The 57479-nt window shown below is 37.4% G+C and carries 63 protein-coding genes, 4 pseudogenes and 1 other annotated feature (1 of these 68 running past the window's edge); of the genes and pseudogenes, 55 read left to right on the top strand and 12 right to left on the bottom strand.

The genetic code is table 11. The features are described from left to right. The 6 genes and pseudogenes from hflX to M3196_RS10430 form a co-directional block, all read left to right on the top strand. Positions 1–805 carry the 3' portion of a GTPase HflX gene (gene hflX, locus M3196_RS10455; protein WP_251322227.1) on the top strand. It extends 452 nt beyond the left edge of the window, so only the last 805 of its 1257 coding nucleotides appear in the window; the start codon falls outside the window, past its left edge; the stop codon is at positions 803–805. A gap of 1 nt (position 806) precedes the next feature. After that, positions 807–2084, top strand: a complete 1278-nt coding sequence (locus M3196_RS10450) for an aminotransferase class I/II-fold pyridoxal phosphate-dependent enzyme (RefSeq protein ID WP_251322226.1) — start codon at positions 807–809, stop codon at positions 2082–2084. Positions 2085–2197: 113 nt separating this feature from the next. Beyond that, entirely contained in the window at positions 2198–2599 is a 402-nt protein-coding gene (locus tag M3196_RS10445; RefSeq protein ID WP_251322225.1) for a MerR family transcriptional regulator, read from the top strand. A gap of 76 nt (positions 2600–2675) precedes the next feature. Further along, positions 2676–4010, top strand: a complete 1335-nt coding sequence (gene glnA, locus M3196_RS10440; protein WP_251322224.1) for a type I glutamate--ammonia ligase — start codon at positions 2676–2678, stop codon at positions 4008–4010. Positions 4011–4257: 247 nt separating this feature from the next. Next, positions 4258–4434, top strand: a complete 177-nt coding sequence (locus M3196_RS10435; RefSeq protein ID WP_251322223.1) for an ATP-binding protein — start codon at positions 4258–4260, stop codon at positions 4432–4434. Positions 4435–4482: 48 nt separating this feature from the next. Further along, positions 4483–4745 (top strand): annotated as a pseudogene (locus M3196_RS10430) (hypothetical protein). Positions 4746–4804: 59 nt separating this feature from the next. Here the strand turns inward: M3196_RS10430 and M3196_RS10425 are convergent. The 3 genes from M3196_RS10425 to hxlA form a co-directional block, all read right to left on the bottom strand. Then, on the bottom strand, positions 4805–5524 hold the full coding sequence (locus M3196_RS10425; protein WP_251322222.1) for a 3-ketoacyl-ACP reductase: 720 nt from the start codon (positions 5522–5524) through the stop codon (positions 4805–4807). A 115-nt stretch (positions 5525–5639) separates the two neighbouring features. After that, positions 5640–6197 (bottom strand): 6-phospho-3-hexuloisomerase, encoded by a 558-nt coding sequence (hxlB, locus tag M3196_RS10420; RefSeq protein WP_251322221.1) that lies wholly within the window; start codon positions 6195–6197, stop codon positions 5640–5642. A 62-nt stretch (positions 6198–6259) separates the two neighbouring features. Further along, entirely contained in the window at positions 6260–6838 is a 579-nt protein-coding gene (gene hxlA / locus M3196_RS10415; protein ID WP_251322220.1) for a 3-hexulose-6-phosphate synthase, read from the bottom strand. A gap of 205 nt (positions 6839–7043) precedes the next feature. Here hxlA and M3196_RS10410 point away from each other — a divergent pair, with 205 nt between their 5' ends. Both M3196_RS10410 and M3196_RS10405 read left to right on the top strand, forming a co-directional pair. Then, positions 7044–7409, top strand: a complete 366-nt coding sequence (locus M3196_RS10410; protein ID WP_251322219.1) for a winged helix-turn-helix transcriptional regulator — start codon at positions 7044–7046, stop codon at positions 7407–7409. Between the two features lie 734 nt (positions 7410–8143). Next, positions 8144–8461: a tetratricopeptide repeat protein gene (locus tag M3196_RS10405; protein WP_251322218.1), complete on the top strand. Its 318-nt coding sequence runs from the start codon at positions 8144–8146 to the stop codon at positions 8459–8461. 46 nt (positions 8462–8507) lie between these two features. On the opposite strand, the pseudogene M3196_RS10400 reads toward M3196_RS10405, so the two are convergent. Continuing rightward, positions 8508–8714 (bottom strand): annotated as a pseudogene (locus M3196_RS10400) (thioredoxin family protein); the annotation flags it as partial. 239 nt (positions 8715–8953) lie between these two features. Here M3196_RS10400 and M3196_RS10395 point away from each other — a divergent pair. From M3196_RS10395 to M3196_RS22220, 5 genes and pseudogenes are all read left to right on the top strand, one after another. Next, positions 8954–9127 carry a hypothetical protein gene (locus M3196_RS10395; RefSeq protein WP_251322217.1) on the top strand — a complete coding sequence of 58 codons (174 nt, stop codon included), beginning with the start codon at positions 8954–8956 and terminating at the stop codon, positions 9125–9127. Positions 9128–9429: 302 nt separating this feature from the next. Then, positions 9430–10422 (top strand): LLM class flavin-dependent oxidoreductase, encoded by a 993-nt coding sequence (locus tag M3196_RS10390; RefSeq protein WP_251322216.1) that lies wholly within the window; start codon positions 9430–9432, stop codon positions 10420–10422. A 116-nt stretch (positions 10423–10538) separates the two neighbouring features. Next, on the top strand, positions 10539–10913 hold the full coding sequence (locus M3196_RS10385) for a PaaI family thioesterase (RefSeq protein WP_251322215.1): 375 nt from the start codon (positions 10539–10541) through the stop codon (positions 10911–10913). A gap of 74 nt (positions 10914–10987) precedes the next feature. After that, positions 10988–11145, top strand: a pseudogene (locus tag M3196_RS10380) (spore germination protein); the annotation flags it as partial. A 79-nt stretch (positions 11146–11224) separates the two neighbouring features. Further along, complete coding sequence (locus M3196_RS22220) at positions 11225–11308, top strand: JAB domain-containing protein (RefSeq protein ID WP_425310994.1); 84 nt, start codon at positions 11225–11227, stop codon at positions 11306–11308. Between the two features lie 93 nt (positions 11309–11401). On the opposite strand, the gene M3196_RS10370 is transcribed toward M3196_RS22220, so the two are convergent. Continuing rightward, positions 11402–12874, bottom strand: coding sequence for a sodium/proline symporter (locus tag M3196_RS10370; RefSeq protein WP_251322214.1), 1473 nt, complete (start codon positions 12872–12874; stop codon positions 11402–11404). Between the two features lie 120 nt (positions 12875–12994). Between M3196_RS10370 and M3196_RS10365 the strand changes: the two genes are divergently transcribed. The 13 genes and pseudogenes from M3196_RS10365 to M3196_RS10305 all read left to right on the top strand — a co-directional run bounded on the left by M3196_RS10365 (position 12995) and on the right by M3196_RS10305 (position 27462). Then, on the top strand, positions 12995–13702 hold the full coding sequence (locus M3196_RS10365) for an L-2-amino-thiazoline-4-carboxylic acid hydrolase (RefSeq protein WP_251322213.1): 708 nt from the start codon (positions 12995–12997) through the stop codon (positions 13700–13702). Next, positions 13695–14912, top strand: a complete 1218-nt coding sequence (locus M3196_RS10360) for a Zn-dependent hydrolase (protein WP_251322212.1) — start codon at positions 13695–13697, stop codon at positions 14910–14912. The genes M3196_RS10365 and M3196_RS10360 overlap by 8 nt, the downstream gene beginning before the upstream one ends. 581 nt (positions 14913–15493) lie before the next feature. Then, positions 15494–16249 carry an alpha/beta hydrolase gene (locus tag M3196_RS10355; protein WP_251322211.1) on the top strand — a complete coding sequence of 252 codons (756 nt, stop codon included), beginning with the start codon at positions 15494–15496 and terminating at the stop codon, positions 16247–16249. Between the two features lie 962 nt (positions 16250–17211). Next, positions 17212–17712: a MerR family transcriptional regulator gene (locus M3196_RS10350; protein WP_251322210.1), complete on the top strand. Its 501-nt coding sequence runs from the start codon at positions 17212–17214 to the stop codon at positions 17710–17712. A 15-nt stretch (positions 17713–17727) separates the two neighbouring features. Beyond that, positions 17728–18186, top strand: coding sequence for an SRPBCC family protein (locus tag M3196_RS10345; RefSeq protein ID WP_251322209.1), 459 nt, complete (start codon positions 17728–17730; stop codon positions 18184–18186). Positions 18187–18385: 199 nt separating this feature from the next. After that, entirely contained in the window at positions 18386–19057 is a 672-nt protein-coding gene (locus tag M3196_RS10340; protein WP_251322208.1) for a Type 1 glutamine amidotransferase-like domain-containing protein, read from the top strand. Positions 19058–19265: 208 nt separating this feature from the next. Next, positions 19266–20174, top strand: coding sequence for a GNAT family N-acetyltransferase (locus tag M3196_RS10335; RefSeq protein WP_251322207.1), 909 nt, complete (start codon positions 19266–19268; stop codon positions 20172–20174). A 488-nt stretch (positions 20175–20662) separates the two neighbouring features. Then, on the top strand, positions 20663–22078 hold the full coding sequence (locus tag M3196_RS10330; protein WP_251322206.1) for a PTS mannitol transporter subunit IICB: 1416 nt from the start codon (positions 20663–20665) through the stop codon (positions 22076–22078). Positions 22079–22302: 224 nt separating this feature from the next. After that, on the top strand, positions 22303–24402 hold the full coding sequence (locus tag M3196_RS10325) for a BglG family transcription antiterminator (RefSeq protein ID WP_251322205.1): 2100 nt from the start codon (positions 22303–22305) through the stop codon (positions 24400–24402). A 12-nt stretch (positions 24403–24414) separates the two neighbouring features. Further along, positions 24415–24852 (top strand): PTS sugar transporter subunit IIA, encoded by a 438-nt coding sequence (locus tag M3196_RS10320; protein ID WP_251322204.1) that lies wholly within the window; start codon positions 24415–24417, stop codon positions 24850–24852. 1 nt (position 24853) lies between these two features. Then, positions 24854–25990: a mannitol-1-phosphate 5-dehydrogenase gene (locus M3196_RS10315; RefSeq protein ID WP_251322203.1), complete on the top strand. Its 1137-nt coding sequence runs from the start codon at positions 24854–24856 to the stop codon at positions 25988–25990. A gap of 179 nt (positions 25991–26169) precedes the next feature. Then, positions 26170–26745 (top strand): annotated as a pseudogene (locus tag M3196_RS10310) (Type 1 glutamine amidotransferase-like domain-containing protein); the annotation flags it as partial. A 279-nt stretch (positions 26746–27024) separates the two neighbouring features. Continuing rightward, positions 27025–27462, top strand: a complete 438-nt coding sequence (locus M3196_RS10305) for a VOC family protein (protein ID WP_251322202.1) — start codon at positions 27025–27027, stop codon at positions 27460–27462. Between the two features lie 256 nt (positions 27463–27718). Here M3196_RS10305 and M3196_RS10300 read toward each other — a convergent pair whose 3' ends face one another. Beyond that, the gene (locus tag M3196_RS10300) at positions 27719–27838 is read right to left on the bottom strand and encodes an FbpB family small basic protein (RefSeq protein ID WP_083207697.1); all 120 of its coding nucleotides are present in this window, start codon (positions 27836–27838) and stop codon (positions 27719–27721) included. 404 nt (positions 27839–28242) lie between these two features. Continuing rightward, positions 28243–28470, top strand: a binding site (T-box leader). Between the two features lie 82 nt (positions 28471–28552). Between M3196_RS10300 and M3196_RS10295 the strand changes: the two genes are divergently transcribed. From M3196_RS10295 to M3196_RS10260, 8 genes are all read left to right on the top strand, one after another. Continuing rightward, on the top strand, positions 28553–29941 hold the full coding sequence (locus M3196_RS10295) for an amino acid permease (protein ID WP_251322201.1): 1389 nt from the start codon (positions 28553–28555) through the stop codon (positions 29939–29941). Positions 29942–30572: 631 nt separating this feature from the next. Then, positions 30573–30776 (top strand): DUF1657 domain-containing protein, encoded by a 204-nt coding sequence (locus tag M3196_RS10290; protein ID WP_197192274.1) that lies wholly within the window; start codon positions 30573–30575, stop codon positions 30774–30776. 92 nt (positions 30777–30868) lie between these two features. Further along, positions 30869–31330, top strand: a complete 462-nt coding sequence (locus M3196_RS10285; RefSeq protein ID WP_251322200.1) for a YhcN/YlaJ family sporulation lipoprotein — start codon at positions 30869–30871, stop codon at positions 31328–31330. Positions 31331–31360: 30 nt separating this feature from the next. Continuing rightward, positions 31361–31837: a stage V sporulation protein AC gene (gene spoVAC, locus M3196_RS10280; RefSeq protein ID WP_251322199.1), complete on the top strand. Its 477-nt coding sequence runs from the start codon at positions 31361–31363 to the stop codon at positions 31835–31837. Beyond that, the gene (gene spoVAD / locus M3196_RS10275) at positions 31837–32850 is read left to right on the top strand and encodes a stage V sporulation protein AD (RefSeq protein ID WP_251322198.1); all 1014 of its coding nucleotides are present in this window, start codon (positions 31837–31839) and stop codon (positions 32848–32850) included. Before spoVAC ends, spoVAD begins: the two co-directional genes overlap by 1 nt. Then, on the top strand, positions 32851–33204 hold the full coding sequence (spoVAE, locus tag M3196_RS10270; protein WP_188401443.1) for a stage V sporulation protein AE: 354 nt from the start codon (positions 32851–32853) through the stop codon (positions 33202–33204). A gap of 20 nt (positions 33205–33224) precedes the next feature. Continuing rightward, a complete protein-coding gene (locus tag M3196_RS10265; RefSeq protein ID WP_197192277.1) occupies positions 33225–33431 on the top strand; it encodes a DUF1657 domain-containing protein in 207 nt (68 codons plus the stop codon). 23 nt (positions 33432–33454) lie between these two features. Next, positions 33455–34318 carry a DUF421 domain-containing protein gene (locus M3196_RS10260; protein WP_251322197.1) on the top strand — a complete coding sequence of 288 codons (864 nt, stop codon included), beginning with the start codon at positions 33455–33457 and terminating at the stop codon, positions 34316–34318. An 83-nt stretch (positions 34319–34401) separates the two neighbouring features. Here the strand turns inward: M3196_RS10260 and M3196_RS10255 are convergent, their stop codons facing one another. Beyond that, positions 34402–35508: an MGDG synthase family glycosyltransferase gene (locus M3196_RS10255; protein ID WP_251322196.1), complete on the bottom strand. Its 1107-nt coding sequence runs from the start codon at positions 35506–35508 to the stop codon at positions 34402–34404. A gap of 123 nt (positions 35509–35631) precedes the next feature. On the opposite strand from M3196_RS10255, the gene M3196_RS22215 reads away from it, so the two are divergent. Then, positions 35632–36213 carry a YkoP family protein gene (locus M3196_RS22215; protein WP_425310992.1) on the top strand — a complete coding sequence of 194 codons (582 nt, stop codon included), beginning with the start codon at positions 35632–35634 and terminating at the stop codon, positions 36211–36213. 74 nt (positions 36214–36287) lie between these two features. Beyond that, entirely contained in the window at positions 36288–37103 is an 816-nt protein-coding gene (locus M3196_RS10245; protein ID WP_251322194.1) for a metallophosphoesterase, read from the top strand. Positions 37104–37528: 425 nt separating this feature from the next. On the opposite strand, the gene M3196_RS10240 is transcribed toward M3196_RS10245, so the two are convergent. The 3 genes from M3196_RS10240 to M3196_RS10230 are packed head-to-tail and all read right to left on the bottom strand — an operon-like array spanning position 37529 to position 40961. Continuing rightward, on the bottom strand, positions 37529–38581 hold the full coding sequence (locus M3196_RS10240; RefSeq protein WP_251322193.1) for a Ger(x)C family spore germination protein: 1053 nt from the start codon (positions 38579–38581) through the stop codon (positions 37529–37531). After that, entirely contained in the window at positions 38578–39648 is a 1071-nt protein-coding gene (locus tag M3196_RS10235) for a GerAB/ArcD/ProY family transporter (protein ID WP_251322192.1), read from the bottom strand. The genes M3196_RS10240 and M3196_RS10235 overlap by 4 nt, the downstream gene beginning before the upstream one ends. Beyond that, entirely contained in the window at positions 39645–40961 is a 1317-nt protein-coding gene (locus M3196_RS10230; RefSeq protein WP_251322191.1) for a spore germination protein, read from the bottom strand. Before M3196_RS10230 ends, M3196_RS10235 begins: the two co-directional genes overlap by 4 nt. Before the next feature lie 882 nt (positions 40962–41843). Between M3196_RS10230 and ltrA the strand changes: the two genes are divergently transcribed. Further along, positions 41844–43172, top strand: coding sequence for a group II intron reverse transcriptase/maturase (gene ltrA / locus M3196_RS10225; protein ID WP_251322190.1), 1329 nt, complete (start codon positions 41844–41846; stop codon positions 43170–43172). 275 nt (positions 43173–43447) lie between these two features. Here the strand turns inward: ltrA and M3196_RS10220 are convergent, their stop codons facing one another. Then, positions 43448–44410, bottom strand: coding sequence for a helix-turn-helix transcriptional regulator (locus M3196_RS10220; protein WP_251322189.1), 963 nt, complete (start codon positions 44408–44410; stop codon positions 43448–43450). Positions 44411–44513: 103 nt separating this feature from the next. Here M3196_RS10220 and M3196_RS10215 point away from each other — a divergent pair, with 103 nt between their 5' ends. Further along, a complete protein-coding gene (locus M3196_RS10215; protein WP_251322188.1) occupies positions 44514–44993 on the top strand; it encodes a GyrI-like domain-containing protein in 480 nt (159 codons plus the stop codon). Positions 44994–45012: 19 nt separating this feature from the next. Then, positions 45013–45477: a phage tail protein gene (locus M3196_RS10210; RefSeq protein ID WP_251322187.1), complete on the top strand. Its 465-nt coding sequence runs from the start codon at positions 45013–45015 to the stop codon at positions 45475–45477. A gap of 424 nt (positions 45478–45901) precedes the next feature. On the opposite strand, the gene lexA is transcribed toward M3196_RS10210, so the two are convergent. Further along, a complete protein-coding gene (gene lexA / locus M3196_RS10205) occupies positions 45902–46516 on the bottom strand; it encodes a transcriptional repressor LexA (protein ID WP_251322186.1) in 615 nt (204 codons plus the stop codon). 159 nt (positions 46517–46675) lie between these two features. Between lexA and yneA the strand changes: the two genes are divergently transcribed. The 16 genes from yneA to M3196_RS10125 all read left to right on the top strand — a co-directional run bounded on the left by yneA (position 46676) and on the right by M3196_RS10125 (position 57416). Beyond that, entirely contained in the window at positions 46676–46942 is a 267-nt protein-coding gene (yneA, locus tag M3196_RS10200) for a cell division suppressor protein YneA (protein ID WP_251322185.1), read from the top strand. Positions 46943–46958: 16 nt separating this feature from the next. Then, on the top strand, positions 46959–47603 hold the full coding sequence (locus M3196_RS10195) for a YneB family resolvase-like protein (RefSeq protein WP_251322183.1): 645 nt from the start codon (positions 46959–46961) through the stop codon (positions 47601–47603). Between the two features lie 61 nt (positions 47604–47664). Next, positions 47665–47904, top strand: a complete 240-nt coding sequence (locus M3196_RS10190; RefSeq protein ID WP_251322182.1) for a DUF896 domain-containing protein — start codon at positions 47665–47667, stop codon at positions 47902–47904. Positions 47905–48009: 105 nt separating this feature from the next. Further along, entirely contained in the window at positions 48010–48294 is a 285-nt protein-coding gene (locus tag M3196_RS10185; RefSeq protein WP_251322181.1) for a HesB/YadR/YfhF family protein, read from the top strand. 175 nt (positions 48295–48469) lie between these two features. After that, on the top strand, positions 48470–50473 hold the full coding sequence (tkt, locus tag M3196_RS10180; protein WP_425310991.1) for a transketolase: 2004 nt from the start codon (positions 48470–48472) through the stop codon (positions 50471–50473). A gap of 151 nt (positions 50474–50624) precedes the next feature. Beyond that, positions 50625–51065 carry a sporulation inhibitor of replication protein SirA gene (sirA, locus tag M3196_RS10175; protein ID WP_251322179.1) on the top strand — a complete coding sequence of 147 codons (441 nt, stop codon included), beginning with the start codon at positions 50625–50627 and terminating at the stop codon, positions 51063–51065. Positions 51066–51143: 78 nt separating this feature from the next. Further along, positions 51144–51362 carry a YneF family protein gene (locus M3196_RS10170; protein WP_251322178.1) on the top strand — a complete coding sequence of 73 codons (219 nt, stop codon included), beginning with the start codon at positions 51144–51146 and terminating at the stop codon, positions 51360–51362. Between the two features lie 188 nt (positions 51363–51550). Beyond that, positions 51551–52459, top strand: a complete 909-nt coding sequence (locus M3196_RS10165) for a tyrosine-type recombinase/integrase (protein ID WP_251322177.1) — start codon at positions 51551–51553, stop codon at positions 52457–52459. Positions 52460–53119: 660 nt separating this feature from the next. Then, on the top strand, positions 53120–53923 hold the full coding sequence (locus M3196_RS10160) for an AlbA family DNA-binding domain-containing protein (RefSeq protein ID WP_251322176.1): 804 nt from the start codon (positions 53120–53122) through the stop codon (positions 53921–53923). A 70-nt stretch (positions 53924–53993) separates the two neighbouring features. Then, complete coding sequence (locus M3196_RS10155; RefSeq protein ID WP_251322175.1) at positions 53994–54203, top strand: hypothetical protein; 210 nt, start codon at positions 53994–53996, stop codon at positions 54201–54203. 133 nt (positions 54204–54336) lie between these two features. Then, positions 54337–54543 (top strand): hypothetical protein, encoded by a 207-nt coding sequence (locus M3196_RS10150; protein ID WP_338082942.1) that lies wholly within the window; start codon positions 54337–54339, stop codon positions 54541–54543. 45 nt (positions 54544–54588) lie between these two features. After that, the gene (locus M3196_RS10145; protein WP_251322174.1) at positions 54589–55194 is read left to right on the top strand and encodes a hypothetical protein; all 606 of its coding nucleotides are present in this window, start codon (positions 54589–54591) and stop codon (positions 55192–55194) included. Positions 55195–55232: 38 nt separating this feature from the next. After that, the gene (locus tag M3196_RS10140; protein WP_251322173.1) at positions 55233–56177 is read left to right on the top strand and encodes a hypothetical protein; all 945 of its coding nucleotides are present in this window, start codon (positions 55233–55235) and stop codon (positions 56175–56177) included. Positions 56178–56261: 84 nt separating this feature from the next. Continuing rightward, positions 56262–56411, top strand: a complete 150-nt coding sequence (locus M3196_RS10135) for a hypothetical protein (RefSeq protein WP_251322172.1) — start codon at positions 56262–56264, stop codon at positions 56409–56411. A 303-nt stretch (positions 56412–56714) separates the two neighbouring features. Continuing rightward, positions 56715–56978 (top strand): hypothetical protein, encoded by a 264-nt coding sequence (locus M3196_RS10130; protein WP_251322171.1) that lies wholly within the window; start codon positions 56715–56717, stop codon positions 56976–56978. An 84-nt stretch (positions 56979–57062) separates the two neighbouring features. Then, positions 57063–57416 carry a hypothetical protein gene (locus tag M3196_RS10125; RefSeq protein ID WP_251322170.1) on the top strand — a complete coding sequence of 118 codons (354 nt, stop codon included), beginning with the start codon at positions 57063–57065 and terminating at the stop codon, positions 57414–57416. Positions 57417–57479 lie beyond the last annotated feature (63 nt).

The following is a 57479-nucleotide window of genomic DNA, read 5'->3' as shown; positions in this document are numbered from 1 at the left end:
CGGGGGTATCGGGACAAGAGGACCAGGTGAAACGAAGCTTGAAAAAGACAGACGACATATCAGACTGCGTATTCATGAGTTAAAGCAGCAGCTTAACCAGGTTGTCAGCCATAGAGAAAGGTACAGGGAACGCCGCAAACATCAAGGTGTATTTCAAGCCGCACTCGTAGGTTATACAAATGCCGGGAAATCAACGATATTCAACAAGCTGACAGAAGCAGACAGTTATGAGGAAGATCAGCTTTTTGCAACACTTGACCCCTTAACAAGAAAAGTAAAGCTTAAAAGCGGGTTCCAAATGCTTTTGACAGATACGGTAGGATTTATTCAAGATCTTCCAACTTCATTAATCGCTGCTTTTCGATCAACATTAGAGGAAGCGGCCGAAGCCAATCTTCTTATTCACGTTATCGACGGATCAAGTGAAGATCGTACACAGCATGAAAAGACAGTTAAACGAATCTTGAGTGAACTTCAGGCAAGCCATATCCCTATGGTAACCGTATACAATAAGAAAGATCAGTTTGAGGCTGACTTTATTCCTGAAAGTCCGTCCATTTCTATTTCTGCGTTGTCAGAAGGTGACATTACGGAACTGTTAAATACCATTGAAAAAGAAGTTAAAAAACAGCTTGAATATTATCAGATCAGTGTTCCGGCACATGATGGAAAGCTGCTTTCAAGACTTCGGTCTGAAACGATTCTAATTGAACAAGAGTTCGATAAAGAAAAGCTCGTATATGAATGTAAAGGTTATGCACTTTCCTCTTCATCCATCCAGTCGATCGGCAATAAAGGAGAATAGTATGTATTCGCAGTTTCAATATGGAGAAATTTTAGAGAAAACAGCAAAAAAAGTTTCTGATAAAATTAGTGAAATACACAAATCAATCGATAGTGTTGCACAGTTTAATCAGTTCAAAGTTTTAAAAGCTTTTCAAAATAACCAGGTAGGTGATCATCATTTCAATCCATCTACAGGTTATGGTTATGATGACTCCGGCCGTGATACGCTGGAAAAAGTATATGCCGATGTTTTTAAGGCAGAAGCTGCAATTGTAAGACCCCAAATTATTTCAGGTACTCATGCCATCACATTATCTCTTTTCGGTGTGCTTCGCCCGGGTGATGAACTGCTTTATATAACCGGAAAACCTTACGATACATTAGAAGAGATTGTAGGGATAAGAGGAACAGGTGAAGGGTCACTAAAGGAATATAACATTTCTTATCAGCATGTTGATTTAACTGTAAATGGTGAAATAGATTATGAAACCATTAAAAATACGATTTCAGAAAAGACAAAGATGATTGGTATACAGCGGTCAAAAGGATATGCTGACCGTCCTTCTTTTTCAATTCATGAAATAAAAGAAATGATCGAGTTTGTGAAAAACATTAAGCATGATGTGATTGTATTTGTAGACAACTGCTACGGTGAATTCGTTGAACAATCTGAGCCTATTGAAGCGGGAGCCGACATTATAGCAGGTTCGTTAATCAAAAACCCTGGAGGCGGCCTAGCTAAGACTGGAGGCTACATTGCAGGAAAAGAATCACTGATAAACAGGATATCTTTTCGTCTGACATCACCAGGAATTGGACGGGAAGCAGGGGCATCTCTTTACAGCCTTCAGGAAATGTATCAAGGTTTCTTTTTAGCTCCCCATGTAACAGCACAAGCTTTGAAAGGCGCAGTTTTTACAGCTGCTTTTTTAGAAGAGTTAGGCATGGAAACAAGGCCGTCATGGGATGCAAAAAGAACTGATCTTATACAGTCTGTAATCTTTAGTGATAAAGAGAGAATGATCAAATTTTGCCAGGCTATCCAGATGGCTTCTCCGATCAATTCATTTGCTGTTCCTTATCCTGATTACATGCCGGGATATGAAGATGATGTCATTATGGCTGCAGGTACATTTATCCAGGGGGCAAGCATCGAACTTACAGCAGATGGCCCTATACGACCTCCATATATAGCGTTCGTTCAGGGCGGTCTTACATTTGAACATGTGAAGATTGCAGTTATTTCTGCTGTCGATGAACTCTTTACTAATGGATTATTACAAAAAGAAGCATTCTAAAAAGGCCGGAATTGGCCTTTTTTTATTTTGATGTTAATTTTTCTAACATTAGGATTGACATGTGAGGTTTTGTGACATAAGATATAAAAAGAAGTTGAAAGGAGGTAGGCATAATGAACGATATGAACCGCAGGAACTTGCCGTTGTTCCCGATAAGCATTGTTATGCAGCTGACTGAGTTATCTGCAAGACAAATTCGCTATTATGAAGAACATGAATTAATTCATCCTGCCAGAACAGAAGGTAATCGTCGTTTGTTTTCTTTCAATGATGTAGATAAACTTCTTGAAATTAAGGCATTGCTGGAACAAGGTGTAAACTTAGCAGGCATCAAAAGAGTCTTTGAACTTAATGAACAGGCTGCAGAACTCATTAAAAACCAGCAAAAAGTGCAAGGTGTCAAGGAAATTTCAGAATCTGCGCTTCATCGCCGTTTGAAACGGGAATTGATACACGCAGGGAGACATGGAAAGACATCTTTAATCCAAGGAGAACTTTCCAGGTTTTTTCATTAATAACAACAAAATAATACTTAACAGGTGAACAATCGCCTTAATAAGGCGCTTTTTATATTCAAAGGAGGAGAAAGATTTGTCTAAGTATACGAAAGATGATATTTTGAAGTTGGTTAAGGAAGAAAATGTAAGATTCATTCGTTTGCAATTCACTGATTTATTGGGTGTTATCAAAAACGTTGAGATTCCAATCGGTCAGCTTGAAAAAGCTCTAGATAATAAGATGATGTTCGACGGATCTTCAATTGAAGGTTTTGTCCGTATCGAAGAATCAGATATGTATCTATTCCCTGATTTAGATACTTTCGTAATCTTCCCTTGGACTTCTGAAAAAGGAAAAGTTGCACGTTTGATCTGTGATATCTTCAGCCCAGACGGTACTCCGTTTGATGGAGACCCTCGTGGTATCTTAAAGCGTGTGTTAAAAGAAATGGAAGACTTAGGATTCACTGATTTCAATATCGGACCTGAACCGGAATTCTTCTTATTTAAAAATGATGAAAAGGGTGAACCTACACTAGAACTAAATGATAAAGGCGGATACTTTGACCTCGCTCCAACAGACCTTGGTGAAAACTGCCGCAGAGATATCGTTTTAGAACTAGAAGATATGGGCTTTGAAATCGAAGCTTCTCACCATGAAGTAGCACCTGGTCAGCACGAGATCGATTTTAAATATGCGGATGCTGTAAGCACGTGTGATAACATTCAAACGTTTAAGCTTGCAGTTAAGACAATTGCTCGTAAGCATGGTCTTCATGCTACGTTTATGGCAAAACCATTATTCGGAGTAAACGGTTCAGGGATGCATGCGAACATGTCTTTATTTAAAGACGGCGAGAATGTATTCTATGATGAAAAGTCTGAAACTGGCTTGAGTGAAACAGCAATGCATTTCTTAGCTGGTATCCTAAAGCACGCCCAAGGCTTTACAGCAATCACAAACCCAACTGTTAACTCTTATAAGCGTTTAGTTCCTGGTTATGAAGCACCATGTTATGTAGCTTGGTCTATGCAAAACAGAAGTCCTTTAATTCGTATTCCAGCTTCTCGCGGAATCAGCACACGTATTGAAGTTCGCAGTGTTGATCCGACTGCTAACCCTTATCTTGCAATGGCTGCATTGCTTGCATCTGGTCTTGATGGAATCAAGAATAAATTAGCTGCTCCAAAGCCTGTAGACCGCAACATCTATGTAATGGATAAAGATGAGCGTGAAGCAGAAGGAATTCAAGATCTTCCAGCAACATTAAAAGAAGCTCTTGTTCTTTTCAGCAAAAATGAAGTTCTAACAAAAGCTCTTGGTGAGCACGCGACAGAACACTTCATTGAAGCAAAAGAAATTGAGTGGGATATGTTCCGCACACAAGTTCACCCTTGGGAACGCGAACAATATATGAGCATGTACTAAGAGTTATATCCCTTGATACAATTGTATCGAGGGATTTTATTTTTGTGGGTACAATTTAGTTTGTTATTTGAAAAGAATGCCACCTACAAAACACCCACAAAACAAGGAAAAAATATTTGAGAACACGTTTTTGTGTTCCTCGATGTACGAATTAAATATGAATTTTCAGAGGATATCGTTTTTACTGTGGAAAAAAATCAGTTAAAACAGATTTTTAATAAATTTAATTAAAAATTCCATAGAGGCGATGCCAACTGGTGGTAGTATCTATGTTTTCATTGATTCGACTGCTCATCATATTTTAATTAAAATCAAGGATGAAGGGGTAGGAATAGGGGAGGAACATGTTAAAAGATTGGGGGAACGTTTTTTCACTACCAAACATAATGGAAATGGATTAAGCCTTATGGTCAGATTTATTTAACATATTATGTGGGAAAACTATCCTATACTGACTTTGAGAAGTGAGAGGATGTTCGTGAAAGGGAACATTATTGCAGGTGAATTTGATTCGACTATCAATGAATTTTCCTTACAGAAAGTTAAGAATTTGGAACAGAGTCGGTCCTTAATGAAGACCAGTTAAATAATATTTATCATTATTTAATAAAACATCAGCATGAAGAGGATGGGCAAATTATTACTTTATACGATCAAATGCTTGTACGCTTAGCACAGAATGAAGTTAACCAGATAATTGTTGATTTAGAGAAAGTAATGTCCTTGTATCACTGATACATATAAGAGTATTTTGTACGAACTAAAGAAGCAGACCCCACTGGATTTGCTTCGTTTTATGATGGATTTGTTGACCATAATCCAGCTGTTTTAACGAATACTCTTGGATTAAATTTTAAACTAGCCACGACTAATTCTGCAAGGTCTTCTGGGTGCATCACGTTTTCTTCATTGCCTTTAACAAGATTTGTATCAATGGCTAAATCTGTAACGACCGTACTTGGTGTTAAAGCAGTAACACGGACATTATGTTTTCTTACTTCTAGCATAAGTGATTCTGTTAGCCCTAAAACAGCGAATTTAGAAGCACTGTAAGCACTTGTAACAGGAGCACCTTTTTGGCCAGCAGATGAAGAGATATTGATGATATCTCCTGATTTTCTTTCGATCATTCCTGGTAATACTGCTCTTGTTACATTATACACACCCATTAAATTGACTTGGATGATTTTTTCCCATTCTTCTGGTGTTAGATCAAGGAACCCACCAAATTTAGCAACACCAGCATTGTTGATTAGGATATCAATTGGGCCTAAGTCTGATTTGATGTGTTCAACAGCATGGGTAACGGATTCAAGGTCGGTCACATCTGCTGTTGCTGCAGAAACTTTCACATCATATTCCGATAGTTCAGCAGCTACCTTTTCTAGATTTGACATATTTAAGCCGATTAGGCCTAAATGAACGCCTTCTTTTGCTAAGGCGATAGCAGTAGCACGTCCAATGCCTCTTCCTGCGCCAGTAACTATTGCAGTTTTTCCATTTAAAGAAATCATTTTATCACTCCTAAAATTATTACAAATTGAAGTAGTTCATTCTAACAGAAAGACCACAATCTTGCATGGAAACAGCTTGCGGTCTTTCCTATTTAGAACTCGAGGAATAATATATTTATTCTAAGTTGGCGTGTCTACCGTACATTTTATTGGTATCCAAACCTTTTTTCTCCATGAACCGAAGAATCACAGCGTCGTAAAATAGTAAAAGTGTTTGCTCAAATAATGAGCCCATTGGTTGAATCGTCTTAAAATCACTCTCCGATTGATCTTTAGGTGAGCCAGGCAACTTAATTGTGATATCCGCTAATTGTCCAATAGTGGACTCAGGGAAAATGGTTACAGCTGCAATCGTCCCACCGATGCTTTTTGCCTTCTCAGCCATGGAAACTAAACCTTTCGTTTCTCCTGAACCTGATCCAATGATTAAGATGTCATCTTTTTCAAAGTTAGGGGTTACTGTTTCGCCAATCACATAGGCATCTATCCCCATGTGCATCATTCGCATGGCGAATGATTTGGCCATAAATCCAGATCTACCTGTGCCTGCAACAAAGATTTTTTTTGATTCAAGAATCCCATTAACTAATTTTTCAGCTTCATCATTCGAAATTAAATCTACGGAGCGATTTAACTCTTTTATGATTTCAGCTAGGTATTGAGTTGTATTCATGATCTGAATTACCCTTGATTAATCATTTGTTGCATTTTGGCAGCAACAGCTTTTTTATCAGCTTATCCAGTAATCCCGCCACCTACAATGACAAGGTCTGGTTGTACTTTGATGACTTCTGGAAGTGTGTCTAACTTAATACCACCTGCGATTGCAGTTTTAGCATTTTTTACAACACCTTTGATGGTTTGTAAATCTTCAAAAGAGTTCTTTCCAACTGCTTGAAGATCGTAGCCAGTATGAACACAAATATAATCAACGCCAAGTTCATCTAGTTCTTTTGCACGTGCTGCAATATCCTTAACAGCGATCATATCAGCAAGGATTTGTTTCCCTTGTTTTTTAGCTTCTTCTACTGCACCTTTAATGGACTCGTCTTCTGCAGTTCCAAGAATAGTAATGATGTCAGCACCTGCAGCAGATGCTTGACTTACTTCATATCCAGCTGCATCCATAATTTTTAAGTCAGCTAATACGGTTAAGTTAGGAAATGCAGCTTTTACTTCTTTCACTGCTTTAAGACCTTCATTGATCACCACAGGTGTACCAATTTCTACAACATCAATATGCTCTTCTACCTCTTTCACTAATTCAATTGCTCCCGGAATATCGACAAGATCTAATGCTAATTGTAATTTCATTTATATTCGCTCCTTATAAAATGTTTTATATTGTGCTAAGAGACTGTCATTCAACATTTGCAAATGTTTCCCTTTGAAAAGCTATTTACTCACTTGCACGTTACTTAGTATACTGAGTATATTCCAAAATAAAAAGTACGCACTTTTATCCCATATAGTGCTAAAAAGTATACTAATGGATAAAATAAGGGGGGAGGTGAAGTGAATGCCAAATTTAGGAGAGAAAACTTTCAACTGTGAAAAAGAATTAACACTTTCAGTAATTGGTGGTAAATGGAAATTGTTGATTTTATGGCATCTAGGCAAAGAAGGAACGAAACGATTTGGTGAATTAAAATCCCTTATGCCGGGTATTACCCAAAGAATGCTTGTTAATCAATTACGCGAACTTGAAGATCATTTAATAGTACATCGTGAAGTTTACCCTGTAGTTCCACCGAAAGTTGAATATTCATTGACTGAGCATGGAAAAAGACTTTTACCGATTATAGATGCTATGTATGAATGGGGAAAAGATTATATTGAGAATGTATTGGAAAAGGAAACTGAGGATCGATCAGCTGTTAAGTAGAAAAAAGTTTCTTTTCATCCTGTAAGACAATCATAACTTACCACGGTTAGCCATTTTTAACCGTGTTTTTTATATTACTGTGTATTTAAAGAGTAGAAACAACACCATATCTAATAAAAATAGATTAAAAAGCCTTGAACAGTGATTTTTACATGATTGCTGCTCAAGGCTTTTTTACTTTTATATTTATAGTATTATTTTTTACATTATATAATCTAAATGTAACTATATACAAATAAAGTGCGTACTTTCAAGAATGGAATATACATAATATACTGTTTTGGTAAAGCAATGACTCTATACAGCAGAAAAAGTTAAATGAAGTGATTCTATCTTTATTTATAATGTCTTTCAGGTTCATGTTTGTACGAAGGAGAGATTCTATAGAAAGTCTCCAAGGTAAACATCGTAAGGTTTGTGAAAGGTGTTTAACAATCACCAAAAATAATAAACAATGTCCAAAAGATGGATATCTGCATTTAAGAGCTATCAGTATTTGTATATATTCTGGAAGAAATAAACAAAACGTACATGTAAAAATAGGGTAATGATTACAGCAGATAAGCCTAATCAAAAATGGGTAACGGATATAACTTACCTGCAATATGGTTCATCTACTTTGTTACTTATCAACCGTCCTCCGATCAACTCCCATATCCTGAGCTAATTTACTCTTATTGATATTGAAACCGGTACTGTCATAAGGTCACAGGCTCCAGCTGCGTTGCTGGGGAATGGCGGAGTTAGAAAAACAACTATCTCAAACAAAATATAAACTTGGTATGGAATATGCGAAAAATGGCAAAAAGGAAGAAGCCTTAAAAGAATTGAATGAGGCTCTTCTTCTTGATACAGATAATTTTCTAATTCGTAAGCAACGCTGGTATATCCGTTATCCTGAGAAGTTTTCCCCAATGATTGATATCGAATGGCAACAGAAGCAATTAGAAAAAGAAAAGGCTAAGGAAGCTCAATTAAAAGGTGATTTAGTTTGTGGTCCAGAAGGGTGTGTTATTCCTGGAACAGGAACATTGAACGATAAAAGTGAATAGATGAATAACAGAAAGCAGACGAAACAATCCGTCTGCTTTTCCAGCTCTATTGTAATGCAAACTCCCTTACAGCTTCCTCAGGAATCGCTCCTGTTACTCGGTCTACTTCGTTGCCATCTTTAAATAAAATCATCGTAGGAATACTCATTACTCCAAATTGTTTCGAAAGATTAGGTGATTCATCAACATCCACGCTATAAAAATCAATTTGATTTAAATCCTCTGAAACACTGCTTACAACTGGACCCAGTTGTTTACAGCCTGGTCACCAATCTGCTGTGAATTTTAAGACAAAAGGTTTTTCTGAATTTTTAACTGTTGTTTCAAAATCTTTTTCATTTAAGTTCTTTAACATATATAAAACCTCCTTGCTTCAAACTATTTTTTTATTATATCCTAAAGCTAAAAAGTTAATCATGAATTAGTCTTAGTCGTATTTTATTAAAAAATATTTCAAAGGAACCTAGAAGTAGAACCGACATTGATGATGAAATGAAAGATTATCTTATCCTTGTAGGTTTGCCAAAACCAGTGGTTGAAATGTCGGCCGGTATTTATCAAGCAGTTTCTGAAGGGGAGACCTCCAGAACTTCTGGAGATTTGCAAAAACTGATTGGTACACCAACTTCATTAGAAGAGGTGGTAAAACAAACTCTACAATCTTGATGATTTTTACAAAAAACAGATCACAGGTGGATTCAGGTCCATTCAAGTGATCTGTTTTTACTTATATTTTGCTTTAATATGGTTATGTATAATAAGATATGATAATTGTAATAATGACTGGTCTAGAAAGAGAGATCCCATATGAGATTTTAGATCAATCCCCTGTTTCTTATGACAAAACCGCTCATAATTATAGGGTGAGCCTTTTCGTAAATGAACACTCAATCTCCAGAATGCGGAAATAGTCCCTATGGCCGGCAAAATTTTATTTAAGAGAATTGTCATGAAAGAAGGTCATTTTAATGAAACTGAGTGTACTCGATCAATCTGTCATAAGTAATGCACAAAATGCAAATATTGCCCTACAAAATACAGTACGATTGGCAAAAATTACAGAGGAATTGGGATACACTCGATTTTGGGTAGCTGAGCATCATAATTCAGTTGGAATAGCGGGTACATCACCAGAGGTGTTGATCTCAAGTATTGCTTCACATACAAATAAGATACGTGTAGGTTCAGGTGGGGTTTTGCTTCCACAATATAGTCCTTTTAAAGTAGCAGAAAATTTCAAGGTTCTAGACGCATTGTTTCCAAATAGAATTGACTTGGGAATCGGGCGTTCACCCGGAGGTTCTTCATCGACTCGGTTAGCCCTCACCGACGGATTGCGAAAAAGTATGAATGAATTCCCAAGACAAGTCACTGACCTACAAGGCTTTATTTATGATCAATTACCCGATTCACACCCTTATCATGATGTGATTGCTTATCCTTCTGTTGAAACAAAACCGCAATTATGGCTTTTAGGTGTCACACATCGAGGGGCAAGATTAGCTGCTGAGAAGGGAACAGCCTTTACCTATGGTTATTTTATCAATCCAATTAATGGGAAAAGGACGATGGAAACCTATAGGAATAACTTCCAACCCTCTAGATCTTTAGCTAAACCAAAAACAATCGTGTGTATATTTGTGGTATGTGCTCCAACACAAGAACAAGCAGAAGAAATGGCACTGAGCCAGGACCTGTGGCTGTTAGCAGTTGAGAAGGGGAGGGATACCCATATTCCCTCTAAGCGTGAGTCAAAGAGTATATCATTATCAAAAGAAGACCAGGCAAAAGTAATCGAAAATCGGAATCGAATGGTAATCGGAACTCCTGAGAAGGTAAGAGAGGAACTACTTCGATTAAGTGAATTTTATCAAACAGACGAATTCATGATCCTGACTAATGTCTATGATTTTCAAGACAAGATTCAATCTTACTCCTTACTGGCGGAAGCATTTCTTTAAGACTTAAAAAGTTTATCTTCTTTCCTTGCAAAACGTTGAATCCATATTAAAAGACTTTATGCTATGCTATATGAGGATATCAAAAAATAAACGCCTAATTGTTTGGAGTGAGGACAGTGTTTATACAACAACCATTTGATGAATTCTTAGGTCTTCAATATGAAAGAATTGACGAAAAAAGCGTTAGAGTGGTTTTACCTATTAAACGACTATATTTAAATAGTTTAGGGGTGGTACATGGGGGTATCATATCATCACTCGCTGATGTAGCGATGTGTAATACAATTGAGGCTGATGAAAACAAAATACAAAAAGTAGTGACAGTAGACCTTAATGTAACCTTTTTAAAAGGCGCAAAAGGGGATTGTTTACTCGCGCATGCACATCTAGTCAAGGAAGGGAGAAACCTTACGCATGCCGATTGTTTAATTTATGATGAGGAGGACCAATTGATTGCAAAAGCTAAGGGAGTGTTTTTCAATAATTCTTAAAACCTCTTAATTACGAACGTACAACAGAACGCTATGAAAAAGTAAACCCCTTCAGGACTGACCAAGGTTAGTATGTGACACTTGAAGTCATTAAAGAAGAAAGTCTAAGAATGCCTACGAAATCTGGTCAAACGATAGGCGTCATCGGTGGTATGTCGTTGGACAAGCTGTTGTAGAAGCAGGATTCGCTAGTCAAGTTCTGATCGTTTTGGTTGGTATTTCTGCTATCGCTTTAAATAACAGCGCAGCCATCATCCTTTTGTCACCATCATCCTTCTCAAGACACAACTCAATCTAGAGAAGATATCGAAGTGACGATACGTCTTGCTGAGGTTGGTCGTATAATGGGGATAGAAGTTCTTGACCACCTGATTGTCAATATCGAAGGTGGATAGGATATGTACCAGCTTAAAAGAAAATGGATGTGTATAAAAATTAACGCTTGGTTATCCCAAGCGCTTTTTGCAATGATCAAGTAAGTTTTTACCTTATACAGTTTCTGTTTTAACGTTAGACTTGTATACCTTTTTATCAGGCATTAATAGACTAAAAATAACTCCGGCTAAAAGCGCAATAAAAAATGTGCTGGCTCTTGAAGTGATTATTTCTTCTAATGGAGTGCTTGCCCAAACAATGGCGCTTATAAAACCAGTTACAATGGCAGCTACTATACCAGCCCCTGAAGTTCTTTTCCAAAAGAAGGTCAATAGAATAGCTACCGAGAACGTATTACCAATACCCGCCCAGGCAAAGCTTACAACGGTATAGATAAGAGATTTCGAAATCAATGCGAGAATGAGTCCCAGCACTCCTCCTACAATGACAGTAATCCGGCTGATTTTCACAAGAGATTTACTCGTTAATTTTATCCCTAATGATTTATGAATAACATCTTCACTAACAGACGTTGTAATGACCATTAATTGCGAAGAAGCTGTAGACATAATAGCAGCAAGTATGCTCGCTATAAAAATGCCCGTGGCCCAAGGCGGCAGCAAATCAGATAGCATATGAGGAAGTATCATTTCGGAATCAGCTACGGTGCCTTGTTTATATAAAGCACTACCAAATATTCCAACCAAAAAAGCACCCAGGTAAACAACCAGCGTCCACGCCAATGCTACAACTTTGGCAGTTTTTGCTTCTTTTTCATCAGTTAAAGCCATAAACCTGGAACTTAATTGAGGCTGTCCCCCGAGCCATCCAAAAAACCAGGAAAAATTAGCAAATAACATCACACCTAAACCAACACCTGATAATCCCCCGATCCAGCTATTTCCCCCATTGTCCATATCTATAAGAGACTGAGAGATAGAAAGGTTTTGAGATTGTATTTCTATATAAGCAACAATTGGCACCACGATAAAAGTAGCGACCATTAGGAAGCTTTGAACTACATCTGTCCAAACAACAGACATAAATCCTCCCATACAGGAGTAGGCAATAATAATGACCGAAATAATGATCGTACCCCACGTAACGTCAACACCGGAAATCGAGTATAAGGTTTTCCCAGTACCCGCAAATTGTCCGGATATGTAAAAAATAAAGAAGATCCCAATAATGAGGCTGGAGATCCATCTAATGATATGGCTATGATTAGGATATTTAACAGCTAAGTAATCCGAAAGCGTGTATACATTGTATTTTTTTCTCTCGCTCATGAATTTTTCAGCCAGGAACAGCCACGAAACAACGACCCCAAAAAACATGCCAAACAGAATCCATATGCCGGATAAACCCGTAACATAAATAAAACCGACTGCCCCTAAAAACATATAGGCAGATTCTCCCGTCGCTCTTTCTGAAAAAGCTAATGCCCATCCGGGTAATTTGTTTCCGCCTAAGAAGTAGTCACTATGATCCAGATCTTTTTTGCCAAAATAAAATCCAATTCCCAGCATGGCTGAAAGGTAGATGGCTACCTCAAAAAATACAATATAATTTCCTGCATCAATCATGATTTTTTGCCCCTTTTCCCTTTTTATAAACCTTCAATTCCGATAAAACTTATTGGAATTGAATATATTAAATTTAAGGTATATAATGAAAAAAATCAACCAAGATGAGGAGCGTTCGTAATGGACACAAATAAGACCCCGCTACCGCCATTATCAATGTATACCATTACAGCAAAGTTATTTACACATATAGAAAAATCTGTGATTTCAGCCTTTGGAACTGAAGGTAAAAAGCTACTGCAAAACGGTGTTGAAAACTTCGGTTATAAAGATGCCTATGACATTGCCCAGCAAGCTACACAAGAAGGTGAGGATCATGTTTTAAATAACTACATTCCTGGTAATTTTGATAGTGTGAACAAATATGGTGATACGACTATTTATGGCTTAATGGCAAAGCTTTTTGCTCAAGTCACCAAAGCCGTTGTTGATGTATATGGGGAAGAGGGCCGGAATGCCATAAAAGAAGGTGTAAGAACATTTGGAGAAGAGCGCGGAAAAGGCATTGCCCAAAGAGCCAAACATCTTGGCAAACCTAATACCATCGACAATTACCTATCAAACTATGATATGGGCCGCAGTGATCTATTTGAATATGAAAACATATTTAAACCTGAAGTAATTGAGCAAACCTTTACACAATGTCCTTTTGGCCAGCAATGGGCTGATGATAATTTGCACGAATACGGAATTTTATATTGTCAGATGATTGATCCTGCAGTAGCGAAAGGCTATAATCCGAGATTTGAAGTTGAACATGACCAATACGTCTTAAAAGAAGGCGTGTGCCACTTTAATTTCAAATTAAAGGAGATAGAAAATGATTAATATCGATCGTCTATGGGATCGAATTGAAGAACTGTCCAACATCGGGCGAACCCCGGATAATGGTGTTACACGTTTTTCTTATACACCTGCTGAACACGACGCAAACGAGCTTGTAAAAAGCTATATGCAGTTCGCTGGCTTAGACGTTTCCTACGATACTGTTGGCAATTTAATAGGAACTAAGTATGGAACAGAAGGATTATCTGCTATTTTACTAGGTTCCCATATCGATACAGTGCCTAACGGAGGAAAGTTTGACGGAAGTTTAGGTGTATTAACAGCGATTGAAGTGATGCATTCCCTTCAAGACCAAAACATCACATTGAAGCATCCTGTTAAGGTCATTGCGTTTAAAGATGAAGAAGGTTCCCGATTTGGATTTGGTATGATTGGAAGCCGTGCAGTAGCCGGGACTTTAACGGATCAAGACTTAGATATGAAAGATGTTGAAGGTATTTCAATACGTGAAGCATTGATAGAACAAGGATTTGAACCCAAAAACATTCATTCCTCTAAGATAGATAATGTGAAAATGTACTTGGAGCTTCATATCGAACAGGGAAAAGTATTAGAAAACCATCATACACCCGTAGGCATTGTAACTGGAATTGCAGGTCCTTTATGGTTAAAATTCAAATTAGCTGGTGAAGCAGAGCATGCCGGAGCAACTCCGATGGGCCAACGAAAAGACCCTTTAGTAGCTGCAAGCCTGATCATTTCTGAAATAGAGAAAATAGCATCAAAATATTCCGATGCCGTAGCAACTGTAGGTTCTTTATCTGTGACCCCTGGAGGTGTTAATGTGATTCCGGGTACTGTTGAATTTACAGTGGATATCCGGGACATCAATGAACAACTGAGAGATTGCCTGGAGAAGGAAATCAAAGACTATGCTGCAAAAATAGTAAATGAACGAAATATTAAAATGACGATTGAAGAGCTTCAAAGAGTTTCACCCGTTTTATGTTCGCAGGATATTCAAAATGCGATTAAACAAAGCGTTTATGAACTGGACTATCCCGTTATATGGTTGCCAAGCGGTGCAGGCCATGATGCGATGCAATTTAAGGATATCTTTCCATTAGGTATGATTTTTGTTCGTTCCAAAGACGGATTGAGCCACAATCCAAAAGAATTTACTGCAAAAGAAGATGTAAAAGCAGGGGCAGAAATTATGCTTAATACACTGGTCAAGCTGGATAAAGCTTAATTACCAGAACTAATGAAAAGGGTCAGTTCCAGATTGGATAAAATAAGGTGATAAAAGTATATTCATCTCTAGCAATCCTCTGCAATTTCTCGACATCTTCCTAGAAGTGGCTGCATATCCCATAAAGGCACCTGCGATAGCACTTGCAATCATCATCACATGGGAGGGTGGAAAAAAGTAAGGTCGGAGAACATCAATAAGAACTTTCCAAAAGGAATGGGTTTGAAAGAGAGGTGAGTTTTGTTTTATCCAAATTAATTAATGACGAAGAGATGTTAAAAAAAGATGAAATAGTACCACGGAAATCATTGTTTGATATTCAACAAAAGGGGGCATATCCAGAATAGGGTAAGCCTCTTTTTTATGAAAAAAATCATTGAGTTACAATTATTGATTTGAAATAATTGGTATTAAGTGAAGGGTTTTCTTTTATCTTTCACATTCTCCAATCCTTTAAATTTTGGATAAATAAGTTCAAAAATTAATTCGAAAACTTCTTCTATCTTCACTTTGCAGGTGATTAATCCAATTCATCGAATTAGTACATAACATTGATGTTAAAAACGATTGGAGGAATCAGCATGACAGAGAAGTATCCAGTTATGGAAGAAGCTCAACCTTTTTACTTAGAAGGGAACAAGGTGGGAATATTGATTTCTCACGGTTTTACTGGTTCAACCCAAAGTATGCGCCCGCTCGGTAAGGCATTTGCAAAAGCAGGATACACCGTTTGCGGCCCAAGGCTTAAGGGGCATGGAACTCACTATGAGGACATGGAAATGACAACACATGAAGATTGGATCGCTTCCATTGAAGAAGGCTATCAGTGGCTGAAAGAGCGTTGCGACACTATTTTTGTCACCGGTCTTTCCATGGGTGGAACACTTACGTTATATTTAGCAGAAAAATATCCCGACATCATGGCAATTATTCCGATAAACGCAGCGATCGAAATTCCCGACATGGAAGCAATGCAACTATCTAGTGACCGATTTTTGGATGCAATCGGCTCTGATATAAAAGATCCGGAAGTAACTGAACTGGCGTACGAAAAGACCCCAGTTCGGTCCGTGATAGAAATTGTGGAGTTGATGAAAAACGTGAAAGACAATCTTCATTCTATCACATGCCCAGCATTGATTTTGGTATCAACCGAAGATCATGTAGTTCCGCCTGATAACTCTCAAGTCATTTATGATCAAATTTCATCCTCCGAAAAACAGATTGTACAATTGAAAAATAGCTATCATGTTGCAACACTTGATTACGATCAGCAGCTCATCATCGATGAAACACTAAGATTTATCGAAAAGGTTCTTAACAAGGCAAAAGTGTAATGCGTATTTGACTAAATGAATTTTCAAATCATCCATATACTGTTTGGATGAACAAAAAAACATTAGATCTTCATCTATTTCTTAAGTTTCCTCGATAACACATGATTCTCAAAATTAAATGACCAAAATCCCGACCAAAAAATGACCAAAATAATTTTAAAAGATAAGATATATTTTGAAAACTAAAATAGGTAACCTGCTGATATAACAGCGAATAAAGGGTGATTTTGTTCCGCACACAAGTTCACCCTTGGTAACGCGAACAATATACGAGCTGTACTAAGAGTGAAATCCCTTGATACCATTGTATCGAGGGATTTTATTTTTGTGGGTGAAATTTAGTTTGTTATTTGAAAAAGGATGCCACCCACAAAACAATTAAAAAAATTTAGAAAACGTTTTTTGTGTTCCTCGAATTTACCCATAGTGTCCATGACCCTAACTTATAATCAAACTTTACAAAAAGATGGAGAAAAATGATTAATCAATCGATTTGAACAATTGAATTCAGAACCATTATGAATTTTAAGAAGGTGTCTATTAGATAAAGAGATTATTACTTTTTTGTTTCTTATTCCACAATACGGGATCACGGTCCCAACCAGCCTCAAACATGTTTCTACAAGTAGGGGGTGGACAGTATTGCGGACGGGATCTTGCTCCCACGGGCCAGAACGTCCTCCCCCGGCTACCTAAAGAATAACCTATAAATAGGCTAACCAGATGGAACTGGTTAACCTTATAATACGAACGGGCCAGATTGTGGAATAACCCTAAAAAGAATTTATGTATATAGGTTAAATTATATAGAAAAAGGGTGTTCTATGGGGAATGGGACTCCGATAAGATTTTTCCATACTTTTATCTCTTTAAAATAATTTTTATATATTAACTTGACCCTTACGTCACGTAATGGTTTATATTAAAGCCACCGGTAATTAATAGTCGCGCGAAATGAGGGGATGATCATTGCAGGTAAGAAATATTGGAAAGTTGGGGAACTTGCCACATTAACAGGGTTAACCGTTCGAACATTACGGTATTATGATCAAATTGGCTTGTATTCTCCATCTGGATATTCTAACTCAGGATACAGGTTGTATAACGAATCCGACCTTTCACGTCTACAACAAATTCTCGCATTAAAGGAACTAGGTTTATCACTCGATGAAGTTAAATCGATTCTAGCTGATCACAATTACAGTCCATTCGAAATTGTATCGCTTCAAATCGATCGACTTAGAGAACATATCAGAATTCAACAGAAGCTTTTAAAAGAATTACAAAATGTATCGAGTCTGGTGGAAATGGAAGAGCCGTTGACGGTTGAGGATTTCACAAAATTATTAAGCTTGATGAAAAAGAATCATGAAAATTTTTTTACTGAACGACGATCAAGTATGGTGTACCACTTCGACAGGCTTGACGACTTTCTCTCAAAGCATTCAAATGAACCAAACTAAAGGGAGGAATAAATGATGAACAAACACTTTGCAACACACGATACTTTTGTCATTGAAAAGACTTATAATGCTTCACCTGAACAAGTGTTCGCCGCCTGGGCCGATCCCGCAGCCAAGGCAAAGTGGTTTCCGAAGGCTGACGAATTCGACTTTCGAGTTGGCGGGCGTGAGTACAATCAAGGTGGTCCCACAGGAGGACCAGTCTTTACCTTTGATGCTTGCTATCAGGAGATTGTTCCTGATCAGCGTATCGTCTATTCCTATACGATGGATCTTGATGAAACACGTATATCGGTATCCGTGACCACGGTGGAGTTCAAGCATGCAGAAGCTGGTACTCAGCTCATCTACACCGAGCAAGGAGTCTTCCTCGACGACCATGATACCGCAGCTCAGCGTGAACACGGCACGAAGGTCATGCTGGACAAACTGGGCGAGTATCTACAGAAAGAGTCAACAGTGGAGAAAAATTAATGACGAATACTATGACCAGGTCTAACCAGCAGGAGGGCATATGGAAGTGGATCGGACTGGCCGTACTGGTTTTGGCACTACCATATTTGAGTGTATACCTGGGTGCCAGTAGTATTGATAGTTAGAAAAATCAAAGAGTTGCTGTCTTAGAAGTATGAAAAACTTTGACAGTACTACACAACGACAAGGAGTTGATTTTATGAAGTTTCTCCTCACATCAGGAGGCATCAATAATAAAAGCATTCACGATGCGCTGGTTGAAATGCTGGGTAAACCGATCGCCGAATCCAACGCCCTGTGCATCCCAACCGCGATGTACGGACACCCCTGGGTCGGCCCTGGCGTCAAAGCCTGGGAGTTTATCAGCGGAAATTCCGGGGGGAATCCCATGGTCGACTTAGGTTGGAAGTCCGTCGGCGTGCTGGAACTCACAGCGCTGCCAAGCATTGACGAAGACCGCTGGGTTCCGCTGGTTCGGGAGACGGACGTTCTACTTGTGTCGGGCGGCGACGCCCTTTACCTGTGCCACTGGATGCGGCAATCCGGACTGGCAGACCTCTTGCCGTCACTGCACGCAGTCTATGTGGGAATGAGTGCTGGGAGCATGGTGATGGCACCAAACATCGGGGAATTCTTCGTTGGCTGGACTCCACCCAACGGTGCTGATAATACCCTGAGTCTGGTCGATTTTGCAATGTTCCCGCATCTGGATCACGAGATGCTACCGCATAACACGATGGCTGCTGCAGAGAAATGGGCAGCCGGGATGCAGGGGCCGGCGTATGCCATAGACGATGAAACCGCCATCAAAGTGATCGACGGAGCAGTCGAAGTTGTTTCCGAAGGGCATTGGAAGCTCTTTTCGCCTTGATATTACTCCTCCGCTAAAAATATCAAAAACGTAGGCGAGATTCATTGTGTTGCAATTTAGAGAGGATTGTATAGGTTTCTTATCAATATATTGTGAAGGGTTTCACTTAAGCTAACTGGTGCGTTGATCTAATAAGGATTAACGCCTTTTTTAATGGAACTTATTAAACAAACGTAGCAGGTTAGTTGAACAAGGGTAGATAGAAATTATGATAAGAATAGAAATAAATAAAAATAGGAGTATTTCTAAGCATACAGACAATAGAACAGTATTAGAATTAGTGAAATTTGACAAATACGATGTTTTAGGTTTAATTGAACTTTCTGCATCAGTTGGCTGGGATTATGATGAACATGAAATTAGAACTGTTATGTCATCTGGTAAAATATACGGACATAAAAATTCTGTGGGAAAAATTGTTTCGAGTGCCGTAATAATACCTTATGATACTGATTTAGCTTCAATTGGAATGGTTATTGTTAATGAAGAATATAGAGGTTTAGGCTTAGGAAAAAAAGCTACTCAGAAATGTATAGACAGTGTTTCTCAAAATACCTCAATAATGTTAATTTCAACTGAAGATGGGAAACCCTTATATGAAAACTTGGATTTTAAAACTGTCGACTATGTACATAAATATTTGAGTGATAATTATATTCCAACTAAATTGTTTATTAATCGAGAAATTACCTTAGAGAAATACAGTGAGAATGATATAAATGAAATTATTGAATTAGATTCGGCTGCATTTGGTGATAAGAGAAGAAAATTACTTCTGAACAGGATAAATCAATCAAAACATTGTTTCGTTGTTAGAAATCTAAAGGGGAAAATAATTGGATTTGGATTATCCATATTAGGACCAGTAAATCTATTAATAGGACCTATTGTAGCACCGGATTCAGAAACAGCTGCTTTAATAATTGATAGGTTAGTTCTTAATCATCAAGGAAATTTAAGAATTGATGTGCCATTCAATAATGATGAGTTAATGTTATTCTTGGAGAAAAGTGGATTTGTAAAAGTTAGTAATCCCCCAATAATGATAAAGAACTCTATTAATATGCCATATAGGAATAAAGAGTTATTTGCTATTACCGCACAAATCTTTGGTTAGGGATAGCAATACCCTTATTCAACGGGTGCATATCTTCAAGAAAGGAGATATGTACTTTTTTATAGAAGTAAAGGGAAATTTTCTTATATAAAAGGATAAAATCAGCAGCTGAAGAAGTTAGATAGGTCTGAGGGTAGCCTGGTGATTAAACATTGATCTGGTTTCATTTCACAACAAACAAAAAAATAGAAACTTAAATAAGAAGATTCATTAGAAGTATATCTTTTAAAATAATTTCCTTTAACTAAACGAGTCCGTTAATTCAAGAATCAAGCTGCCCAAAAAGGCGGCTTTTTTATAACTTAATAAAACCTGAGCTATTTAGGAAATCCTATTAAATTGGAAATTCATTATTAAATTATGACAACATTAGGAACGACAAAGTACGCTTTTCTTTAAATTGAAACCGCTTTTATGAAAACGTATTATAAATTTATAAGATATACAGGACCATTGACATATTTCTAATGATGAGAGGAGAAATAGATATGTCGAACACAAAATCTGATGTTCGTGTACGCATACAGCGCTTTGGAAGTTACCTAAGCGGTATGATCATGCCAAATATAGGTGCTTTTATAGCATGGGGGATTATAACAGCACTATTCATTCCGACAGGTTGGTTACCAAATGAGGATCTCGCTAAGCTTGTCGGTCCTATGATTACGTATTTGCTTCCACTGTTAATTGGTTACACAGGTGGGAAAATTGTATATGATGGCCGTGGTGGGGTAGTAGGTGCTACCGCTACTATGGGGGTAATTGTTGGATCAGATATTCCAATGTTCCTTGGTGCTATGATCATGGGACCACTAGGCGGATGGTTGATAAAGAAAACTGACAAAATGATCCAACCAAGAGTAAAACAAGGATTTGAAATGTTAGTCAACAACTTTTCAGCTGGTATTTTAGCTGGTATTTTAACCTTATTGGCATTTAAGACAATAGGACCTGTAGTTGTAGCTTTAAACAAAACACTTGCCGCTGGTGTAGAAGTAATCGTTAATGCTGGTATGCTTCCGCTGGCAAGTATTTTCATTGAACCAGCAAAAGTATTATTCTTAAACAATGCGATAAACCATGGAATTCTAAGTCCGCTAGGTGCAGATGAAGCAGCTAAAGCCGGGAAATCCATCCTGTTCTTGCTTGAATCCAATCCTGGACCAGGACTCGGTATCCTGTTAGCATTTATGATATTTGGTAAAGGTACTGCGCGCCAGACATCACCGGGTGCTGCAATCATCCACTTCTTTGGTGGGATTCATGAGATCTACTTCCCGTATGTACTCATGAAGCCAATGCTGATCTTAGCGGCGATCGCAGGCGGAATCAGCGGTGTGTTTACATTCACATTAATGAATGTAGGACTTGTAGCGCCTCCGTCTCCGGGAAGTATCTTCGCTCTTATGGCGATGACACCTAAGGGTGGAAACCACCTTGGTGTATTATTAGGAGTTCTTGTAGCAACAGCCGTTTCATTTGCAGTAGCTTCTCTAATCTTAAAAACGAGCAAGAAGCAAGACGAGGACCTTTCAGATGCAACAGCTAAGATGGAAGAAATTAAAGGCAAGAAAAGCTCTGTTGGTGAAGCGTTTCAAAAGAAAAAAGAAGAAAAAGAATTCAGCTTCGACAACGTCAATAAGATTATCTTTGCGTGTGACGCAGGAATGGGTTCAAGTGCCATGGGTGCTTCCATCCTGAAGAATAAAGCAAAAAAAGCCGATCTTCATATCGATATTACGAACACATCCATCAACAATATTCCAAGTGATACAGATATCGTCATTACGCACAAAGACCTGACATCACGTGCAAAAGAGAAGCTCCCAACTGCACATCATATTTCTGTTGATAATTTTTTAAACAGCCCAAAATATGATGAGCTCATTGAAAATTTAAAATGAAAATGAGGAGACTTGGTGCTCTTGCCTGTTGGGCAAGAGTACCAAGTTTTTTTGAAAAAAGATTTTCAATTTAGAAATGGCAACAACACCAATGACGAAATTATATCTGGCTATTGTTGTATCAAGGATTGGAACCTTCTATTATAATAAGTGTAAATAATAGTTGTCACCATGTTTTGCTCATACTAACACAATGATAAATGCCAAATATGGAGTGAAAAGGGATGTATTTATCCGCGAGAGAACGAAAAATCCTTGAATTTTTAATTACAAAAGATGAAGGTGCCACCGTTAAAGTGATTGCTGATGAGTTATCTGTTAGTGTCAGAACTGTCCATCGCGATTTAAAAGGTGTGGAAGACATCTTAAAAGAGTATGGACTACAGCTTCACAAAAAGTCTGGAATCGGGATTCAGATGATCGGAAATCATGAAGCAAAAGAGAAGCTGGAAATGTTTCTGTTCAATCTCGCACATAACGAATATACACCAGAGGAACGGCAAATTATTGTGCTTTCCGAACTGTTGGAGGCAACAGAGCCAGTTAAACTCCAGTCTTTAGCGAACGACATGAATGTAACGATTGCAACGATCAGTCATGATCTAAACAAGGTAGAAGAACGATTACATTCCTTTGATCTAACCGTTTTACGAAAACGCGGCTATGGTGTTGAAATTATTGGATCAGAAACCGCAAAACGGAGAGCAATGAGCAAGCTAATCTTTGAGAACATCAACGAGTTCGATCTTGTCTCCCTTCTAAAGGAGACCATTCAAAAGAAAACTTCCAAAACGATTGATACCATTACGGAACGGTTGTTAGGTCTTGTTGACAAGAAAAATATCCTTATTATAGAGAAGCAAATCGAACAGATCAAAGGTGATCTACCTTACCCGATCGCTGACAGTGCATATATCGGCCTGGTGATCCACCTGGCCCTTGCAATCGAAAGGATTGAGCGGGGAGAATTGATCAAGTTTGATGAAGACCATCTTGAGAGCTTAAGTGCATCAAAGGAATTTAGGGCAGCAGCAAAAATTGTAGCAGGACTAGAAGATGTGTTTCAGCTGGATATACCCCGAGGTGAAATCGGGTATATAACAATGCATCTGATGGGAGCAAAAATCCGCAAGTCTACAGATGACTTGTTTGAAGAATCCGCTCTTCAAGTAGGTATACTTGTACAGAAGTTGATTCAGTTCGTTAGCAGAGAAATCCAATTTGACTTAGCAATAGATCATTCACTGTTTCAAGGACTGGTAGCACACTTACGGCCGGCCCTATACAGGCTAAAGCAGAAGATGGGCATTTCCAACCCGTTGCTTTCAAGGATTGAAACGGATTACCGTGATTTGTTCTTGATTCTGGAAAAAGGGGTAAAAGAGATTTTTCCGGATGTGGCCATACCGAAAGAGGAAATTGCCTATCTGGTCATGCACTTTGCCTCGGCTCTAATAAACAAAGAAGAAATCAGAGAGTTGAAAACATTGGTTGTTTGTTCCAGTGGAATCGGAACATCCAAAATGCTGTCCACGAAATTAGCGAGTGAGATTCCAGGGTTAAAAACAGAAAGCGCCTCTCTTTTTGATCTGGATCGGATCGATAAAGACGATTTTGACTTGATCATCTCAACGGTAGGCTTAAACAATTTTAATGATGACTACCTTTTAGTCAGCCCGTTGCTCTCTGATAATGAAATTGCAAGGATTAAGCAGCATTTACTAGAGAAAAAGGGTATCCGTAAAATCAAAAGTGATTTAGAGCAAAAGGTAAAAAAGAATGCAAGTACAGAAGATTTTGTCCATAGAATAGGCAAAATACAACGGTACTCCACAGCGATCTCACAGCTTCTGATTGAGTTCTACATGGTGGAAATCACGGAACGACTTTCCGTTCAGGAGGCTTTAAAAGTTTTAGTAAAGCCGTTAGCGGAGAAAGGGTTTGTAAGTGAAACGAATGGCGTGGTACAGGCTCTTATAGAGAGGGAAAAGATTGCCGGTCTTGGGATCCCGGGAACATCACTTGCTTTGTATCATACAAAAAGCGATCTTGTAAACGAGATTAGTTTTACTATTGCCCGATTATTTCAGCCCCTAACCGTAATTGGAATGGATGGTTCTGAAGTAATGATCAATACGATTCTTCTTATGCTGTCACCGCTCGACACAACAGATGAATCACTGGAAGTGCTAAGCGGCATCAGTTCTCTGATTATCAGGGATGAACATTCTATAAACGTTTTTCAAAACGGTTCAGAAAATGGAATCTTGGATCTTATGGCTAAGGAATGTAAAGAGATATATCAATCCAAAACAGAAAAATAGGAGTGTTTGAATATGGCAAAAGAAATCTTAACATCAAAAAACATCTTATTGAATCAAAGCTTCTCAAACAAAGAGGAGGCTATTAGAGGCACAGGACAAGTTTTAGTCGATAAAGGTTATGTGGAAGCAGACTATATTGAAAAGATGCTTGAGCGTGAAGAGCTAACTTCAACATACATGGGTAACTTTGTTGCGATCCCGCATGGAACCGAAGATGCAAAGAAATCTGTGAATGAATCTGGGTTATCTATTTTACAAGTTCCAAACGGTGTTGACTTCGGTGACGGTAACATTGTAAAAGTATTGATTGGAATCGCAGGGAAAGACAACGAACACTTGGATATCCTATCCCAGATCGCTATTGTATGTTCTGAAGAAGAAAACATCGAAAAAATCGTAAACGCTAAATCATCAGAAGAGATTCTTGGATTATTTTCAGAGGTGAATTAAGATGTTAGTCGTACATTTTGGAGCAGGTAATATCGGTAGAGGCTTTATCGGAAGCCTTCTTTCCAATGCGGGATATGAAGTTTGCTTTGTTGACATTAACGAAGAAATCGTTAGTCTTCTAAACGAAAGACAAGAATACCGTGTAGTTCTTGCCGATGAAGAGAGCCAGGAAACGATTATTAATGGTGTAAGAGCGATCAACAGCATACAAAATCCTGATGATGTTGTTAATGCGATTGCAAAAGCAGACCTGGTTACAACAGCGGTTGGGCCAAACATTCTTCCAATCATTTCTGAATTGATCACAAATGGATTAAGAAAAAGAGCGGAATTAAAAAGCCCGCTAAACATCATTGCCTGTGAAAACATGATTGGTGGCAGTGCGTTCTTAAAGGGAAAGGTTTATGAAAAGCTGTCTGACAGCGAGAAGGACCAGTTTGATCAGCTTTTTTCGTTTCCAAATGCGGCTGTAGACCGAATCGTCCCAAATCAGGTGAATGAAGATAAACTGATGGTTTCTGTTGAACCGTTCTTTGAATGGGTAGTTGACAGGTCCAACATGATCGGTGAGGTTCCTAGTATTGAAGGTGTTACATGGGTTGACGACCTGACGCCATATATCGAGCGCAAACTATTTACCGTTAATACAGGACATGCCGTAGCTGCATATACAGGCTTTCAAGCTGGTATGAAGACGATCAAAGATGCGATGGAAAACCCGGAAGTATTTGATATTGTAAAAAATACTCTACAAGAAACGGGCTCTGTCTTAGTTAAAAAATATAACTTTAATAGTGATGAACACCAGAAATACATTGAAAAGATCATCGGCCGTTTTACAAATCCGTATATAAATGATGAAATTCCACGAGTAGCGCGGGGTCCGTTACGTAAGTTGGGGAGAAACGATCGTCTGGTTAATCCCTCGATTCAGTATTTGGAGTATCTGCAAGAAGAACCAAAGTATTTAGTGAAGGGCATCGCAGCTGCACTTAAGTATGACTATCCAGAAGATGAAGAAGCTGTTAAGCTGCAAGCATTGATCGAAGAAAAGGGTTATGAGAAAGCCATTCAGGAAGTTTGCGGGTTGCAAGAAGAAAATACTTTAGAGAAGTTAATCTTAAAGGAGTTAAATTAGATTAAGAATCGTTTACACGAGTGGCAACTTTAATGTTTCCACTTCAGACCGTAGACAAACCCCTTTTTCAACTTATAGTGAAAAGGGGTTTTGTCTATGAATCAGCTGTTTAATAACAGCTGAATTTTTATTGCATAAAACATACGATATGCCCCTATTGATCTTTAAGGTTTAAAGCCGCCCTGTGCATCCCCACCGCGATGTACGGACACCCCTGGGTCGGCCCCGGCGTCAAAGCCTGGCAGTTCATCAGCGGGAATTCCGAGAATCCCATGGTAGACCTAGGCTGGAAGTCCGTCGGGGTGCTGGAGCTCACAGCGCTGCCAAGCATCGACAAAGACAGCTGGGTGCCGCTGGTCCGGGAGACGGACGTCCTGCTGGTGGCGGGTGGCGACGCCCTTTACCTGTGCCACTGGATGCGGCAATCCGGCCTGGCAGACCTCTTGCCGTCGCTGCAAGCAGTCTATGTGGGAATGAGTGCTGGGAGCATGGTGATGGCACCTAACATCGGGGAATTCTTCGTTGGCTGGACTCCACCCAACGGTGGAGATAAAGCGCTTGGGCTTGTCGATTTTGCAATGTTTCCACACTTAGATCACGAGATGCTGCCGGGAAATACCATGGCTGCCGCAGAGAGATGGGCCGCCGAGATGGAAGGGCCGGCGTATGCTCTTGACGATGAAACCGCCATCAAAGTGATCGACGGAGCGGTCGAAGTTGTCTCCGAAGGGCATTGGAAACTGTTTTCGCCCTGATATTACTCCTCCGCTAAAAATATCAAAAAACCTAGGCGAGATTCATTGTGATGCAATTTAGAGAGGATTGTATGGGTTTCTTATCAATATATGGTGAAGGGTTTCACTTAAGCTAACTGGTGCGTTGATCTAATAAGGATTAACGCCTTTTCTAATGGAACTTATCAAACAAACGTGCAGGATTGTTGAAGAAGGATATTTTTTTGTTTTAAGCGAATTTCAAACAATCCTTACACGAATACAGGTATTGAAAATAACAGAAACGAGGAGGTATGAGATATGAAGATTAATAGAATAGATCATGTGAGTATAAACGTAAACGATCTTTCAGAGGCTAAAGCGTTTTTTCTTGATTTAGGACTTGAAGTGCAAGCGGAATGGGAATTGGAAGGAGAACAGTTGGACAGAATAGTTGGGCTTAATGATGTTAAAACGGCATGTGTAGGATTGGGGATGCCAGATGGTCAAGCATGGATAGAGCTAGTCAAATTTTATACGCCGTCAGATGAAATAGATATTCAGCAACCTTTTGCAAATACGCTGGGTATCCGACATATTTGCTTTACTGTTGAAGATATTGAAGCGATTGTTGCAAAATTGAAAAAGAAGGGCACGGAAATCTTTAGTGAGATACAGCAATATGAAGAAAGTTATAAGTTATGCTACGTTCGTGGTCCAGAGGGAATTATTTTAGAGTTGGCGGAAAAAATCAGATAAATATTGAATGGGACTTTAAATGATTTAGAACTCCGACTTTAAAAATGTGTCCGTTATCATTTAAAAGGAATTGGTATAAATAAACAAAGTGTTACTCCATTATCGTGTGCATTTCTGGAATAGGAAAAGTGTCTTTATTACTTTCCCATGGGTTTTAAACTAGAAAAAGTCTCGTGGACGATAAATGACCCGAGACTTTGATTTAAACGTTCGTTCTATTAAAGTAATTTTTAAAATTACTATTGAGGTAAAGTAGTTAATTGTGTCTTGTTTCTAAGCGCTTTTCAATACGCTCAAGCATCTTTTTATCTTGTAGTAGTTCTTTTTTATTTTTAACTACTAATTCTTTAAAGGAAATCATATTCTTCTTTCTCATCGTATTCACCTTCCTTTGCTTATAAATATTATAACCTATATTTTCCCATGATTATCCGAGAAATGTTACAAATCATTGAATATTTCGAAAATAAAAGCGAGAGAAAAGGGTTATCAAGAGATACCTTTAAGATCTGGTGGTCAGAGAAAAGAAGCTCATGAATTTTACAAAGGAATTGGTTCTAAAAATATTAAGTGGCAGAAAGTTTTTTCTCAAAAAGTTCGGTGTGTTCGGTAGTAATTTATGTTACAGTGCTTATTCTGCAATGGGAGGCGAATGATGATTCAAATGACCGCTTATGTTAGGGACATTTTGTAAGTCCTTAGAAAAAGAAAATTTTTTTATGTTGACATATCGCCAATGGAGCCTTTATAGTTATCCATATTATTCTGAATAATCATTTGAAAAAAGCAACGAACGGGAGTAGTAGATGTTTATTTGTAGTCTAGAGAGCTGCGGGTTGGTGCAACGCAGTCTATGAATCCATTGAACTCGCCCGGGAGCAGCAAGACAAAAAGAACGCGTTCTCTATGTTTTGACGACTAACCTTCGTTAACAGGTTCTACAAGCAGGATTCAAAATGAATCAACAAGAGTGGTACCGCGGTCAGCCAAAGGCTTATCGTCTCTTTTCTCTCCATTGGAGATCAGGGATGGTAAGCCTTTTTTGTTATTTGTTTTAGAATCTAAGTTTAAATCAGGAGAGGTTATTTAGATGGAAAAAAGCACCCAGAATTTACAGCGAACGATGACTTCCCGTCATATCATGATGATGGCTATTGGCGGCAGCATTGGAGCCGGTCTGTTTAAAGGCAGCAGCGAAGCTATTGATATGGCAGGTCCTGCCGTTGTATTGGCTTATTTGATTGGAGGCATTTTATTATTATTTGTTATGCAAGGATTAGCTGAGATGGCGGTCCAGAACAGCGGAGCCCGAACGTTTCGTGACCTCGTTCAGTCTGTGTTAGGTGTGTTTCCCGCTTATTTTCTAGACTGGATCTATTGGAAGATGTGGGTCTTAAACATCGCTGCCGAGGCAGTGGTGGCGGCGATCTTCTTGCAGTATTGGTTTTCGGAAACCCCGATTTGGGTTCTGGCACTATTAGTGTCCGTATCGGTGACGTTTGTCAATTTGTTGTCCGTCAAAATTTTTGCTGAGACTGAATATTGGCTTGCTCTTATTAAGATCAGTGTTATCGTCATTTTTATTCTGTCAGGTATTATGCTTCTGTTCGTTTCGATTGGAGGACATACCGCACCAAGCTTCTCCCATTTAACATCTCATGGAGGGTTCTTTCCAAACGGAACAGAGGGCTTAATGACATCCATGCTTGTGGTGATCTACTCATATGGAGGAACCGAGATCATCGGGGTAACATTGGCTGAAACAAAGAATCCTGAAAATGTCGTGCCAAAGGTGGTTCGCAGCACGTTGACTCGAATCATTGCCTTTTATATCTTTCCGTTCTTTATCATTGTTGGCCTGATTCCGTGGAATCAAGTAAATGGTGTGGAACAAAGTCCATTTGTAACGGTGTTTCAATTAATAGGGATTCCAGGAGCTGATCATTTGATGAATGCTGTCATTCTATTGGCCATCATCTCATCGATGAACTCAGGACTTTATGGTTCTTCCCGTGTGCTATATACACAGGCTGTTGATGGAAGAGTTCCTAAGATGTTCGCCCGTCTCTCAGTGAAAAAAGTACCTTTCTGTTCCATACTGATGTGCACAGCATCCCTCTATGCGGGTGTTTTAATCTCTATATTCGCCGGCAGTCAGACCTTTAAGTACTTGATGGGATCCTTGGGTTATACTGTGTTGTTTATCTGGTTAATCATTGCATTCGCTCATCTGAAATCACGAAAACATAAAGCAAAGGTAGAAGGCTATTATGTAAAGTGGTTTCCGTATACGACTTGGATTGCCATTGTCTCATTGATTACGATTTTAATTGGTATTGTATGGACTAGCCCAATCATGATAACCGTATTTACACTTGGCATCTATCTATTGATTACAGCTACTTATATATATAGAAGAAATTCCCTTTCCACCCACACAGCTTACAAGGAAATGGTTAAAGTAAAAAAGCTTGGTTGATTTTCAAGCTTTTTTATTTGGACTTTATTTTCCCTTCTAAATTAACAGTACTCAGCGCTGGAAGAAAATGAGCTTATTGGAATTGTAAAGATTGTTCCGTATCTATCTACTCCTAAAAAACTACAGCTGACAGCGGATACTTATCATTATGATTTTTCCCGCCTGACTGAAACATGTTAATACAAGTAGGGGGTGAACATTTATATATACAATCGGCCCGTAATATGGAGTAATTTTTTAAATTTCGCTACAAAATAGTTTGTTGTTCAAATATAATATAAAAAGCCTAATCCCTGATCACTAGGGTATTAGGCTATTTCTTTTTATAAATTTATATTAATAAGGTAATTTATACCCATAGCATTTAGTTAAATGTTAATAAGGGTAATGAATTTATTGAGATTTTTAGTATTTGATGACCTAAAAAACAAGAAAGTATATTGCTTGTAATAATAGAAAAATTAATCATGGAGTAACCTTTGTGTTCAAAGGTTGCTTTTTTAATTCGAATTTTAATGTTTTTTTGCTTGTTTGGGTCTTAATTAGTATTAAAATATATTTTTTTGTAAAACTAACAATGGTTATAAAAAAGAAAACCAAACAAAATAAATATAACAAGGAGACAAGAAAGATGACAGTAGCAAGTAATTTAAAAACGACTCTTGCAGGATTAAAAAGTGCCCAAGCCTCTCTGGAGACATTTGCTCTTGATACTGAAAACCAGCAGGCAAAGCAGTTGTACCAAAATGCAGCCCAGCAAGCACAAACCATAGTGGATTCTTTAAGTTCTCGTTTACAAGAAGTAGAACAAGAAGAGCCGCAATATAAACAATAGCAACAAGAAATTGTATAGAGAAAAGGGTGAACATTCATCCTTTTCTATTTGCATTTATACATATTTTTAATGAAAGGGTGAGAGTGGGCTGTATGGAAAAAACGAACTTAGTGAAGGTTCTTTTGATTTCCCTATCTTCTTTTATGATTTTAGTTTCTGGATGTAATAACAAAAAAGAAGAAGGAAGAAGCAACAAAGATTCACCATCTCCAATGTCATATATAGAAAATAAACAATCTCCATCACATGAAGCAAAAGCAATCGTTCTTTCTATGCCAGAAATAACAGATGCCAAAGCGGTTAATTCTGAAGATCAAATTTTTTTGGCTGTAAAACCAAAGCATCTTGAGCGGTTCCAATTAACAAGCCTTAAGAAAAAAACAAAAAAGAAAATAGAAAAAAAGTATCCGAAAATGGAAGTAAACGTCAGCACGGATCAAAAGATATTTACTTTGCTTGGTGAACTGGAGAGCAAGTTAGATAAAAAAATGGACAGCAAGGATATCGAGAGAGAATTGAAAAAGATTCAGAAGAAATCAACGGATGAGGCCTAACATTTTGTGTTAGAAGAAAGGAGCGGCAGCATGGCAAGCAAAGATAAAGAATTGACACCGGTTCAGCAGGAATATCAACAGTTTCAGGATCAGCACGAAATAAAAAGGCCAGTTATCACAAATTGCATAAAAGCCTTTTTGGTCGGTGGATTTATTTGTTTTGTAGGACAGCTCATCTCCATAATGTACGTGACCTACTTTAATTTTACAGAAGAAAATGTCGGCAATCCGACAGTAGCTACAATGATTTTTATCTCGATGCTCTTAACCGGATTTGGCGTCTATGATAGGATGGCGCAGTTTGGAGGAGCAGGTACTGCAGTTCCGGTTACTGGATTTGGCAACTCGGTCATTTCGGCTGCTATCGAACATCGTACTGAAGGGTTTGTTTTAGGGGTAGGAAGCAATATGTTCAAGCTGGCGGGATCCGTCATTCTATTTGGTGTGTTTTCCGCATTTGTAATCGCGATCATCAAAACTATTTGTATTCAATATGGGGGTCTGTAATGTTAAAAGGCCATCGTACATGGGTGTTTGAAAATAAACCTGTAATCATTTCAACAGGAACGGTAGGAGGGCCGTTTGAGGCGAATGGGCGTATCGCTGACGACTTCGATCTTCTACATGGAGATCTATGGCTCGGCCAAGATTCTTATGAAAAAGCCCAAAAGGTACTATTTGAAGAATCCTGCCAAAAAGCTATGGAAAAAGCAAATATTCAAAAAGAAGAAGTACAGTTTATTCTGGCTGGTGATCTTATAAATCAGATCACAAGTACAAGTTTTGCATGCAGGACGCTGGAAGCGCCTTATCTTGGTTTATTCGGGGCATGCTCTACTTCAATGGAAGGGCTTGCAATGGGGGCATTCATCGTAAATAGCAAGGGGGCAAAGTATTTATTGACAGGAACAGCAAGCCATAATGCTGCCGTAGAAAAACAGTTCCGCTACCCAACAGAATATGGCGGACAAAAACCGCCGACTGCACAATGGACCGTTACAGGAGCAGGAAGTGCGCTGTTAAGCGATCAAGGTGAAGGGCCACGTGTGACTTCGGCAACGATCGGGAAGGTTATCGATATGGGATTGACTGATCCCTTTAATATGGGCGGTGCCATGGCGCCTGCTGCAATAGATACAATTGAAGCCCATCTGCGAGACATGGAAATAGATCCCTCCTACTATGACCTAATCGTAACAGGTGATCTTGGATCGATCGGCCATGAAATCGCGTTAGATCTACTTAATAAACATGGATTCTTATTAAATGCAGAGCAATTCCAGGATTGCGGCATGATGATCTACCGGGAAGGACAGCCCGTGCTTGCTGGGGCGAGCGGCTGTGGATGTTCCGCAACTGTGGTATATGGACATCTATTAAACCGGATGAAAAAAGGAGAATTCAAGAGAATGCTTGTCGTTGCGACAGGAGCACTTCTTTCTCCATTAACCTTTCAACAGAATGAAACCATCCCATGCATCGCTCATGCGGTGTCTATTGAATATGGAGGTGCAGAATAAATGGCTATCCTTTTTTGGGCCTTTGTAATTGGCGGAGCGATTTGTGTGATCGGACAGATCATGTTTGATGTTTTTAAATTAACACCTGCCCACACGATGACAACTTTAGTTGTAGCAGGTGCAATACTTGATGGAGTCGGCTTATACGAACCATTGATTGATTTTGCGGGTGCAGGAGCAACCGTTCCGATCACCAGCTTTGGCAACGCACTTGTCGATGGTGCGATGGCCGAAGGGGAGAAACACGGTATCATCGGTGTGATAACCGGAATGTTTAAAGTGACAAGCGCTGGAATCTCCGCAGCAATCATTTTTGGATTTATAGGAGCACTACTATTTAAACCAAAAGGCTAAAAGAAAAGGGGATATAAAAAATGACTATCGCATCAAATGTCAAACAATGCATGGTAACCTTGAAAAGCGCTAAGGAAACACTGAGCAAATTAGCACAAAAGTCAAGAGATGAACAAGCGAAGCGAACGTTTCATGAGAGTATGATAGAGGTAGAGGAGATCATTTCTGATCTGCAAAAGAGAATCGGGCAGCTTGAATTTGAAGAACCGCAATATAAAGGAAATTAGACAGACATATTAAGGAGACAGTTATGCTTAATTGGGTAGAAATTGTAATACGTTCCTTTACTTTTTTAATCGCACTTTTTTTGTTAACCAAATGGCTGGGCAAGAAGCAGCTGGCCGAACTGTCCTTTTTTGAATACGTTACAGGGATTACAATTGGAAGCATAGCAGCTGAGGTAACGATGGGATTGGAACGCCATATCATGCACGGGCTGATTGCTATGTCTATATGGACTCTGTTTCCCATCATAATGGGATTGATATCGTTAAAAAATAAGAAAATACGGGATTTTGTTGAAGGAAAAGCAACCATCGTCATCAAAGACGGAAAAATCCTGGAAGATAATTTAAAAAAAGAACGTTACACCATTGATGAATTATTAGAACAACTAAGAAGCAAAGACGTATTCCAGGTTTCTGACGTTGAATTCGCTGTCATTGAGCCAAATGGAGATGTGAGCATATTATTAAAAAAGGAAAATCGGCCTCTTACTGCAAAGGACATCCAACTAAATCAACCTTCTGTAAAGGAACCTCAAACCGTCATTATGGATGGCTTAATACTCGATGAACCACTTTCTACGGCCGGATTGAACAGAGGCTGGCTGAATGAGGAACTTGAGAAATTAGAAGTAACAGTTGATAATGTGTTTCTGGGGCAGATCGATTCATATGGCCAGTTAACAGTGGATCTTTATGATGACAAGATTAATGTCCCATCCCCTAAGGAAAAACCATTGCTTTTGGCTTCATTAAAGAAATGCCAAGCTGATCTGGAGCTGTTTTCCATTCAAACTGAATCTGAGAAAGCAAAACAACTATACAATAAAAACAGCCAAAAGCTGAATCGGTTACTCAGCAAGTTGACACCGTTGCTCAACGATAATTAAAAACAAAAAAACCTGTAAATGTTCTATATTGGATTCTTTGATGAAGAAAAATAAAGAGGACTGCTTAGAATAAGCGTCCTTTTTTATCGTTCCAAGAATCTTTTTAAAACAGTTCTTATATCCTGCTGCTGATCAGTATGTTCAAAAACGATTTGTTGCAATGTTTGTCTTTCGACCTCATTCTCAAGAAACGAAAGTAGGCTGCCCTCTAAATCCCTGTCATTTAACTTTATTGCAAGTTTCTCTTGCAGCAGATACTGCTCATTTATCTCTTCCTGCCCCGGCAGCGCATCGAGAAGGCCTATCGGGATTCCTTTACGGAGGGATTCACTGGGTGTGATTCCTCCTGGCTTTGATACCACTATGTCCGTACCGTCATAGAGACTGTTCATTTCCTCTCTTGAATGGATATAAGGAATGGGTTGAAGAAAAGGATTTCGAAGCTTTTCAATCTTATGAAATAACTGCTGATTTCTTCCACATAACAACTTGTAGTTGATTTTTCCCGAAAATTGGCTATGAGCAAAAACCTTTTCTATAGACCCTATACCAAGGCTTCCACCAGAAACTAATACATTAAAGGAAGGTTTGCGTCGTTCTTCAAATCTTTCTTTTGAGCTATGGAAAAAAATCGGGTGCACGGGAATGCCGGTTACAGCAATCTTTTCAGATGAAACATTGCGCTTTTCAAGAAAGTATCTCATAGCTTCACTGGGCACAAGGTGGAGATCGATGTGAGATTTTCCCCAAACTGTATTGATAAAGAAGTCTGTATAGGCGTTGATGACTGGAATAGACAGCTGTTTCTTCTTCTTTAAAAGGTTCAATAGGTAGGAAGGCAAGCAATGTGTACAGATAATAAGATCGGGGTTTTCTTCCCTAATCAGCTTCTTCAAGCTTTTTAAGAAGAAACGTTCATAAAAAAGATATCGTTTTTCAATCGCTTTGTTCTGGAAGCGGCATGCATTAAAACGATACAGCCAGCTGTAAAAAGAAGGTATCGCTTTGATTACATGCAAATATAAGTTAGATGTTGCCTGCTCGATATAGGGGGATTTATATTGAAAAATATCTACTTTCTCTATTACAAACGAGTCTTCGATCTTTTTTAGGTATGCACTAACGGCATCTGCAACTTGGTGATGTCCTGATGGCAATTGTAAAAAAGGTAAGATGAGTATTTTTTTCATACTTGCTTGAATCCTTTTTTTCTTACTATTTACTTAAGCTTTGGTTGTCATTCATAAAAAATCTCTCCTTTCATTTCCACATTTAAAGTCGGCATAAATATAACATCCTAGTTGTGTAGCCTAATGAAAGGAGGAAGAGAAAGAATGCTGATGCGTTTTGTTTTTTTATCTTTTTGGAGATATATAGACCCTGTATATTTTTCATTAACCCGTCTTCAGTATCTTTGTTCTGACCAAGAAAAAGGGATCTTCAGGGTAAGGTTAACAAGATACAAAGGAAAAAACGTCACTTTGTCTGACGGTACCGAAATCTGTAAAAATGATCTCTTGGTTAAAATTCACTTACACAATATAAAAGTAATCAAGGATTGCACTCCTATGAAAAATGATTTGTCAAAGGGGAAGGCCGTTTTCAAAATGGTCTTAGACTCTATGCCTTATTTGGCTTCTTATATTTATGATCATCCAAAGAAAGAAAAGATAAAAGGGATAATAGGCATTACACTCATTAACAAGGGTGTTAAGGGGCTCGGTTTTGAATGTGTACTGCCTGAAAGCAAGCTCTATAAACAGTTTAAAAAAATATCACAGATGTTCATATATGTTTTATCCCATTCAACGATTTCAGTTAAAAACTTTAAAAAACATCATCCTGTTTACTTGATGATGTCTAAAGAAAAGTTAATGGAGAAGTATAAAAACTAAAGGTTTCCTCTAACTACCACTTGGACTCTCCTCTCTTCCTTACTATACTTGTTGGAAGAGAGGAGTAGTGAAATATGTTACTATTTATCGTTCTTATTATTTCTGTTATCAGTGGGTTTGCCCTATTAAAAGCAAATCAAAACACAAAAAAAGTAGAGGTCAATACGATCTCAGTTTCCCGCAAAGATCTTGCCTCTTCCGAAAATAATATAAAGGTTCTTCACCTGTCCGATCTCCATCTTGAAAATATCTCTATTAACCCCTCAGAGCTGTATGAGATGATATCAGAACAGCCTGTTGACCTGATCGCCCTAACCGGGGATTTTCTTGACCGAAAAAGAAGCATTCCGAAATTAAAGGGCTATCTTCAAGCCTTAAAAAAATTAAATCCTAAGTACGGAATATATGCTGTATTCGGAAATCATGACTATGTTTTAAAAGGGGATAATTTTAATGCCCTAAAGAGAACACTTGAAGAAAACGGCTGTAAGACGCTTCAAAATGAGCATGTAACAATAAAGGTCAATGGCGAGAATCTGAACATCATCGGAATTGATAACTACAGCACGAACCATAGTGATGTACTACAAGCCTACAAAGGAGTTCCAGAGGGCTACCATTTAGTGCTCACTCATGACCCGAATGTAGTGCTTGAGATGGAAGATGTTCCATTCGATTACCTGTTATCCGGCCATTTTCATGGTGGCCAGATTCATTGGCCGAAACCTTATCATTTGATTAAAATGGGACATCTCGTCCGCATGAAAATGGTAAAAGGTCTGCATTACTATGCAGGGAAGCCTTTTTATATCAGTGAAGGGCTAGGACAGACGGGGGTTAACATCCGGATAGGCAGTCGACCCGAAATTACGTTTCATGAAATTTCATAACGGTTTTTATGCCTTGCCATTCTTATGAAAATGGCGAGGCCTTTTTTTGAAAGATAATACCATAATATTCATCCGTAAAAGTAGTCCTAAAAGGGCTACTTTTTCTAAATAGGGAACATGATTATTTTTCATGGAATACTGGGGCACTTTAATTTTAGTAGAGCACCAGAATATAATCATTTAATTATTTAATTGGTCTGGTAGGATATACATTAGTTTTATACTTTCATTATCAACGACAATTTTTACATTTTATTATGCTAAAAAGATATACACAAAAAAGTAATCTTTCTTCAACATTGGGCCAGATCGGGAGTATCCTATTGTTCAAATATTCCTTAAAAAGTTTAATAAGCTAACGGTTAAGTTCAATAAAGTATTTTTAATGAACGAATTTTTTTGTAGATTATCCGAAAAACGTATCATTACTCCATATTAGCATGGACCTGAAAATTCACTTTCAGTTTAGGATAATAATCATTCCTCCAGTCTTTTAATTCATGGTAAGAGATCTGCTGGTGAAATTGTTGGCCAAAGCCAAAAATATCTGTTTGGCTTCCTTGGGTTCTCTTCAATAAACGGTAAAAACGCTTTTCAGTAAGCTTTTCAAGTTCTTTCCTAATCCTTTTATTTGTGATTCCTTCTTTTCTTTCTAAAATGTATATTTTTAAACGCAAGTTGCTTGACACCGTGGGTTTATTATTTTTCATTGATGTTTTATTTTTAATGGAACTGTTTGTTACAATAATACTAGCAAAACCCAAACTTTCTATTCTTCCTTTTTCATTATTGTTTCGAAATACATTTACCAATTGACATTCATCCGGGCTGATTGTTTCAATTATTTTTCCTTTTTTCAAAATAGCTGCACCTTTAAATTTTAATACTGTATCTTTTCCTGAACGAACAACAGGGACAGCTATATCTTTAGTATATGAATACAGGCTACGATATACTTCCCAAATCGTGATACTAAAGATCTCTGGTACCCAGCCAGCTCCTTTATTAAAATAGTCATATATAGAAGAAGCATGGACACCTAATTTATCGTTTATATTTGATAACACATTCTCGACATCATCATCTGTAAGTGCTACCAACGCTCTTGACGGAATGTCTTCTGAACCCATTAAGAACTTTATGAGATCTCTTAATTCCTGTGGGTTTTTAGCTAAGTTTTTTTGAATGACAATCAATCGTATTTGTGAGAAATCAACGGCATCTTCAGAGTTTGTCCGAATTTGCCCAAGTACACTTGCTACTGTTTCGCCCCTCCCTGTTACGATTCTGGATATTTGGTCGTCATTTTTCGGTATTGGGATCTGCAATGTTAATTTATACTCTTCATCATCTTCCTTGGAAATTCCCATGACTAAAGGAATGGAGCGCTTATTTATATCTTTAATATCCCAGCACCCGCATAGCAAGATTGTTGACATGAATACGATCAATAACTTAAAGAGTTTATTATTTCTCATGCCTTAACACGCCTCTTTTCGATAAAACCATAGATAAAAATGGTAAATGGAATAATAATCATAGAATAAGCTTGGGCACCTGTACTCCAAAGAAAACATTTTTCCACCAAAGATTGGTTAGGAACCAAGAACGCCAAAACAAAAGAGATAACAGAAAAAGCAATAATCCAATATGAGGATTTCACTTTCCGAAATTTAAATATTTTTCGCATGATTTGTCCGATCATCCATAGCATAACTGAATTAGCCACTATAACTAAACCAACCAACGATAAACCGAAGAACATCGTTTGTCGGTTGAACGAAAACCAGCTGATGTCTACTGAATCCATTGCTTCCAAAAAAGGATTGGTCAGTGTAACTACCGCTTCTTGTCCAAATATAAATAGCGGTATATACACTACAGATAGAAAAAATAGCGTTACACTAACCCATGCTACAAAAAGTTGGCGGAATGACAATTTTGTTTTAGAAGCCATAAATCCCAAAAATAAAAACGATGAAAATCCTAAAAGATAGAAAAATTTATTTTTTAACAAGAACCTAGCAGGTAATTCCCAACCTGGCGTAACGTTATGTATATCAAAATTTATTACAGACGAGAAGATGTTAAATACCACTAAAGGAATAACAATTAAGAAAATAAAAACCGAGGAACGTAAAATTGTGCCTAAACCTTTGATAGATGTATATACCGAAATGAAATATAACAATATTAATATCGACCAATAAGGTGTCCGAGGTAAAAATACCGAAATAATGACTTCGGTGTGCAACCGGATATTGAACGCAACTAACGCAATCAGATTGATTACAAATGGGATAAGAAAAATAATCGCAACCCATCTCCCCATTTTTAAATAAATATCAATGACGTCATTTTCGGGAAAATAATTTAAACCTTTTATGTAAATCCAAATTAAAATCAATTGCAGAAAACCTTGACACATCACCAATTCCCAATGAGCAGTTTTCGTTAACACATAAATGAGATCTGGATAGACCAAATAACCAATACTTAATTGAATGAGTATGAAAACAATTACAATTTGTATCCGCTGCGTCACTTTGTGTCTCCTTCTTGTTTAATATTAAACGTTAGATAAGGAATATCATCGGATGTTAAACTTGCCAAATATATTACCGTCAAGATGAAACCAGTCCATACACCTAAAATCCCGAAAAATGATGCTAAAACTAAAATGGGATATTTTAGCAAACGAATGTACAAAGAATTTTGTATTCCGACCACCGCCGAACTTGCAATTACAACCGCGGTGATCACTATTACTAACAAATTGCTGACTAATTTGGCTTCTACCATTGCCTGTCCCAGGATTATTCCTCCTACCATTGTGATAGAAGGGCCCACGCTCTTAGGAAGTCTATTGATCGCTTCAAGTATTAAATCAACTATAACGACCATTAAAATGGTTTCGAGAAAAGCTGATAAAGGAATACCCTCCCTACTTTTTGCGACAAACAGAGCAAGATCAGTTCTAAATATTCCAGGGTTAACTGACACTAATGCAACATATAAGGCAGGAAGTACCACTGTGGCCACAGCGCCTATTACTCTAAAAAGTCGAAGCATAAATGTCAGAACAAAAGGGAAATTGCGATCATTTTCAGTACTAAACATATCCCAAATTAGATTTGGAAAAACTAGGGCGAAGGGGTAATTATCCATAAAAAGAACGATTCTGTTCTTTTTTAAGGAATGTATGGCTTGAATCGGTAATTCGGTGGGAGAAAGATGACTGACTGGGCTCAAAATGCGTTGTCCGAACTGCTTATTAAGATCATCAATGGTTTCAATATCAGATTTAATTTGCTTTAACTGCTGGTTGGCCTTTTCAATAAGTATATTTGGGGCTCTTCCTTTAATATAGAGCATGGAAAGCCTTCGTTTATCCAGCTCTCCGACTTGATAGGAACAATGGCACAGACGTTCAGTGCTCAACCTTTTTCGGATCAATCCAACGTTAATTGTAATATCATCACCAAAGGCATTTATAGAAGCCTGAATGGGACTTTCATTTTTAGGCTCTTCAATGCTCCTATTCAGATTTTGGGCGATAGGGTCTACTATGGCATTCTCTGCGTCACCTTTTGAAACGATCACTAATTTGCCCTCTAATATGGCTTTCAGTATTTGTTCTATATCGACGCCAACCTGGTCACTGAGGTTTATGAAGAGTGCTTTAACTGAAGAAGACGAAGCAGCCATTTGTTGAACATATAATTTCGACTTAGTTAAATCAACTAACGTATTAAATCCAATAAAATAGATTGTGGTTTTACCTACTAGTTCTTCTTCAATGAAAAGATCATCGTGATTGGAAAACTTGGATTCAATTTCTTTTACTATATCCCTCATTAATTTACCCCTTAACAAATAGAAATCTAAAAAATTATTTGCATTAAGGAGAGTTTTTATACGATAAATCATGAACAACTAACCAAAGCAAAGTGTCGTGGTTATTTTACAGTTAATCTACAGAGGCGAGTGGAGATATTACTTGAAAAAGGTGCTATATATGTTCTGGTTGTTCCTCTTAGTTCCACTAGTTCTTATTATTGTTTTGGCTGTTTTAGTTGATAGAACCATAAAAGAAGGGGCTTAAAACAAAAGTAAAGCATAGTGAAATTAAGCATATGTGTATGCAAAAAAAACCTCCCGAAGGAAATAGGCGAACAATAATGTAAAAAACGAAAAAGTGGTTATTATGTTTTTCAACAATCGCGTGCATGTGCGGCCGAGCCTAGGTCGTATCATATAACGGGTGGGATTCCCGTCGAGTAAGAACTAGCCATTCGCTCGTAGCGAGTCTTGGAGGACTAAAGGTAACTTTAGTTTTTAAGCGTAGACAGTTAGGTAGCGGGCCGAAAGCCAACTGGTTGAAGGGATTGAGCTCCATAATGATTGTAAGTCGAGAGGGCTGATGCTTTATGCACAGCAGAAAGCTACATTTTAACTTTCGTTAAAGGCAAGAAGGGTAAAACCTCTCTGGAGTCAGAGACCTTGGCACGTTATACATTGATATGATACGGCAACTCGGGAGACCCTACCGGTCTTTTCTTTTTTTTAGAAGAGTATGGTGTACAAGCGATAATAAGCAAGGAAACCAAATGTCGATGTAGGGAGTCGGATAGCAGCGTAGTACCAATGAAGTTGGGTAATGCCGATGGAGGAAAGGCTGCTACCAGTTATCACCCTTACTAGGGACACATTTACTACACACAGAGGTAGGTATACTAAATGGAAACAAAACTACTAAGGATAGCAGAATTAGCAAAGTCTGATCCTAAAATGAAATTTACATCTCTTGCACATTTATTAAACAATGAAGCACTAACTCAATGTCATCACGAATTACCCAACAAGAAGGCAACCGGGATTAAAGGTACGACTAAAGAGCAATACAGTGAAAGTTTAGAAGAAAATATAGAGGAATTAGTAAGAAGACTTAAAAGCAAAAGCTATCGTCCTGTTCCAGTAAGGAGAATGTATATTCCAAAGCTCAATTCAAACAAGAAAAGACCACTAGGAATACCGGAACATGAAGACAAGGTTGTTCAAAAAGGCATTACGAAGATAATAAATACCATCTATGAAAATGATTTTCTAGACTGTTCCTTTGGATTCCGCCCAAACCGTAGTTGCCATGATGCTTTGAAAATACTGAACTTCTATATTGAAAAGAGGTCAGTAAATTATGTAGTAGATGTCGATATTAAAGGATTCTTTGACAACGTTGACCACAAGTGGATGATGGAGTTCTTAAAACTGCGAATCACTGACCCTAACCTACTAAGAATAATTGGTAGGTTTCTTAAAGGTGGATACATGGAGGAAGGTAAGAAATACAAAACAGACAATGGCACACCGCAAGGTGGAGTAATATCTCCGGTACTAGCCAATGTGTATCTCCATTATGTCCTTGACTTATGGTTTGAGAAAAAGGTCAAGAAACAATGCAAGGGACAGGCATATATAGTAAGGTATGCAGATGATTTTGTGTGCTGTTTTCAACATCAGAACGAAGCTCAGGAATTCTTCCAATCATTAAAATGTAGATTAAAGAAATTTAACTTGGAAATTGCCGAGGATAAAACCAAAATTATTCCCTTCGGGCGGTTTGCCGAAAAATATGAAAAGCAAAAGGGAAATAGTAAACCAGCAACCTTTGATTTTCTAGGCTTTACACACTATTGTGGGAAAAGTAAACAAGGGAAATTTCGGGTGAAACGGAAATCGAGCAGAAAGAAAGTCCAAGGTAAATTAAAAGAGTCTAAAGAATGGCTGAAGAAGAATAGAAATAAGGATATTCATAGGATCATGGACAGATTTAGACGCTCGCTTATAGGATATTACAACTATTATTGCGTCACTGATAATGCCAAAAATGTTAGCAACTTCAAAGACAAAATCGAGAACTTACTGTTTAAATGGCTCAATAGAAGAAGTCAAAGGAAATCCTTTACATGGGATAAATTCAAACTATTTCTTGATAAACATCCACTACCTTCACCAAGAATTAAAGTGAATATATATGAATTAAGAAAAGAGATTAGCTACATTCTGTGAATGATGACTAGGAGGAGCCGTGTGCATTAATAGTGCAAGCACGGTTCTGTGAGGGGATGGAGTACAATTACCGTAAGGTAGAAAGGCTCCGTTCTACTCGACTTCTTCAAGAAGGAAATGTGCACTTTTTAATGAACTAAAGGAGAGGTAAGTGTGTTATAAGATTATTATTGGGAGGCGTAGATGATAAAGCATTTTGTTCTTTATAACATTTCTCAATTAGGGTTAAGGGCTAAAGTTAGCCGTTTTTTTGTTTTGTCAGGAAAAGTTTATGCTTAAAGGCTGTATATGCATAATCTCTCATGTAAACCTTTTAAGACTTCTTCTGGCATTTCCATGACCTTGACATCTCTACCTAGAAAAAGCAGCCAATTGGTTATTTCAGTCAGTTCTTCGGGCTTATTCACATTGATAAAAGTCTTTAGAATGGCTGTGGTTTGGTATGGATTCGTATAGGAAATTGAAATCTTTAAAGGATGGTATTTTTTAAACTGGGCGATCGCTTTTGGACCAAGCTCAAGGACAAGATTGAGGGCTTGTTCCTGCTTGCTTAGTTTTTCTAAGATCTTTTTCCTGCTGACTCTTTTTTTCGCTGGATAGGGTTTGACATCGGTGAGATGGTCGACAGGAATGATCTTCTTTTTCTCTTCTCTTAAGTCAAAGCCTTCGATCAGCCAAGCGCTTTTTTCACGATAAAGGTGCAGGAGATAAATCGGATATGACTTTGTTTCCTTCTCTTCTTGGATGGTAATGAATAGATAGCTATCTATAAGAAGAGTTTGGATAAGTGTTTCTAACATGGGATGTGGGAGGTCAGACAGATCAAGCAGATCGGGGTTATGTGGATTGGTCCCTTCAAAAAGCAAAATTTGATTTAAAAGAACAAGGTCATCCTGCTGATTTTCAGAGATGAGGCCCAATAATTTTTCAGCTAAAGACTGACGGCTCTTTAGGTAAGGAAGCTGCAGGTTTCTTGTGGCCATAAAGGCAATAAACAATGCTTTGACCTCATTGTTGGTAAAGCGAACATCGGGCAGGACGGAGTTGTGCATGACAAAATAACCCCCATCCCTTCCAACCTCAGCGACAAGTGGCATCCCCATGGTCTCAATTTCCCTTATATCTCTAATGGCTGTTGAACGGGAGATGTTAAACTCCCGCATGATTTCAGAAATTGTAAAGCGGGCACGGTTGTTGATATACCGCATGATGATATTGATCCGTTCAACTTTTTTCATGAGAGCTCCTAAATAGTACCGTTTTTTGACATGATTTAAGATTATGATATACCTATCAAGAAAATAATACAAAATAAAAAAATGTAGAAAAGAGGTATGGTAAATGGCGAATTATACGCTAGAAGAAAAAGAAGGCTTTACCGTGATAGGTCTTGGAACAGAGCTAAAGAGTGATTACACAGACTATGCAGGCATAAACAAGGAAAAGTCCGACTTTTGGCAAGCAGTCAGCCAAGATGGAAGGCTGACTGCTTTAAAATCTATGGCAGCCAATGACTTCGTTTTTGCTGTGAACGAAGCGGTAAATAACAAGATGATGCATTATGCTGGTGTCATGACAGAGGAACCGGCACCAGAAGAAGCGAGAGTAATCCAATTTCCTAAGGGAGATTACGTAGTTGTTAAAGGGGAAGGAAAAACGGCTGATGATTTGAATAACAAGCTTGCTGCAGTTGCCTTCGGTAAAGTCCTGCCAGAAGTAAAGAATGTTGCCTATGTTGGCGGACCAAATGCAAGTGTTGAGATGGAGCATCGTAACGGCATGATCTATGGTGAAATGTGGATTCCGGTTGTCAGGAAATAATAAAAAGGAGGAAATGGCATTGTCCTGTATCGTGGATTTTAAAAATGTGTCTGCCGCAGGTTTAGAGTCTTCACCTGCCGCAGAAGCGCTTGCTGGTTTACGTGCAAATGAAGCCCGTTACTTTATGAACAAATACCAACACGAGTTTACGGTTGTACCAGCAAGCGAAAGCCAGAAGACACTTGATTATGTGAACCGGATTTTAAAGGAAGAACGTGATATTGAGTTTGCCGCCAAACCGTTGGAAACATCGAGGTTTCAAGTGGCAAATATAAAATTTGCCTACGTCTTTTATGAGGATGGGCTTGTGGTCAACGTCATGTATACGGTTGATGATCCCAAGAAGCGGGCAGTGGGTTTTAAGCTTTCTGAGGGGATGGAGATACCAGAGGAGTTAGAAGGCAAATTTAAGTTTGCTAGGCAAAAGTCAAAACTCGCTGGAATCATCCGGGGGTCGTTCTTTGTAATTAAAGGAGAATATTAAAGTAAGCAAAAGCGTTTGGTCTTCTTTTTTTACTTTACTACTAATTTTAACAGTGATTTAAGTCAATTCGTTTTTTAAAATAACCTTTACCACAGAATATATGAAAACCTAAAAAACCCCTGACGCCATTGGCTTCAGGGGTTTTTCTATCTGGCATCCTTTTCAAGATATGAGAAATTAATAAGTACCGTATCGCAGGTGGGGGCAGATTATGGAATCCAGTAACAACAAGTAAAGGATTTGCAACAGCTAACGATGTGAGATAGTTTGAAACGAATTTATTAGGTTTAGAATTATTTAGAGGACTCTAGCAAAATAAACGCTTCAATCAAATTGTCGAATCTAATTTATTTGAAAAAATTGAATCTCAGTGTCTTTTTTGAAAATAGACAAGCAAGCTGTTCCTTCACAGCTTGCTTGTCTATTAATGTATACTTCTGTAAACTCCGATAACTTTACCTAGGATCGTACAGCTTTGAAGAATGATCGGCTCCATAGAAGAGTTCTCAGGCTGAAGACGGATGTGATTCTTTTCTTTAAAGAAGCGTTTTACTGTTGCTTCATCTTCATCAGTCATCGCCACGATTATATCTCCATTATTCGCAGTCGGCTGCTGTTTTACAACAACCAAGTCTTTGTTGAATATACCAGCTTCAATCATACTGTCTCCAACTACAGAAAGCATAAATACGTTTTCGTCCCCGACAATGTGTTCAGGCAAAGGGAAATATTCTTCAACATTCTCTACAGCACTGATAGGAAGCCCTGCAGTTACTTTACCGATTACCGGAATCGATACTGATCTGACAGAAGGTATATTATCTTCTAACCCTAACACTTCAATTGCTCTTGGTTTTGTCGGATCTCTGCGTATAAGCCCTTTCTTTTCAAGTCTTGCCAAATGTCCATGAACAGTAGAACTCGAAGCAAGTCCAACAGCCTCACCGATTTCTCTAACGGAAGGAGGATAGCCTTTTTGTGAAACTTCTTCTTTTATAAAAGCTAGAATATCCAATTGCCGTCTGGATAACTTAGTCATTTTTAAGCACCTCACCAGATTTTTTATCTATAAAAAGTATAGCATGGCACTCTCAGAGATACAAACATAAGTTCGAAAAAATAGTTGACACCGAACAAATGTTCCAGTTATTATTAATACAAGAAATACGAACAAGCGTTTGTTGAAAGGGGAAAAACAATGAAACAGGGAACATTGCATGTTATTGTATTTTTAGGATTAATCGGCGGGATATTTTTTACTTTATCTAATCTGGCATCACAAGATACTCAATATATAGAAGTAACGATTGAAGAAGGAGATTCTCTTTGGAGCCTTTCTGAAGAGTATAATGCAAAGCATCATTATTCCAACTGGGAGTTTATAAAATGGGTTGAACAGAAGAACAGTGTAAATGCATCAGCGGTTTTTCCAGGTCAAAAAGTAATAATTCCAGTTAATAAATAAAAAGCGGGTCTTATCAATGAAAGCAATAATTTACTGCAGAGTGAGCACTGAGAAAGAAGAGCAAACAACTTCAATCGATAGACAAAAAGCAGAACTTTTAAAACTGGCGCACCACTTCGAACTAGACATTGTGCAGTGTATAACAGAAAAAGCAAGCGGCTATTCACTGGATCGTAACGAGCTTTTACGCATTTTAGATATGGCAAGGGATGGGGATTTTCAATACTTGCTAGTCCAAGACGACACTCGTTTAGGCAGGGGCAAGGCAAAGATGGCAATCCTCCATCAGCTGATTAAATATAATATAAAAGTATATACTTTATCCCATAACGGAGAATATACTTTAACAGAAGCAGATGAAATGGTATTGGACATTGTTGCTACCGTTGAAGAATACCAGCGTAAACTTCACAATATGAAAATTAAGCGCGGCATGAGAAAAGCTGTTGAAGACGGCTATAAACCACAAAGGAATCTGAAAAACATGTCCAATGGAGGCCGTGAAAAGAAAGAAGTGCCTATATTAGAAATTGTCCGGTTAAAAAATATGAAGCTGACATTTCATGATATAGCCATAACCCTCAGAGGTCTTGGTTATGAAATTTCAAAAGCTACTGTCCATAGGAGATATAGAGAATATATGGAAAACACGGATAACTAGAAATTCCTTTTCTTCTCATGTAGGATATAATGAAAGAGTATTTAAAAGGGAGTTTTTATAGATGTTATCTAAAGATAAAGTGCAGAGAATTAATGAACTATCCAGAAAATCAAAACAAACAGAATTAACACAGGCTGAAAAAGCGGAACAAAAAAAATTAAGAGAAGAGTATTTAGCCGTTTTCAGAAAATCGTTTGTACAGGATTTGCATGGAGTTACATTTGTAGATCCGAACGGCAATGATGTAACACCTGAAAAATTAAAAAGAAGCAAGGATAATAAAAATAACCTTAAACACTAATACAAAATGCTTATTTGCATAACTGCAAATAGGCATTTTTTTCTGTTGCAATAAATATAGATTAGTATATACTGTTATATAACAACAATGAAGGGAGAGAATATTTTGACTTTTTCAATAACAAGTGCGGCAGCTAATCTTTATAAGGATATAGAATTAGGAGCAAAAGAGGGATTGAGACTATTCGTGAAATATGCAGGAAGTGGAGACTCAGGGGGCTTTTCACTTGGTGTGACACCTGCAGTACCGGATGAAAATGATTATATTCAAGAAGTAGAAGGTGTAAGATTTTTTGTGCGATCCGAAGAAAAATGGTTTGCAGAAAATATGAAACTTGATTATGACGAAAAAACAGACTATTTCTCTTGTCATATACCAGGATTAGCTTAAATAAATGAGACCGTCTGTACTATAACAACCTTCCGAGTTGGAATAGTTCAGGCGGTTTTTGTATGAACTGAAGAGGGTAAAGGCAAAATAACAATAGTTATTAAAGTGTTTATCTTGTCTAATTGGACATGAACGTTTATTATGAAAGTCAAAACTGTTTAGTACATATGAAGGGATGATTTTTTTGTCACGTAATATTGATGAATTAGCAATTAATACAATCAGAACATTATCGATCGACAGCATAGAAAAGGCGAATTCGGGCCATCCAGGAATGCCGATGGGTGCAGCGCCTATGGCATACAGCCTATGGACGAAGTTTATGAACCATAATCCTTCGAATCCAGAATGGTTTAATCGCGACCGATTTGTTTTATCTGCGGGCCATGGTTCCATGCTTTTATATAGCTTGCTTCACTTAAGCGGTTATGGCTTAACGATTGATGATCTAAAAGAATTCAGACAATGGGGCAGTAAGACTCCAGGACATCCGGAATACGGTCATACAGTTGGGGTTGAAGCGACGACAGGTCCTCTTGGACAAGGTATCGCAATGGCTGTAGGTATGGCTATGGCTGAACGTCACTTAGCTGCTAAATATAATCGTGATGGGTTTGATGTCATCGATCACTTTACGTATTCTATCTGTGGAGACGGTGACCTTATGGAAGGTGTATCTGCTGAGGCTGCCTCATTAGCTGGACATCTTGGATTAGGTAGAATGATCGTACTTTATGATTCAAATGACATCTCATTAGATGGGGACTTGCACCATTCTTTCTCGGAGAATGTACAGAAAAGATTTGAAGCATACGGCTGGCAAGTCTTATTCGTAGAAGATGGTACAAACTTAGAAGAAATTGAAAAAGCATTGGCAGAAGCACGTGAAGAATTAAATAAACCAACACTAATCGAAGTGAAAACAGTAATCGGACACGGTTCTCCAAATAAGTCCGGTAAATCTGCTTCACACGGAGCTCCGCTAGGGAAAGAGGAAATTTTACTAACGAAGGAAGCTTATAAATGGACGTTTGAAAAAGATTTTCATGTTCCTGAGGAAGTAAAATCTCATTTTGATCAGCTGAAGAGTGAAGGACAATCCAAAGAAGATGAGTGGAATGAGAAATTCAAGGCTTATTCGGAAGATTTTCCTGAATTGGCACGTGAACTTCAAGAAGCTATTTCTGGAAAACTGCCTGAGAATTGGGATCAGAATATGCCTGAGTTTGAAAAAGCGATCGCGACTCGATCTTCTGCTGGAAAAGCGTTAAATGTACTTGCTAAAAATGTTCCGGCTATTTTTGGCGGATCTGCTGATTTAGCTGGTTCAAATAAAACACTTTTAGAAGGTGAAGTTAACTTCAGCCGAAACGATTACAGCGGACGTAACATCTGGTTTGGAGTTCGCGAATTTGCAATGGGATCTGCTTTAAACGGTATGGCTTTGCATGGCGGTCTTAAAGTGTTCGGAGGAACATTCTTTGTATTCTCAGATTATGTGCGCCCAGCTATCCGCTTATCTGCATTAATGGGTCTGCCTGTAACCTATGTATTAACACATGATAGCGTAATGGTTGGGGAAGATGGTCCTACACATGAGCCTGTTGAACAGCTGGCATCCCTTCGTGCAATGCCGAATCTTAACCTGATCCGTCCTGCAGATGGGTATGAGTCGAATGCAGCATGGAAGATTGCAATTGAGAGCAAAGATCAGCCTACAGCATTGGTTCTAAGCCGACAAGATCTTCCTATCTTAAAAAATACAAAGGAAAAAGCATATGAAGGGGTTAGACGCGGGGCTTATGTTGTGTCTCCTTCTGAAACAGATGCAGAGGTACTTCTCCTATCTGCTGGATCTGAAGTCAGCTTAGCAGTAGAAGCTCAAGAACTTCTGAAAGAAGAAGGGATTTCTGCTTCTGTTGTTTCAATGCCTTCATGGGAAAGCTTTGAAAAACAAGATCAGGAATATAAAGACTCTGTACTACCTAAAAATGTTACAAAACGATTAGCGATCGAAATGGGTGCTTCATTAGGCTGGCATAAATATGTGGGGCTTGAGGGAGAAACTTTAGCTATTGATACATTTGGGGCATCTGCACCAGGTGAAGTGATTCAAAAAGAATATGGTTTCACTCCTGAAAATGTTGTAAAACGTGTTAAGGAAATGCTTAGCAAGTAAAAAGATGACGCAAAAAAGAAGGTTTTCATTTGAAAACCTTCTTTTCTTTGTTTTTCGACAAAAAAAGTTTTGTTTCACTCTGTTTTTTAGACAAGCTTTTCTTCAGCTTTTGGATATACTTTCAGCAAAGAAGTTGGAGAGGAGCTTTTTCATGAGGGAATTTTATATTTATTTAATAACAAAAGAAGTTGCTCATTCCTACTATGGTAAAGAGAATAAACTGTTTCAATTGTTTTATGAGGAACAGCGGACATCTGGCATTCCTAAGCAAATTTTAGCCAAACAGATCCGTTACATAACCGCTTCCATCTCTGTGTCTCAGCTCGAGGAACACTTTTGGCAGCAGCTCCGTGAGAAGTATAATTGGAGGTTCGAGAGTGAGTCTTACAAACTTCAATGTAAAAATAGCACAGTTCGTCTTGAACTGAATGATAGTTACCTCCATCTATACAGCATAGGAAATTTTGAAGCAGAAACGGTCATGTTTGAAGCGCTGAGGCAATTTGAGCCATATTTTTTAGCAATGGATTATGGAGAAAGAAAATATGGCTGGCTTTCCCCGTTCAAATTGAATATGGTATATGCAACATAAATCGCTATCAAATGTTGTATGTAACCTATAACTTGTAGTAAACTAGTTCTAGACAACACGAAGGAGGAAGTTTTAACAATGGGTACTGGTATGGTAATCCTTGTGTGTGCATTATCCCTGATTGCAGGCGTTGCGATCGGATTTTTTATTGCCCGCAAGTATATGATGAGTTATTTACAAAAAAATCCACCGATAAATGAAAATATGTTGCGTGTGATGATGATGCAGATGGGTCAAAAGCCTTCTCAAAAGAAAATCAATCAAATGATGCAGGCTATGAACAAACAAATGAAGTAAGAAAAGCCTTATATATCAAGGGTTTTCAGCACTTCAATTTAGAAAGAATTAAGTTATTACAACACTGTAGACTTAATCTTTCTCCATCAAAACGAGTGATTTTTGCTTAATCATTCAAAAACGAAGAATAAACCACTTTTTTCTATTGAATTCTTAACCAATTCATAGAGAGAGGTGGTTTTTTTATTTTGCAATTAGAAGAAGTTTTAGAAGAGTATTTGTACCACTGTCAGGCTAGAAACTTCACACCAAAAACAATGATTAATAAACGTCAAGAGTACAACCATTTATTAAAATTCCTAAAGGAAAAACGAGGTATAACCCTTTTAGAAAGTGTTACAGAACATGATCTAAAATCCTACATAAGAGGTAAACAGCAAGAAGGATTAAAACCTGTAAGTATAGTCGCTAAATGTAAGTTAATTAAAGCTTTTTTTAATTGGTGTGTAAAAGAAGAGGGTTATCTCTCTGTTAATCCTATGGACAAAGTAGAGATTCCAAAAGTAACGAAAAAAGTTAAACAAGGATTAAGTGTAGATGAAATACAAGCTATGATAGATTCTTTTAGTTATAAAAGCTATGTGGAAGCTCGTAATAAGGCGATAATCGCTTGTTTAGCTGATCTAGGTCTTAGGTCTATCGAGGTTAGAACTCTTCTTACAGCGAATGTGAGAGACTCTACAATATTGGTTACAGGTAAGGGAAATAAAGAACGGTTACTGTCAATTAGTCCAATATTAAAAAAGATATTAATTAAGTTTGAGCGACTTAAAAAACTGTATTTCAGTGAGAGACTGGTGAAATCAGATAATTACTTTCTTTCATACACAGGTGATGAATTAAGTCACGTGGGGTTATACAACATAACGAGGTTAGCAGCAAAAAGAGCTGGAATTAAAGACAAGAAAATTCATCCTCATTTATTCCGTCACTTCTACGCTTTGAAGAGTTTAGAACGGTTGGATCTGCACAGTTTAAGTCTTTTGTTAGGTCATTCTGAAGTTAATACAACACAGATTTACTTATCATCTATGAGTAATCAACAATTATTAGATAAGGCAATAGCCAGTAGTCCTTTAATGAATCTTAGAAAGTAAAAATGTACAAAAAAAACAGAGTGTTCCCGCACTCTGTCTTCAACACATATATCCCGTAACTTAATACGGAATCCCTTACAGCTATTGTAGTTGTTTTTAAAGAAAAATTCAACTATTGATAGATTATTTGCTATGCAAAGATTTAAGTAAGGTATTCCAGTCGAGGTAGCCGATAAATCGACTATAAATAACCATCGTCATGTTAGGCTGAAGCATTCGCATAAAATTCAGCGTTGTACACAAGTGGCATCCTTCTGTGTCATGTACAAGTCTAGGTGAGATCTACCATTAAAGGATCGGGCGGTTACTGTTAGCATTATGGTGCTAGGGTATTTGAACAGAATTACGCATGTAGGGGCAGTATTACATGTAGAAAGTTCAGATTAGCGAAAGCTAAGGGTCACAGAAGGGTCATACAGCGGATACCAGGCTATCCCGTACATTCAGTATGATGGCTTTACTTCTCCTAGCTCACTTTTCATTATTTTGATTTGTGAGTATAGGGGAATAGCCTGTCTCCATACGTTTCCAGACCTAAACCCACCATTCAGCCAATTCAAACCCCATTCGGTCAAGGGTTATTTAAAAAAATTGTCAATTTGATTCCATAAATATAAAATTAAAATTAGAATTGAAGATAAAGACTGACTGGAGGTTCGAATGTATAATAATATTTATTCCCAAGATTTTCTAAATACTTATGATGATAAAGTGAAAAAATTTGATGTAGTAACACTTCAAAACTTATTGGATAACGTTTATGGAGAGAGTAATGACCTTGATTTTAAAGAGAAGCTTATTAAAGAGGATTCAATAGCAAAGCTATGCATTGCTTTTGCAAATAATGGGGGAGGAAACGTTATATTTGGAGTGAGTGATGATAATACCCCAATAGGTTTGAATCAAGAGGAAATTAGAGATCCTACAGACTTCCAGCGAAAGCTAAACAGTTATTTACCAAATCAATTAGTTGTTCATCACCAAGTGCTTTCATACAAAGATGATGAAAGATATGGAGATTTCAGTGGTAAGACATTTATAATATTCAACATACCCAAACAATATAGATATAGCCCTTTCATAGCAAAAAAAACATCCAATAACATTGATACAGGTAAGATTTACATTAGGAAAAATACATCAATAGAAACAGCTACAAATGATGATTTGGAAAAAATATTTAAATTAAGGTTAATTGAACAGTTTGATAGTTTGTCTGAATTGGATCTTAAAGAGCATATTTCTCAGCTGAAAGTGCTTTATAAATCTATAAATAAAACAATAACTGTAGGAAGCTACTGGAGCCAAATGTTATCACCTTTAGATAATATGTTTGGAGGCAGTACTCAAGAAATTAAAAATCAGTTTTATCCAGAAGAAGAACTTGACGAATTCATTGCAAATATGATCGAGAAAAAGAAACGTAAAATTGAAATGGTATTAGAAGTTTCTAATATAGAATAAAAACTACAAATGGTAAAAGTCACTCTTATGTTGAGTGGCTTTTAATTTTAATGAAGAGGAGAGTAATTACATGGATAAGAAAATACAACTTAGAAAAACTGAGTACGAACGTAACCTTGAGAAATTAGAGTATTATAAGAAGATAATGGCAGAGAGAAAAGCACAAGGACGATATAAAGAGCATTACATTGAGGGTGTTGGTATTGCAAGAGAGTATGGGGAATTAAATGTTAGAGGATTAGTAGAAAGGCTTTTACAATCTAATTATATTACAGGTTAAAACCTACCCTAAAAATCAAAAAATATCCTATAATGGTAATGTATTCAAATTCATTAAGGGATGGTTTACTATGGGGATGAAAAATTTAATTGTAATAGGTTTAGCAGTAATATTAGCGATAGTTTGTTTCAACATGTTAAATCAAAATGATTCGTTAAAGGTTAGTGGGAATGAGACATCATGTGAAGATCCAGAGATTAAAGGTAATCAAACAACTTACAATGGTGAATTAATCTATCATGTACCAGGTGGAAGATATTATGATGTAACAGATGCTGAAGAGTGGTTCTGTACAGAAGAAGAAGCTGAAGAAGCTGGCTATAGAGCTAGTGAGTATTAAAACATATAACCATTGTACATCTAACATGAGGGGTATCCTATAAACATGGATCAAATAATCAAAATTTTTTCAAATATACCTACCGAAAAAATTCTAAGTATTTCAGTTTTATTGCTAGTTTTAGGTGTATTTCTTAATCTAATTATTTTCAGGATGAAGAACAAATCACGGAAAGAATATGACAGAAGTATATCCCAAATATATTTAGTAAATATTTTAATTACTTTATTGGAAACAGAAAAAGATATTTACAACTCAATCAATCAAATAAACATTAGTCAAACAGAAAAGGATAGTCTTAGTTTATTACTTCTTGATTGTTTTAAATTAAAAGACAGTGAAGTTGTTAAAATAGAAAGTACATTTTATACCGAAGAACAAAAGGCTTTAGTTAAAACGTTTCACGGATGGTTAATTGAAACTTTAGAATTTCAAGAATGGCTTAGTTCTGAAATTCAAAAAATTGATAGTGTTCAATATAAAAATCAACTTTTGGAAGCTTGTTCTCCTAGAATTCAACTTGTGGATGTAATGCTACATAGGAGTAAATTAGTAATTATTAGGCTTCAGTTTGAGAAAGATTTTTCAGATCTTAAATCTAAAGAAACTGATACATTAGATTCTTTGTTTAAAACAGGTTTGAACAAATAAAGTAGTGGATTCTAAAATATAAAGAAAGGAGTAAAGATATGGAGCTCAAGATAATCTCATCAGTATTCCAAGAGACAGAAATACCTAGCATTAGTAATAAATTATTATTTATTTTGCAAGAGTACTGTAAGGATTTAGAGTTGACATCGTTAGAGTGTATAACAATAGCGGATGATTTTGCAAAAGCAATTGAGGAATACCAAGAGCTTAACAAGCTAAAAAAGATTAAACCTACCCATGGAGAATATGGTTTAGCCATAGGAAAAGTGTTAAGAAGGAAAGAGGAAAATCGTTACTTATATACAGTTATGTTAGATGCGAGAATTGTTAAAGGACTTTTCATTGAGGAGTCAAGTGGTTTTTGTACTCATTACATACATCATGAATTTTGTCATGTACATGATGATACTATTAAAGAATCAATTTTCACTGAAGAAGGAAAAGCAGGTAAAGACATTCACCAACTAAGGCATATGATGAATGTTTTAGCAGAAAGTGTATGGTGTGAATATATTGTTTCAAGACTTTGTGCTAACACACTTTCGAATTTTGATACGATCACTCAACATCTGGAAACTTTAATACCTCAAGTTAAAACAAATTCAGGAAAGGATAAATTAGCATATAGGTTTCATCATGATATAGGAAAACTCTATTATCAAGTAGAAGAAGGGATAACATACTTATTAAAAATGTTAGGTACTTTCTGGGGATACATACACGGAATTAAAGATTATGATATTACAGATATACATTTTGAAAGTAAAATTAATTCACTCAAAGATTTTATAATACAGAATTACACAAAAGAGATTTGGGATGACTTAGGAGAAGTATTAAATAACCTATTTAATAAGTATCCGGATGGCTGGAATGACGTTCGCGAATTATATGATTTAGGAAATGTGTCAATAAAACTTTTTCGCATTTTAGGATTAAGTTTTGAGGAACGAGGAGAGACATTTTATATAAATGTTCCATAATCCCTTGTTGATAGTGGGATTGTATTATTAAGTTCAACTACTCGTGATGTTACCATATGATTAAAGTAACTTAAAGGGGGTTATATGGTGATAAGAGACGGTGAAGAGTTAAACAATAATTATGCACAAGAACTAGATCAGTATAATGAATTTTTAGATTCTGATGATGTACAAGCCCTACAGGATGAGTATAAGAAGAAAGAGGATAAGATCAAAGAGGTTGTAACTAAATAATACTAATGATTGATTCCAACCACTATAAAAATAGTGGTTTTTCTTATGGAAAATTTAATATAAAAAAATCCAAAAAACGCTATACAAAGATGTATATAGCGTGTTATATTAAGGAGTGTATCTAATTTTTGGACAGAATTATCCTATATTAATAACCTAAGTTCATTATAACTAAGGTTCGATTAAAGGTCAAACATTATTTTTGAAGGGAGTGGTTTTAATGTGAATCTATTGAAAGCAAATTACTAAAATATATTTCTGTTTAAATCCCTCATTTTATAGAGAATTGAAAGGGGTGAGATTATGTACAAAATTGATAAAAATAAGGTTTACGATATCGGTGTTGGAGGTTTCGGCTTTAATGCAGAAGTATACGGTGTTATTAATACTTATGTTTTACAAATGATAGACGGCTTTTTTCAAGAACTTTTTCTTTATGTTGACGGTAAAGGAGAAAAGATTATGGAAAGTAGAATATGCACTAAAGAAATTCCAGATGATCTAAAACATACATACGAAAAACTTTTCGAGGAAATAGAACAACATATCATAAAACAAAGTTTGTGAAATTGATTAATACATAGGGTAACTTGGGGGATTAAATTTTGTCCCCCCCTAAGAATAACTTTAAAAAGGAAGATTGATAGATAAATGAAAGTTGAAAAGTTACAACCAGGTCAAACATTTAAGAATTATAAAGTACTATGCAGTGAATTAGGAATACCAATTAAGAATGGCAAGGACAGTAAAGAGGCACAGTATAAAGAAATAGCTAGATATTGTAAATATACCAGGTCTGGTCATAGTTTCATTATTGAAGAAATGTATCAAGTTCCAAAAGAAAAAATCGATAATCGAGGTAAAAGTGAGGGAAGCAGGAGTAACAACAATGTTTACAATAACGCTATTCAATTACTAATTACTGATCTGCTTGCACAATGTGAAAACAACGGTGGTAAAATCCCTAATAACAACGGTGTGAAATTCCCCAATAATAACGGATAATTATCTCAAAAACAACTTGGAGTGTAGACAGATAATGATCAAGGATGGGGAATTTTTTATGAT

It is taken from the genome of Fictibacillus nanhaiensis, from assembly GCF_023715445.1.
Lineage (GTDB): Bacteria > Bacillota > Bacilli > Bacillales > Fictibacillaceae > Fictibacillus > Fictibacillus nanhaiensis_D.
The sequence above is the reverse complement of the archived record's forward strand: the minus strand, read 5'-3'. Positions and strand labels throughout refer to the sequence as shown.

Excerpts from the sequence above, each read along its gene's own strand:
- M3196_RS10350 (WP_251322210.1), top strand. The coding sequence starts at position 17,212 with ATGATCATTGCAGGTAAGAAATATTGGAAAGTTGGGGAACTTGCCACA.
- M3196_RS10285 (WP_251322200.1), top strand. The coding sequence starts at position 30,869 with ATGGAAAAAACGAACTTAGTGAAGGTTCTTTTGATTTCCCTATCTTCT.
- M3196_RS10395 (WP_251322217.1), top strand. The coding sequence starts at position 8,954 with ATGAAAGATTATCTTATCCTTGTAGGTTTGCCAAAACCAGTGGTTGAA.
- M3196_RS10190 (WP_251322182.1), top strand. The coding sequence starts at position 47,665 with ATGTTATCTAAAGATAAAGTGCAGAGAATTAATGAACTATCCAGAAAA.
- M3196_RS10260 (WP_251322197.1), top strand. The coding sequence starts at position 33,455 with ATGCTTAATTGGGTAGAAATTGTAATACGTTCCTTTACTTTTTTAATC.
- M3196_RS10345 (WP_251322209.1), top strand. The coding sequence starts at position 17,728 with ATGAACAAACACTTTGCAACACACGATACTTTTGTCATTGAAAAGACT.
- M3196_RS10365 (WP_251322213.1), top strand. The coding sequence starts at position 12,995 with ATGGACACAAATAAGACCCCGCTACCGCCATTATCAATGTATACCATT.
- M3196_RS10315 (WP_251322203.1), top strand. The coding sequence starts at position 24,854 with ATGTTAGTCGTACATTTTGGAGCAGGTAATATCGGTAGAGGCTTTATC.
- M3196_RS10135 (WP_251322172.1), top strand. The coding sequence starts at position 56,262 with ATGGTGATAAGAGACGGTGAAGAGTTAAACAATAATTATGCACAAGAA.
- M3196_RS22215 (WP_425310992.1), top strand. The coding sequence starts at position 35,632 with ATGAAAGGAGGAAGAGAAAGAATGCTGATGCGTTTTGTTTTTTTATCT.
- M3196_RS10150 (WP_338082942.1), top strand. The coding sequence starts at position 54,337 with ATGTTAAATCAAAATGATTCGTTAAAGGTTAGTGGGAATGAGACATCA.
- M3196_RS10305 (WP_251322202.1), top strand. The coding sequence starts at position 27,025 with ATGAAGATTAATAGAATAGATCATGTGAGTATAAACGTAAACGATCTT.
- M3196_RS10220 (WP_251322189.1), bottom strand. The coding sequence starts at position 44,410 with ATGAAAAAAGTTGAACGGATCAATATCATCATGCGGTATATCAACAAC.
- spoVAC (WP_251322199.1), top strand. The coding sequence starts at position 31,361 with ATGGCAAGCAAAGATAAAGAATTGACACCGGTTCAGCAGGAATATCAA.
- M3196_RS10295 (WP_251322201.1), top strand. The coding sequence starts at position 28,553 with ATGGAAAAAAGCACCCAGAATTTACAGCGAACGATGACTTCCCGTCAT.
- M3196_RS10335 (WP_251322207.1), top strand. The coding sequence starts at position 19,266 with ATGATAAGAATAGAAATAAATAAAAATAGGAGTATTTCTAAGCATACA.
- M3196_RS10390 (WP_251322216.1), top strand. The coding sequence starts at position 9,430 with ATGAAACTGAGTGTACTCGATCAATCTGTCATAAGTAATGCACAAAAT.
- tkt (WP_425310991.1), top strand. The coding sequence starts at position 48,470 with ATGATTTTTTTGTCACGTAATATTGATGAATTAGCAATTAATACAATC.
- M3196_RS10435 (WP_251322223.1), top strand. The coding sequence starts at position 4,258 with ATGCCAACTGGTGGTAGTATCTATGTTTTCATTGATTCGACTGCTCAT.
- M3196_RS10155 (WP_251322175.1), top strand. The coding sequence starts at position 53,994 with ATGGATAAGAAAATACAACTTAGAAAAACTGAGTACGAACGTAACCTT.
- M3196_RS10445 (WP_251322225.1), top strand. The coding sequence starts at position 2,198 with ATGAACGATATGAACCGCAGGAACTTGCCGTTGTTCCCGATAAGCATT.
- M3196_RS10290 (WP_197192274.1), top strand. The coding sequence starts at position 30,573 with ATGACAGTAGCAAGTAATTTAAAAACGACTCTTGCAGGATTAAAAAGT.
- M3196_RS10450 (WP_251322226.1), top strand. The coding sequence starts at position 807 with ATGTATTCGCAGTTTCAATATGGAGAAATTTTAGAGAAAACAGCAAAA.
- lexA (WP_251322186.1), bottom strand. The coding sequence starts at position 46,516 with ATGACTAAGTTATCCAGACGGCAATTGGATATTCTAGCTTTTATAAAA.
- M3196_RS10405 (WP_251322218.1), top strand. The coding sequence starts at position 8,144 with ATGGCGGAGTTAGAAAAACAACTATCTCAAACAAAATATAAACTTGGT.
- hxlA (WP_251322220.1), bottom strand. The coding sequence starts at position 6,838 with ATGAAATTACAATTAGCATTAGATCTTGTCGATATTCCGGGAGCAATT.
- M3196_RS10330 (WP_251322206.1), top strand. The coding sequence starts at position 20,663 with ATGTCGAACACAAAATCTGATGTTCGTGTACGCATACAGCGCTTTGGA.
- M3196_RS10170 (WP_251322178.1), top strand. The coding sequence starts at position 51,144 with ATGGGTACTGGTATGGTAATCCTTGTGTGTGCATTATCCCTGATTGCA.
- spoVAD (WP_251322198.1), top strand. The coding sequence starts at position 31,837 with ATGTTAAAAGGCCATCGTACATGGGTGTTTGAAAATAAACCTGTAATC.
- M3196_RS10160 (WP_251322176.1), top strand. The coding sequence starts at position 53,120 with ATGTATAATAATATTTATTCCCAAGATTTTCTAAATACTTATGATGAT.
- M3196_RS10255 (WP_251322196.1), bottom strand. The coding sequence starts at position 35,508 with ATGAAAAAAATACTCATCTTACCTTTTTTACAATTGCCATCAGGACAT.
- M3196_RS10195 (WP_251322183.1), top strand. The coding sequence starts at position 46,959 with ATGAAAGCAATAATTTACTGCAGAGTGAGCACTGAGAAAGAAGAGCAA.
- M3196_RS10325 (WP_251322205.1), top strand. The coding sequence starts at position 22,303 with ATGTATTTATCCGCGAGAGAACGAAAAATCCTTGAATTTTTAATTACA.
- spoVAE (WP_188401443.1), top strand. The coding sequence starts at position 32,851 with ATGGCTATCCTTTTTTGGGCCTTTGTAATTGGCGGAGCGATTTGTGTG.
- M3196_RS10240 (WP_251322193.1), bottom strand. The coding sequence starts at position 38,581 with ATGAGAAATAATAAACTCTTTAAGTTATTGATCGTATTCATGTCAACA.
- M3196_RS10215 (WP_251322188.1), top strand. The coding sequence starts at position 44,514 with ATGGCGAATTATACGCTAGAAGAAAAAGAAGGCTTTACCGTGATAGGT.
- sirA (WP_251322179.1), top strand. The coding sequence starts at position 50,625 with ATGAGGGAATTTTATATTTATTTAATAACAAAAGAAGTTGCTCATTCC.
- M3196_RS10320 (WP_251322204.1), top strand. The coding sequence starts at position 24,415 with ATGGCAAAAGAAATCTTAACATCAAAAAACATCTTATTGAATCAAAGC.
- M3196_RS10145 (WP_251322174.1), top strand. The coding sequence starts at position 54,589 with ATGGATCAAATAATCAAAATTTTTTCAAATATACCTACCGAAAAAATT.
- M3196_RS10370 (WP_251322214.1), bottom strand. The coding sequence starts at position 12,874 with ATGATTGATGCAGGAAATTATATTGTATTTTTTGAGGTAGCCATCTAC.
- M3196_RS10230 (WP_251322191.1), bottom strand. The coding sequence starts at position 40,961 with ATGAGGGATATAGTAAAAGAAATTGAATCCAAGTTTTCCAATCACGAT.
- M3196_RS10245 (WP_251322194.1), top strand. The coding sequence starts at position 36,288 with ATGTTACTATTTATCGTTCTTATTATTTCTGTTATCAGTGGGTTTGCC.
- hxlB (WP_251322221.1), bottom strand. The coding sequence starts at position 6,197 with ATGAATACAACTCAATACCTAGCTGAAATCATAAAAGAGTTAAATCGC.
- yneA (WP_251322185.1), top strand. The coding sequence starts at position 46,676 with ATGAAACAGGGAACATTGCATGTTATTGTATTTTTAGGATTAATCGGC.
- M3196_RS10140 (WP_251322173.1), top strand. The coding sequence starts at position 55,233 with ATGGAGCTCAAGATAATCTCATCAGTATTCCAAGAGACAGAAATACCT.
- M3196_RS10125 (WP_251322170.1), top strand. The coding sequence starts at position 57,063 with ATGAAAGTTGAAAAGTTACAACCAGGTCAAACATTTAAGAATTATAAA.
- M3196_RS10410 (WP_251322219.1), top strand. The coding sequence starts at position 7,044 with ATGCCAAATTTAGGAGAGAAAACTTTCAACTGTGAAAAAGAATTAACA.
- M3196_RS10355 (WP_251322211.1), top strand. The coding sequence starts at position 15,494 with ATGACAGAGAAGTATCCAGTTATGGAAGAAGCTCAACCTTTTTACTTA.
- M3196_RS10360 (WP_251322212.1), top strand. The coding sequence starts at position 13,695 with ATGATTAATATCGATCGTCTATGGGATCGAATTGAAGAACTGTCCAAC.
- M3196_RS10340 (WP_251322208.1), top strand. The coding sequence starts at position 18,386 with ATGAAGTTTCTCCTCACATCAGGAGGCATCAATAATAAAAGCATTCAC.
- M3196_RS10300 (WP_083207697.1), bottom strand. The coding sequence starts at position 27,838 with ATGAGAAAGAAGAATATGATTTCCTTTAAAGAATTAGTAGTTAAAAAT.
- M3196_RS10425 (WP_251322222.1), bottom strand. The coding sequence starts at position 5,524 with ATGATTTCTTTAAATGGAAAAACTGCAATAGTTACTGGCGCAGGAAGA.
- ltrA (WP_251322190.1), top strand. The coding sequence starts at position 41,844 with ATGGAAACAAAACTACTAAGGATAGCAGAATTAGCAAAGTCTGATCCT.
- M3196_RS10130 (WP_251322171.1), top strand. The coding sequence starts at position 56,715 with ATGTACAAAATTGATAAAAATAAGGTTTACGATATCGGTGTTGGAGGT.
- M3196_RS10265 (WP_197192277.1), top strand. The coding sequence starts at position 33,225 with ATGACTATCGCATCAAATGTCAAACAATGCATGGTAACCTTGAAAAGC.